At 71.5% G+C, this 55,353-nt stretch carries 51 protein-coding genes and 1 pseudogene (1 of these 52 only partly in view); 28 read left to right on the top strand and 24 right to left on the bottom strand.

Features of this window, described 5'->3' with window-relative positions; all coding sequences use genetic code 11:
- The 6 genes from ACWGJM_RS26395 to ACWGJM_RS26370 form a co-directional block, all read right to left on the bottom strand.
- On the bottom strand, window positions 1-876 hold the 5' portion of the coding sequence (locus ACWGJM_RS26395; protein ID WP_453414189.1) for an LLM class F420-dependent oxidoreductase. Its footprint begins 96 nt before the window's first position; 876 of the gene's 972 nt are visible here — the first part of the coding sequence; the start codon lies at window positions 874-876; its stop codon lies off the left edge, out of view.
- Window positions 877-945: 69 nt separating this feature from the next.
- Window positions 946-2,595, bottom strand: a complete 1,650-nt coding sequence (locus ACWGJM_RS26390) for a serine/threonine protein kinase (protein ID WP_453414188.1) — start codon at window positions 2,593-2,595, stop codon at window positions 946-948.
- Window positions 2,596-2,847: 252 nt separating this feature from the next.
- A complete protein-coding gene (locus ACWGJM_RS26385) occupies window positions 2,848-3,885 on the bottom strand; it encodes a polyprenyl synthetase family protein (RefSeq protein WP_453414187.1) in 1,038 nt (345 codons plus the stop codon).
- Window positions 3,882-4,922: a tetratricopeptide repeat protein gene (locus ACWGJM_RS26380; protein ID WP_453414186.1), complete on the bottom strand. Its 1,041-nt coding sequence runs from the start codon at window positions 4,920-4,922 to the stop codon at window positions 3,882-3,884. Before ACWGJM_RS26380 ends, ACWGJM_RS26385 begins: the two co-directional genes overlap by 4 nt.
- A 187-nt stretch (window positions 4,923-5,109) precedes the next feature.
- The gene (locus tag ACWGJM_RS26375; RefSeq protein ID WP_453414185.1) at window positions 5,110-5,787 is read right to left on the bottom strand and encodes an AIM24 family protein; all 678 of its coding nucleotides are present in this window, start codon (window positions 5,785-5,787) and stop codon (window positions 5,110-5,112) included.
- A gap of 56 nt (window positions 5,788-5,843) precedes the next feature.
- Window positions 5,844-7,055, bottom strand: coding sequence for a serine hydrolase domain-containing protein (locus ACWGJM_RS26370; RefSeq protein WP_453414184.1), 1,212 nt, complete (start codon window positions 7,053-7,055; stop codon window positions 5,844-5,846).
- Window positions 7,056-7,365: 310 nt separating this feature from the next.
- Here ACWGJM_RS26370 and ACWGJM_RS26365 point away from each other — a divergent pair, with 310 nt between their 5' ends.
- The 5 genes from ACWGJM_RS26365 (at window position 7,366) to ACWGJM_RS26345 (ending at window position 15,986) form a co-directional block, all read left to right on the top strand.
- Window positions 7,366-9,156: a M4 family metallopeptidase gene (locus ACWGJM_RS26365; protein ID WP_453414183.1), complete on the top strand. Its 1,791-nt coding sequence runs from the start codon at window positions 7,366-7,368 to the stop codon at window positions 9,154-9,156.
- Window positions 9,157-9,324: 168 nt separating this feature from the next.
- A complete protein-coding gene (locus tag ACWGJM_RS26360) occupies window positions 9,325-10,509 on the top strand; it encodes an ROK family transcriptional regulator (protein WP_453414182.1) in 1,185 nt (394 codons plus the stop codon).
- 26 nt (window positions 10,510-10,535) lie between these two features.
- Window positions 10,536-12,335, top strand: a complete 1,800-nt coding sequence (locus ACWGJM_RS26355; protein ID WP_453414181.1) for an alpha-galactosidase D — start codon at window positions 10,536-10,538, stop codon at window positions 12,333-12,335.
- Window positions 12,336-12,438: 103 nt separating this feature from the next.
- Complete coding sequence (locus tag ACWGJM_RS26350) at window positions 12,439-14,784, top strand: glycosyl hydrolase family 95 catalytic domain-containing protein (RefSeq protein WP_453414180.1); 2,346 nt, start codon at window positions 12,439-12,441, stop codon at window positions 14,782-14,784.
- Complete coding sequence (locus ACWGJM_RS26345) at window positions 14,781-15,986, top strand: SGNH/GDSL hydrolase family protein (RefSeq protein WP_453414179.1); 1,206 nt, start codon at window positions 14,781-14,783, stop codon at window positions 15,984-15,986. Before ACWGJM_RS26350 ends, ACWGJM_RS26345 begins: the two co-directional genes overlap by 4 nt.
- Before the next feature lie 119 nt (window positions 15,987-16,105).
- Here ACWGJM_RS26345 and ACWGJM_RS26340 read toward each other — a convergent pair whose 3' ends face one another.
- Complete coding sequence (locus tag ACWGJM_RS26340; RefSeq protein ID WP_453414178.1) at window positions 16,106-16,294, bottom strand: hypothetical protein; 189 nt, start codon at window positions 16,292-16,294, stop codon at window positions 16,106-16,108.
- 140 nt (window positions 16,295-16,434) lie between these two features.
- Here ACWGJM_RS26340 and ACWGJM_RS26335 point away from each other — a divergent pair, with 140 nt between their 5' ends.
- On the top strand, window positions 16,435-18,993 hold the full coding sequence (locus tag ACWGJM_RS26335) for a DUF6185 family protein (protein ID WP_453414177.1): 2,559 nt from the start codon (window positions 16,435-16,437) through the stop codon (window positions 18,991-18,993).
- A gap of 4 nt (window positions 18,994-18,997) precedes the next feature.
- Here ACWGJM_RS26335 and ACWGJM_RS26330 read toward each other — a convergent pair whose 3' ends face one another.
- The 4 genes and pseudogenes from ACWGJM_RS26330 to ACWGJM_RS26315 form a co-directional block, all read right to left on the bottom strand.
- On the bottom strand, window positions 18,998-19,348 hold the full coding sequence (locus ACWGJM_RS26330; RefSeq protein ID WP_453414176.1) for a UBP-type zinc finger domain-containing protein: 351 nt from the start codon (window positions 19,346-19,348) through the stop codon (window positions 18,998-19,000).
- Window positions 19,345-20,793 carry an ATP-binding protein gene (locus ACWGJM_RS26325; RefSeq protein ID WP_453414175.1) on the bottom strand — a complete coding sequence of 483 codons (1,449 nt, stop codon included), beginning with the start codon at window positions 20,791-20,793 and terminating at the stop codon, window positions 19,345-19,347. The genes ACWGJM_RS26330 and ACWGJM_RS26325 overlap by 4 nt, the downstream gene beginning before the upstream one ends.
- On the bottom strand, window positions 20,790-22,466 hold the full coding sequence (locus ACWGJM_RS26320) for an FAD-dependent oxidoreductase (RefSeq protein WP_453414174.1): 1,677 nt from the start codon (window positions 22,464-22,466) through the stop codon (window positions 20,790-20,792). The genes ACWGJM_RS26325 and ACWGJM_RS26320 overlap by 4 nt, the downstream gene beginning before the upstream one ends.
- 173 nt (window positions 22,467-22,639) lie before the next feature.
- Window positions 22,640-22,798: pseudogene (locus ACWGJM_RS26315) on the bottom strand (VOC family protein); the annotation flags it as partial.
- Window positions 22,799-22,857: 59 nt separating this feature from the next.
- Here ACWGJM_RS26315 and ACWGJM_RS26310 point away from each other — a divergent pair.
- Entirely contained in the window at window positions 22,858-23,721 is an 864-nt protein-coding gene (locus tag ACWGJM_RS26310; protein WP_453414173.1) for a universal stress protein, read from the top strand.
- A gap of 6 nt (window positions 23,722-23,727) precedes the next feature.
- On the opposite strand, the gene ACWGJM_RS26305 is transcribed toward ACWGJM_RS26310, so the two are convergent.
- From ACWGJM_RS26305 to ACWGJM_RS26295, 3 genes are read right to left on the bottom strand one after another with little or no spacing between them, the layout of a single operon-like run.
- Window positions 23,728-24,963 carry a DUF4032 domain-containing protein gene (locus ACWGJM_RS26305; RefSeq protein ID WP_453414172.1) on the bottom strand — a complete coding sequence of 412 codons (1,236 nt, stop codon included), beginning with the start codon at window positions 24,961-24,963 and terminating at the stop codon, window positions 23,728-23,730.
- Window positions 24,964-24,973: 10 nt separating this feature from the next.
- Window positions 24,974-25,726 (bottom strand): MBL fold metallo-hydrolase, encoded by a 753-nt coding sequence (locus ACWGJM_RS26300; RefSeq protein ID WP_453414171.1) that lies wholly within the window; start codon window positions 25,724-25,726, stop codon window positions 24,974-24,976.
- A gap of 49 nt (window positions 25,727-25,775) precedes the next feature.
- Window positions 25,776-26,951 carry an acyltransferase family protein gene (locus ACWGJM_RS26295; RefSeq protein WP_453414170.1) on the bottom strand — a complete coding sequence of 392 codons (1,176 nt, stop codon included), beginning with the start codon at window positions 26,949-26,951 and terminating at the stop codon, window positions 25,776-25,778.
- Window positions 26,952-27,488: 537 nt separating this feature from the next.
- Here ACWGJM_RS26295 and ACWGJM_RS26290 point away from each other — a divergent pair.
- From ACWGJM_RS26290 to ACWGJM_RS26275, 4 genes are all read left to right on the top strand, one after another.
- Entirely contained in the window at window positions 27,489-28,634 is a 1,146-nt protein-coding gene (locus ACWGJM_RS26290; RefSeq protein ID WP_453414169.1) for a molybdopterin-dependent oxidoreductase, read from the top strand.
- Window positions 28,635-28,645: 11 nt separating this feature from the next.
- Window positions 28,646-29,035, top strand: a complete 390-nt coding sequence (locus ACWGJM_RS26285) for a hypothetical protein (protein WP_453414168.1) — start codon at window positions 28,646-28,648, stop codon at window positions 29,033-29,035.
- Between the two features lie 97 nt (window positions 29,036-29,132).
- Window positions 29,133-29,756 carry a hypothetical protein gene (locus ACWGJM_RS26280; protein ID WP_453414167.1) on the top strand — a complete coding sequence of 208 codons (624 nt, stop codon included), beginning with the start codon at window positions 29,133-29,135 and terminating at the stop codon, window positions 29,754-29,756.
- A 53-nt stretch (window positions 29,757-29,809) separates the two neighbouring features.
- Window positions 29,810-30,862, top strand: a complete 1,053-nt coding sequence (locus ACWGJM_RS26275; protein WP_453414166.1) for an NAD-dependent epimerase/dehydratase family protein — start codon at window positions 29,810-29,812, stop codon at window positions 30,860-30,862.
- An 80-nt stretch (window positions 30,863-30,942) separates the two neighbouring features.
- On the opposite strand, the gene ACWGJM_RS26270 is transcribed toward ACWGJM_RS26275, so the two are convergent.
- Window positions 30,943-32,055 (bottom strand): sensor histidine kinase, encoded by a 1,113-nt coding sequence (locus tag ACWGJM_RS26270; protein WP_453414165.1) that lies wholly within the window; start codon window positions 32,053-32,055, stop codon window positions 30,943-30,945.
- Window positions 32,045-32,770, bottom strand: a complete 726-nt coding sequence (locus ACWGJM_RS26265) for a response regulator transcription factor (protein WP_453414164.1) — start codon at window positions 32,768-32,770, stop codon at window positions 32,045-32,047. Before ACWGJM_RS26265 ends, ACWGJM_RS26270 begins: the two co-directional genes overlap by 11 nt.
- Before the next feature lie 116 nt (window positions 32,771-32,886).
- Here ACWGJM_RS26265 and ACWGJM_RS26260 point away from each other — a divergent pair, with 116 nt between their 5' ends.
- Genes ACWGJM_RS26260 through ACWGJM_RS26245 form a run of 4 tightly spaced genes read left to right on the top strand, consistent with a single transcriptional unit; the run spans window position 32,887 to window position 36,600 of the window.
- Window positions 32,887-33,603, top strand: a complete 717-nt coding sequence (locus tag ACWGJM_RS26260) for a glycosyltransferase family 2 protein (RefSeq protein WP_453414271.1) — start codon at window positions 32,887-32,889, stop codon at window positions 33,601-33,603.
- On the top strand, window positions 33,600-34,256 hold the full coding sequence (locus ACWGJM_RS26255) for a TIGR04282 family arsenosugar biosynthesis glycosyltransferase (protein ID WP_453414163.1): 657 nt from the start codon (window positions 33,600-33,602) through the stop codon (window positions 34,254-34,256). Before ACWGJM_RS26260 ends, ACWGJM_RS26255 begins: the two co-directional genes overlap by 4 nt.
- A complete protein-coding gene (locus ACWGJM_RS26250) occupies window positions 34,253-35,116 on the top strand; it encodes a class I SAM-dependent methyltransferase (protein WP_453414162.1) in 864 nt (287 codons plus the stop codon). The genes ACWGJM_RS26255 and ACWGJM_RS26250 overlap by 4 nt, the downstream gene beginning before the upstream one ends.
- Window positions 35,113-36,600 carry a glycosyltransferase 87 family protein gene (locus ACWGJM_RS26245; RefSeq protein ID WP_453414161.1) on the top strand — a complete coding sequence of 496 codons (1,488 nt, stop codon included), beginning with the start codon at window positions 35,113-35,115 and terminating at the stop codon, window positions 36,598-36,600. Before ACWGJM_RS26250 ends, ACWGJM_RS26245 begins: the two co-directional genes overlap by 4 nt.
- Window positions 36,601-36,897: 297 nt before the next feature.
- Here the strand turns inward: ACWGJM_RS26245 and ACWGJM_RS26240 are convergent, their stop codons facing one another.
- Window positions 36,898-37,062 (bottom strand): hypothetical protein, encoded by a 165-nt coding sequence (locus tag ACWGJM_RS26240; RefSeq protein ID WP_453414160.1) that lies wholly within the window; start codon window positions 37,060-37,062, stop codon window positions 36,898-36,900.
- A gap of 55 nt (window positions 37,063-37,117) precedes the next feature.
- Window positions 37,118-37,750 (bottom strand): alpha-ketoglutarate-dependent dioxygenase AlkB, encoded by a 633-nt coding sequence (locus ACWGJM_RS26235; RefSeq protein ID WP_453414159.1) that lies wholly within the window; start codon window positions 37,748-37,750, stop codon window positions 37,118-37,120.
- A gap of 125 nt (window positions 37,751-37,875) precedes the next feature.
- On the opposite strand from ACWGJM_RS26235, the gene ACWGJM_RS26230 reads away from it, so the two are divergent.
- Window positions 37,876-38,511, top strand: a complete 636-nt coding sequence (locus ACWGJM_RS26230) for a TetR/AcrR family transcriptional regulator (protein WP_453414158.1) — start codon at window positions 37,876-37,878, stop codon at window positions 38,509-38,511.
- Between the two features lie 18 nt (window positions 38,512-38,529).
- Window positions 38,530-40,203 (top strand): FAD-binding dehydrogenase, encoded by a 1,674-nt coding sequence (locus ACWGJM_RS26225; RefSeq protein WP_453414157.1) that lies wholly within the window; start codon window positions 38,530-38,532, stop codon window positions 40,201-40,203.
- A gap of 34 nt (window positions 40,204-40,237) precedes the next feature.
- Here the strand turns inward: ACWGJM_RS26225 and ACWGJM_RS26220 are convergent, their stop codons facing one another.
- Window positions 40,238-40,588, bottom strand: coding sequence for a DUF488 domain-containing protein (locus ACWGJM_RS26220; protein WP_453414156.1), 351 nt, complete (start codon window positions 40,586-40,588; stop codon window positions 40,238-40,240).
- Window positions 40,589-40,711: 123 nt separating this feature from the next.
- Here ACWGJM_RS26220 and ACWGJM_RS26215 point away from each other — a divergent pair, with 123 nt between their 5' ends.
- From ACWGJM_RS26215 to ACWGJM_RS26195, 5 genes are all read left to right on the top strand, one after another.
- Window positions 40,712-42,181, top strand: coding sequence for a M1 family metallopeptidase (locus ACWGJM_RS26215; RefSeq protein WP_453414155.1), 1,470 nt, complete (start codon window positions 40,712-40,714; stop codon window positions 42,179-42,181).
- A gap of 42 nt (window positions 42,182-42,223) precedes the next feature.
- A complete protein-coding gene (locus ACWGJM_RS26210) occupies window positions 42,224-42,964 on the top strand; it encodes a L,D-transpeptidase family protein (RefSeq protein ID WP_453414154.1) in 741 nt (246 codons plus the stop codon).
- Window positions 42,965-42,983: 19 nt separating this feature from the next.
- Window positions 42,984-43,682 (top strand): response regulator transcription factor, encoded by a 699-nt coding sequence (locus ACWGJM_RS26205; protein WP_453414153.1) that lies wholly within the window; start codon window positions 42,984-42,986, stop codon window positions 43,680-43,682.
- Entirely contained in the window at window positions 43,679-45,529 is a 1,851-nt protein-coding gene (locus ACWGJM_RS26200; RefSeq protein ID WP_453414152.1) for a sensor histidine kinase, read from the top strand. Before ACWGJM_RS26205 ends, ACWGJM_RS26200 begins: the two co-directional genes overlap by 4 nt.
- 102 nt (window positions 45,530-45,631) lie before the next feature.
- Complete coding sequence (locus tag ACWGJM_RS26195; protein WP_453414151.1) at window positions 45,632-46,081, top strand: DUF6098 family protein; 450 nt, start codon at window positions 45,632-45,634, stop codon at window positions 46,079-46,081.
- Between the two features lie 142 nt (window positions 46,082-46,223).
- Here the strand turns inward: ACWGJM_RS26195 and ACWGJM_RS26190 are convergent, their stop codons facing one another.
- A complete protein-coding gene (locus ACWGJM_RS26190) occupies window positions 46,224-46,475 on the bottom strand; it encodes a WhiB family transcriptional regulator (protein WP_453414150.1) in 252 nt (83 codons plus the stop codon).
- A 266-nt stretch (window positions 46,476-46,741) separates the two neighbouring features.
- Between ACWGJM_RS26190 and ACWGJM_RS26185 the strand changes: the two genes are divergently transcribed.
- Complete coding sequence (locus ACWGJM_RS26185; protein ID WP_453414149.1) at window positions 46,742-47,704, top strand: alpha/beta hydrolase; 963 nt, start codon at window positions 46,742-46,744, stop codon at window positions 47,702-47,704.
- Window positions 47,705-47,742: 38 nt separating this feature from the next.
- Here the strand turns inward: ACWGJM_RS26185 and ACWGJM_RS26180 are convergent, their stop codons facing one another.
- On the bottom strand, window positions 47,743-48,648 hold the full coding sequence (locus ACWGJM_RS26180; protein ID WP_453414148.1) for a LysR family transcriptional regulator ArgP: 906 nt from the start codon (window positions 48,646-48,648) through the stop codon (window positions 47,743-47,745).
- A 90-nt stretch (window positions 48,649-48,738) separates the two neighbouring features.
- Between ACWGJM_RS26180 and ACWGJM_RS26175 the strand changes: the two genes are divergently transcribed.
- Together ACWGJM_RS26175 and ACWGJM_RS26170 are read left to right on the top strand one after the other, a co-directional pair.
- Window positions 48,739-49,353 (top strand): LysE/ArgO family amino acid transporter, encoded by a 615-nt coding sequence (locus ACWGJM_RS26175; RefSeq protein WP_453414147.1) that lies wholly within the window; start codon window positions 48,739-48,741, stop codon window positions 49,351-49,353.
- Window positions 49,354-49,469: 116 nt separating this feature from the next.
- Window positions 49,470-50,774, top strand: coding sequence for an MFS transporter (locus ACWGJM_RS26170; protein ID WP_453414146.1), 1,305 nt, complete (start codon window positions 49,470-49,472; stop codon window positions 50,772-50,774).
- Between the two features lie 13 nt (window positions 50,775-50,787).
- Here the strand turns inward: ACWGJM_RS26170 and ACWGJM_RS26165 are convergent, their stop codons facing one another.
- The 3 genes from ACWGJM_RS26165 to ACWGJM_RS26155 all read right to left on the bottom strand — a co-directional run bounded on the left by ACWGJM_RS26165 (window position 50,788) and on the right by ACWGJM_RS26155 (window position 53,265).
- The gene (locus ACWGJM_RS26165) at window positions 50,788-51,243 is read right to left on the bottom strand and encodes a cyclic nucleotide-binding domain-containing protein (RefSeq protein ID WP_453414145.1); all 456 of its coding nucleotides are present in this window, start codon (window positions 51,241-51,243) and stop codon (window positions 50,788-50,790) included.
- Window positions 51,244-51,516: 273 nt separating this feature from the next.
- On the bottom strand, window positions 51,517-52,986 hold the full coding sequence (locus tag ACWGJM_RS26160) for an aminotransferase class I/II-fold pyridoxal phosphate-dependent enzyme (RefSeq protein ID WP_453414144.1): 1,470 nt from the start codon (window positions 52,984-52,986) through the stop codon (window positions 51,517-51,519).
- 57 nt (window positions 52,987-53,043) lie between these two features.
- Entirely contained in the window at window positions 53,044-53,265 is a 222-nt protein-coding gene (locus ACWGJM_RS26155; protein ID WP_453414143.1) for a hypothetical protein, read from the bottom strand.
- 153 nt (window positions 53,266-53,418) lie between these two features.
- Here ACWGJM_RS26155 and ACWGJM_RS26150 point away from each other — a divergent pair, with 153 nt between their 5' ends.
- The 3 genes from ACWGJM_RS26150 to ACWGJM_RS26140 all read left to right on the top strand — a co-directional run bounded on the left by ACWGJM_RS26150 (window position 53,419) and on the right by ACWGJM_RS26140 (window position 55,308).
- The gene (locus tag ACWGJM_RS26150) at window positions 53,419-53,853 is read left to right on the top strand and encodes an ATP-binding protein (RefSeq protein ID WP_453414142.1); all 435 of its coding nucleotides are present in this window, start codon (window positions 53,419-53,421) and stop codon (window positions 53,851-53,853) included.
- Window positions 53,854-54,061: 208 nt separating this feature from the next.
- A complete protein-coding gene (locus tag ACWGJM_RS26145) occupies window positions 54,062-54,955 on the top strand; it encodes a SigB/SigF/SigG family RNA polymerase sigma factor (protein ID WP_453414141.1) in 894 nt (297 codons plus the stop codon).
- A gap of 47 nt (window positions 54,956-55,002) precedes the next feature.
- Window positions 55,003-55,308, top strand: coding sequence for a DUF5133 domain-containing protein (locus tag ACWGJM_RS26140; protein ID WP_453414140.1), 306 nt, complete (start codon window positions 55,003-55,005; stop codon window positions 55,306-55,308).
- Window positions 55,309-55,353: the final 45 nt, after the last annotated feature.

Raw genomic sequence — 55,353 nt, 5'->3', positions numbered from 1 at the left:
CTCGGTGAATCCGGCCTCGGCGTACGGCCGCACGGCCTCCACGAAGTCGTCCGGGTCGTCGCCGCACGGGATCGACGCGGCGACGTCGTCGGGCGTCACGAACTGGGTGGCCGCCTCGAAGGAGTCCGGGTGCGGCAGTTCGGCGTTGACCTTCCAGCCGCTGCCGAACCAGCGGAACTGGTCGTGGGCGCGCTTGACGGCGGCGTCCCGGTCGGGGTCGTAGCAGACCGGCAACTGGCCCACCCGCGGCTTGCCGGTCCCGCCGTGCCGGTCGAAGGCCTCGAGGAGGTTCGGCTTCGGCTCGGTGGCGATGACCAGGTCGGCGTGGTGGCCCGCGAGCTTGCAGGACTGCTCGCCGGAGACGGCGATGCCGATCTGCGGCGGCTCTGCCGGCAGGTCCCACAGCCGGGCCGACTCCACGTCGAAGTGCGTGCCGTGGTGGGTGACGTGACCGCCGCCGAAGAGCTCGCGGATGATCTCCACGGCCTCCTCGAGCTTCTCGTGCCGCACGTCCACCGGCGGCCAGCCACCGCCCACGACGTGCTCGTTGAGGTTCTCCCCGGCGCCGAGTCCGAGCCGGAAGCGGCCCTCGGACAGCAGCTGTATCGTCGCCGCCTTCTGCGCCACGATCGCCGGGTGGTAGCGGAAGGTCGGGCACGTCACGTAGGTCATCAGCGGGATGCGCGACGTGGCCTGGGCAGCGGCGCCGAGCACGCTCCACGCGTAGGAGGAGTGGCCCTGGGAGCGCAGCCACGGGAAGTAGTGGTCCGAGGTCACCGAGAAGTCGAAACCGGCCTCCTCGGCGCGGACCAGATGGTCGACGAGGTCACGCGGGCCGGCCTGCTCGGTCATCATCGTGTATCCGATTTGCACCATAAGCATCGGGTCCCCGGCTTGCCGGGCTGAAAACGGCCCGTCCGGCGACCGGGCATGTGGCACTGGGTGTCAGACCGCCGGCGGCCGGAAGGTCCGCAGGAAGGTGTTCTGCGCCTCCCGGTCGGCGGCGGTCTCCCAGTCGGCGGCCGGGGTGGTGAAGCGCAGGGAGAAGCCCTGCTGGTCGCCGACGAGGAAACCCCGGCCGAAGGTGTGCACGGCGTCGTCGCCGGTTCCGGAGACCCACTCCATGTCGGCCGCCTTGTGGCCCTGGTAGGTGGTCGCCCGGATCTCGCCGATCCGCCGGTAGCCCGCCAGCTTCTCCAGATCCGGCTCCACGTCGTCCCGCCAGATGGCGACCGGGTCCGGCCTCACGCGTTCGCCTTCACTGTAGGTGACCGCCAGGGTGGGGGAGCCTTCCCCCGTGCCGAAGGTGACGCGGTAGGCGTCGGACTGGCGTGCGGTGTCAAGCCGCTTCCAGCCGTCGGGCAGCGCGACGGAGAAGCCCTCCGGTGCGGTGTAGCGATGGTAGCCGTCGGGCAGGGCGTCGGTGGGGGTGGGCGAGGGCGAGGGGGCCGCCGAGGAACCCGAGGTCCGCGTGGCGGAGGGGGAAGGGGAGGGGGTCGACTTGTTGTCGGTGCGGTCGCTCCCGGAGGGGGAGGCGGAAGGGGCGGTGGCGGACGGCCGGCGCGAGCCGCCGGAGGCCGCGCTGTCCGTGTCCGTGTCCGTGCCGGTGCCGGGCAGCCAGTGCGTCGCGGCGAGCACGGCGACCGCGACCGTGACCACCGCCAGCGCGGTCCCGGCGACCATGGTCCGTCGGCTCCACGCCCCGCCGGGGCGCAGGGCCGCGGCGTAGGCGGCCCGCAACCGGGGCACGGGGGCGGCCTGCCGGTCCGCGTCGGGATCCTCGTTGAGCACCCGGGTGAGTGCCTCGCGGGCGACCGGCCGGGTCAGCCGCTCCCGTGAGTCCTTGCGCAGCAGGCCCTGCACGACCTGGGTCAGCGGACCGGCGCGCAGCGGGGTGCGCAGGGGCAGCCGGTCCACGCCCTTCAGGGTGGCCTCGAACCGGCCCCGGTCCCGGAACGGCGGCCGTCCCTCCACCATGGTGTAGAGGATCGCACCCAGCGCCCACAGATCGGCGGCCGGGCCGATGCGCTCGTCGCGGGCCTGCTCGGGGGAGGCGTACGCCGGTGCGGTCACCCGCGGGGCGAGGGTCGCGCCCGCCAGTCCGAAGCCCGTGACGACGACCGGGCCCCGGTCGCGCACGAACACCTGGCCGGGGCTGAGCTCGCCGTGGGTGAAGCCCTCGTCGTGCGCGGAGTCCAGCACGTCGAGCAGTTCCAGCCCGATCCGCGCCGCCCGCACATAGTTGAACGAGCCCTCCTGGGAAAGGACTTCACCCAGCGGCCGGCCACCGATCACGTCGCTGACCGTCCACAGCGTGCCGGACTCCTCGACCGCGTCGATCACCGTCGGCACCCGGCCCGGGCGGAGCACGCTCATGACCTCCGAGGTGCGCAGGATGCGCGCGCGGGTCCGGCGGGGCGCCTCCTCCGGAGAACCCGCCGGGAGCGCGATCTGCGTGACCAGCCGGGGCCGCTCCGCCTCCAGATCCTCGGCGTACCAGCAGATGCGGTTCGTCTCGCGGCCGACGACCTCGAGGAGCCGGTACCTTCCCGCGACCAGTTCTTGTGCGGAGACGTGCGCCTTGACCATGGTCATCCCTCGCTGAAACCCCTGCCTCGTCTTTCCCAGAGGTACGCGGGGCGCGACATGATGCGTTCAAAGAATCCGCAACTCCGAGGCGCTTCTTGCCTTTTATTCAAGCGGCGGGCAGCGCCCCGGGCTTGGGGAAACGGGGGATGTCCGGGCCTCGACCTGTGGGTAACCGACGGTAAAGGGACGGGTGCCGACGTCCGTCGCGGCCCGGCGGCTACGGTCGGGGCGGTCACCTTCCCGGCCGTCGACTCCGTTTCACAGGTCGCGGCGCACCAGGAAGTCCAGCAGGCGGCGCAGGTCCCCGGCGGCCCCGGTCGCCGACGGAACGCCGGCGAGTGCCGTCCGAGCCGTGGCGGTGTGCCGCCGGGCCTCGGCCAGTGCAGCGGCACGACCGCCGAGCTCCTCGATCAGCGCGGCCGCCGCGTCCGGATCCCCGCCGGAGTCGAGGAGCACGGCGAGGCGCCGGGCCGCGGGGCCGGGGCAGGAGAGCGCGGCCAGCACCGGGAACGTCTTCTTCCGCTCCCGCAGATCACCGTGCACCGGCTTGCCGGTCACCGCAGGGTCGCCCCAGATGCCCAGCACGTCGTCCACCAGCTGGAAGGCGACCCCCAGAGCCCGCCCGGCCTCGTCCAGCGCGGCGACCGTGGCCGCGGGCGCGCCGCCGAGCGTGGCACCCAGAGCCGCGGCGCAGCCCAGCAGCGCGCCCGTCTTGTGCTCGGCCATTGTCCGGTACTCCGCGGGCGAGACCCGCTCCGGCCCGGTCCACGGCCGGTCGGTGAAGAGCAGGTCGTCGGCCTGCCCGCGTACCAGGTCGGCGAGCGCGGCCGACAGCAGCCGCAGCGCCTCCGCGCCGCCCGGCTCGACGGCCAGGGTCTCGACGGCCAGCGCGAACAGCGCGTCGCCGGCCAGCACCGCGGGGCCGGTGCCGTACGCCTTCCAGACGGTGGGGCGACGCCGCCGGGTCGTATCGCCGTCCATGATGTCGTCGTGCAGCAGAGAGAAGGCGTGCACCAGTTCCACTGCGACGGCCCCGGCGATCCCGGCCCGCCCGGGCGCGCCGGCCGCCTCCGCCCCGAGCACGGCCAGCGCCTGCCGTACGCCCTTGCCGCCGGGTGCGACGGCAGGCGCGCCGCCGACCTCGCACCAGCCGAAGGTGTACGCCGCCATCTCGCCCACCCACGGATGCAGCCGCTCCACGGCCTCGGTCAGTGCGGGGCGCACCAACTCCCGGCAGCGGTCCAGGATTTCGGGCGCGGAGGGCGGTGCCTGCACCGGCGAGGGAAGCGCGCTCACCGTACGACCTCCGCCTCGGCGCCGAACTCCTCCTGCGCACGGGCCACCATCCGCTCCACGTGCCGCAGGCCGGCGCGCCGTGCCGTGCGGGCCAGGTCCGCCAGTTCGGCCGCGGTCTCGGCCCGGTCGCGGCCGAGCCCCGCGAGGGACTTGGCCAGGCCGAGACGGGCCAGCGCCTCGCCGCGCGGCTCACTCATCGCCCGGAACTCCCCGAGTGCCGTCTCGTACATCGCGCGTGCCTCGGCGTACCGGCCGGCGCGGTGGAGCACGTTGCCGCGCATCTTGTGGTTGTAGGCGAGCGCGCTGGAGAGGTTCATCGCGCGGCACGTGGTCTCCGCGTCCGAGAGCAGTGCGAGCGCCCGCTCGGTGTCGCCGTCGCGCACCGAGACGATGTCGGCGAGCCCGCGCAGCGCCCAGGCGTGTCCGCGCCGGTCGTTCGCCCGGTCGGCTATCTCCGCCGCCTCCTCGAACATGGCGTACGCCGTGTCGTAGGAGCCGGTGTTGCGGTGCATCTGCGCGATGCCCTCCAGCGCCCACACCGTGTGCCGGGCCTCACCGCGCTTGCGGGCCTCGGCGAGCAGCTGCTCGTGGAGCCGGCCGACGGCCTCGTAGTCGCCCTGGATGCGGCCCGTCTCCGCGAGCCCCGCAAGCGAGTAGCCGCGCACCACGATGTCACCGCCGAGCTCGCCGAGCTCGGCCGCGAGCCCCAGCAGCCGCCAGGCCAGCGGGAACGCGCCGCGCTGCCGGGCGAGCGTGCCGCCGCTCCACAGCGCCCAGGCCATCGCCGCCGTGTCACCGGCCTCCCGGGCCGCGCGGTAACTCGCCTTCCACGCCCGGTCGGCGTCCCGCACCTGGCCGAGCCGGCGGTGCGCCTCGGCGACCGCGAGCCCGCAGCGGGCGGCCTCGTCGCGCCGTCCGGCGCGCTCGGCGGCGCGCAGCCGCTCGGTGCCCTCGGCCAGCACGTCCACCAGCGAGGAGTTCACGGAGAGGGTGGTGAGGGAGCCCTGGTACTCAGGGGCGAATGCCTTGCCGTACATGACTGCCTTTCTATACACATTGTGTATACATATTGCGTATACGTACTGCGTATACCTGATGTGTATAGTGCTTCGGGATTTCGCCCTGGCCCCCAGGGGCCAGGGCTGTCTCGGTCTGTTGCCGATCAAGACGCCGGTACGACCGGCGGGGTTGCCTTACCGGAGCAGGTCATTCCCTCAGGCGTCGTCAGTGCTGCTCCGGCTTCTGTGGCGTCACCTCGCTCGGGCGCACCACGACGTGCCCCTCGCCCTGGAGCATCAGCTGCACGGCCTCGCCGGAACCGCCGCGCAGCATCGAGCCGATGGACTGCGAGCGGTGCAGCGAGGTCTGGAGATGGGCGGTCCAGCCCACCACCGCGTCCGTGTCGACGTACACCGGCTGCTGCGCGGAGACCGGTATGACCAGCGGGTTGCCCTCGCACATCAGGCCGAGCCGGCCCTGCCCGGTGAAGACGCTGTTGAACAGGCCGCCCCCGGCGATGCCCGAGCCCTTGACCGTCTTGATCTCGTACGCCAACGAGGCGTCGAAACACAGCACGTTGCGGCCGTTGACGGTGAACTGGTCGCCGGGCTCGACATCGACGATGAAACAGTTCTGCGCCTCGTGCGCGAACCACGCCTCACCCTGACCGCGCACCGCCATGAGGGGCAGGCCCTCACCGGTGAACGCGCGCTTGAGCATGCCGCCGACACCCTGCCCCTTGCGCTCGAACTGGAGGTTGCCGCGGTAGGCGACCATCGCGCCCTGGCGGGCGTGCATCTCGCCGTTCACGGTGTATCTGAGGCACTTGGCGTTCTCGACGGACATTCCCGGCTCGACAGCCGGCTGCACCATGTGCTGACTGGAAAAGAGATCACCCTTCATGCGCGCATGGTGTCCCGGACGAAGTCATTCCGCCAAGATCGCGGAGCGTGGGCGTATCACAACGACTCTTCCTTCCACTCGGCGTTCCACTCGACGGCCGTGGCATCCCGCCGGGCCTTCGCCTGCTTGCCGCAGAACGCCGACTCCAGGGCGCCCGCCATCGTGCCGAGCACATCCGCGTTGTTGGACGTGTTGGCGACCGCGGTGAGGCTGCGCCTGCCGTCCTTGGAGGCGAAGGCGTAGGTGTAGTAGCCCTGGACGGCGCCCGTGTGGCCGTAGACCGACACCCCGCAGGACAGGGTGCGGCGGCGGAGGCCGAGTCCGTACGCCGTGGTGCCGTCGATCGGGGTGAACCGCTCCATCTCCGCCAGCCGCGCGGCCGAGGTCAGTTTCCCGCCGAGCAGGGCGGAGTAGAAGGTGTTCAGATCGTGCGTGCTGGAGATGACGGCGCCCGCGCTCTGCGCCCAGGAGACCGTCTGCTGCGTGGCGTCGACCAGCGCGGCCCCGGCCGTGTCGGGCGTGAGGTAGCCCTTGGTGTAGCGGCCCGGGATCGTGGTGTCCGGGTGGACGTAGAAGGTGTCCTTCAGGTTCAGCGGCTTGAAGATCCGGTTCTCGTACTCGGTCCGCACGGGGTGTCCCGTCAGCTTCTCGATGAGCATCCCGGCGACGACGAAGTTGGTGTTGGAGTACGAGTAGGCGGCGCCGGGAGCGTTGGTGCGCGCCTTCTTCAGCGAGAGGTCCACCAGTTGGCGGTAGGTGAAGACCTTGTTGCGCACCGCCTCGAAGCCGGACACGCTCTTGGCGAACATGTCGTTGGCGTAGTCGTACAGGCCGCTGCGGTGACTGAGCACGTGCCGCACCGTGATCCGGTCGTCCGGCAGCAGGCCGGGCAGGTAGCGGTTGACCGGCGCGTCGAGGCTCAGCTTGTGCTCGTCGGCCAGTTGCAGCAGGACGACGGCCGAGAAGGACTTGGTGACGCTGCCGACGCGGAAGTGGTCCGCGGTGTCGATGGCCCGCAGGGTGCCGCGGTCGGCGACGCCCTGCACCTCCTTGTACACGGTGCCGTCGTCGTCGATCCGGGCCATGGCGCCGGGTGCGCCCTTGGTGACCGTCGAACGCAGCACCTCGCGCAGCCCGGCGGTGTCGGGCGTCGGCAGACCCGCCGTCCGTGACCGGGCCTGCTGGGGTGCGGCCTGCGCGGGGACCGCGAGGAGCGAGAGCGTGACCGCCCCGAGGACCAGACCTTTGCCAACCGTTGCGGTGACCATTCACTACCGTCCCCTCTGCACCTTTCGCGGTGCGAGATCTGTCACATTCAGGCGACGGAACCTACTCGCATCCCGTCAGATCTCCACAGGTGACACACAGTTGGTCATACACTGATCACTCTGCGGAGCGCATTCGTAAAGGATTGTCATAGAAGACTGCGAAAGCGATCATTCCGGCTTTACGCGGACATGACTCATCCGTAAGGGTTCCGTCGGGGGCCCGACCAGCCCTCGTGGCGCGGGCTCAACCCCGCCATTCCTCAAGGCGGTTGGCGACCCCGGCCGTCTTCGAACGAAGGAACCCCACATAGTGCGTAGACCGCACATACGCAGCGTGGCCGTCGCCATCGCGGTGGCGACCGCCGCTACGGGCTTGGCCGGGACGGCCTTCGCCGGCCCCGCCACGGGGGCGGCGCACGGCGTGTCGTCATCGGCGACGAAGACCGCCCCGGTCGTGGAGGCGGCACAGACCGCCGCGTTCGCCCATGCTTCCGCGACCGGCGTCTCGCAGGGCGACGAGCTTCACGCCCAGGACGTCATGGTCGACCCGGAGGGTGCCCGCCACGTCCGGTTCGTCCGTACTCACAATGGAATGCCGGTGCTCGGTGGTGACCTCGTCGTCCACCTGTCCCGGCAGCTCGCCTACACCGGTGTCACCCGGGCGGCCGACCAGGCGGTGAAGCCGGTTTCGCAGAAGGCCAAGCTGACGGCCCAGCAGGCCGAGCAGAAGGCCGCCGCGGCCGCCAAGGGCGACGCGGGCACCGCCGAACTCGTGGTGGACGCCCGCGACGGCGTCTCGGCCCTCGCCTACCAGGTGACGGTGACCGACAGCGGCACCTCGCGGACCGTCGTCGTCGACGCCGTCACCGGCAAGGTGCGCAGCAACACGCCCGACAGCGACGAGTTCCTGTCGCCGAAGCTGCTCGACACCCTGCGCGAGCGGGGCGAGACGATCGACCCGTCCACCGGTATCGGCTCCTCCGCCGACGCCGGCGCCGGCCTGCTCGGCTCGGGCGTCTCCGGCGCCACGCACTACCCGGCGACCGCGCACGGCACCGGCAAGACCCTCTTCGTGGGCAACGTCGGCCTGACCACCACGGCGACCTCGCGCGGCCACTACCAGCTCAAGGACCCGAGCCGGTACGGCACCGAGACCCGGGACGCCAAGGGCAAGTACACGGAGAGCTTCGGCGCGGGCACGAAGTTCACCAACACCACCAACGTGTGGGGCAACGGCAAGACCACCAGCCGTGCCAGCGCCGCCGCCGACGCCCAGTACGGCGTCACCAAGACCCTGGACTTCTACAAGAAGACCTTCAACCGCAAGGGCATCGCCAACAACAGCAAGGCCGCCCGCGCGATGGTCCACTGGGGCAGCAAGGTCGCCAACGCCTTCTGGGACCCGACCTGCAACTGCATGCTGTACGGCGACGGTGACGGCGACATGTTCAAGAAGCCGCTCGTCGTCCTCGACGTCACCGGTCACGAGCTGACCCACGGCGTGGTGGAGGCGACGGCGAAGCTCGAGCCGACCTACGTCGACGCGGACGGCAACCAGTACGGCGAGCCCGGCTCGCTGAACGAGTCGCTCGCGGACATCTTCGGCTCGAACGTGGAGTTCTACGCCAACAACGCGAAGGACACCCCGGACTACCTGGTCGGCGAGAAGCTGGGCCTCGCGCAGAAGTTCCTGCGCCGCCTGGACCACCCGTCGCTCGACAGGCTCGAGGGCACGATCGACTACTGGTCGCCGGACACGTACTACACCGAGGTGCACGCCGGTTCCGGTGTCTCCTCGCACGCCTACTACCTCCTCGCGGAGGGCAGCGGCAAGAAGAAGATCGGCAGCGTGAACTACGACTCGCCGACCTACAACGGGTCCACGGTCAAGGGCATCGGCCGTACCAAGGCCACCGCCATCTTCTACCGTGCGCTGACCCGCTACATGGTCTCCACCACCGACTTCCACGACGCGCGTGTCGCGACGCTGAAGGCGGCCAAGGACCTGTACGGCGCCAGCAGCACCGAGTACAAGACGGTGGACAAGGCGTGGGCCGCGGTCAACGTCACCGCCGCCAACACGCCGGCCGCCCGCCACTGAGGCGGACGGACCACGGTCGACACGAGTGCCCCGCGCCCCGGCGCGGGGCACTCGCGTGTCCGCCGCCGCTGTCCGCCGCCCCTTCTGCCGCTTTCTCCTCAACGGGCTTTCCACTGACTCCTGTTTCTTTTATTGACAGCGGAAAATAATGGCCCTAGGTTCCCGGCCATGCCCATGACCTCCCGCACCGAGACGTTCCCGGCGCACACGCCGGCCGTCTCGCAGGTCTTCACCACGTTGCTGTCCCACGGCCCCCTCACCCGGCTGGAGGCGGCCCGGCGGGCCGGGCTGTCGGCGGCGGCCGTCACCAAGGCCGTCCGGCCCCTGCTCGAGGCCGGATACCTGGTGGAGGACGCCTGCCAGGAGGCCCGCCCCGCCCTCGGGCGCCCCGCGAACCCGGTGCGCGTCGACGGGGAACGGGCGCTGTTCATCGGCGTCAAGGTGACCGGCGACGAGGCCATCGGCGTGCTGACGGATCTGTGCTGCCGGATCCGCCTCGCCCGGCGCGTCCCGCTGGCGGACCGGGAGACCGGGGCGGTGCTGTCCTCGGTGGCGGAGCTGACGCACGAACTGCGGGCGGGGGCCGACGACTTGGGACTGCCCGTCCTGGGTCTCGGTGTCGCAGTCTCGGGGGACGTCGACCGCGCCGAGGGCGTCGTGCGCTACTCGCCCTTCCTGGAGTGGCGGGACGTGCCGCTGGCCGAACTCGCCGCTGTCACCTGCGGGTTACCGGTCATCGTCGACAACGACGTCCGGGCCCTGACCGTCGCCGAGCAGTGGTTCGGGGCCGGCGTGGGGCTGTCGGACTTCGCGGTGGTGACCGTGGGCGCGGGCATCGGCTGCGGTCTCGTGGTGCACGGGCAGGTGGTCGCCGGTGCGCACGGCGTGGCCGGGGAGATCGGTCATGTGGCCATCGATCCGGCCGGACCGCCCTGCCACTGCGGCAGCCGCGGATGCGTGGAGGCGATCGCCTCGGAGGCGGCGATCGTGGCCCGCGTCCGGGAGGTGACGGGCCGCCCGGTCACCTGCGGCGCCGACGCGGTGGCCCTCGCCCACCAGGACGTCGCCGGTGTCCGCGCGGTGTACGCCACGGCGGGTGAGGCCATCGGCCGTGGCATCGCGACCGTGGCCAATCTGCTCGGCCCCGAACGAGTGATCATCTCCGGTGAGGGGCTGGCCGCCTACGACCTCTTCGCCGAGCACATCCGTGACGCGTTCACCGCGGCCGCCTTCGGCTCGGCCGCGCAGTGCGACGTACAGACCCGCCCGCTCCCCTTCGAGGAGTGGGCCCGCGGGGCCGCGGCCGCCGCGATCCAGTCGTTCATCGCCCCCGACCCACGACCGAGCCGCTGATCCGACATCCCCTGGAGGTACGACCCATGCGGTCATCCTCGTACTCCGTCATGCCCGCACGCGCCCTGAGAGCCACAGTGGTCCTGGCCCTCGCCGTCGGCGCCGTCACCGTCGCCCCCGCGGCGCACGCCGGGACCGCCGCGCCGGCCCCCGCCGTCAAGCCCTACATGGGCTGGTCGAGTTGGAGCATGCAGTCGTCCAAGTACCCCGGCCTCAACCCGGACGGCGACTACAGCTATCTGACCGAGGCCAACGTCACGAAGCAGACCGACGCCCTCGCCGCCAAGCTGAAGAAGTACGGCTACGAGTACGTCAACATCGACGCCGGCTGGTGGCGCGACAACAGCTGGAAACCCGAGTTCGACCAGTACGGCCGGCAGAAGGCCGACCCGAAGCGCTTCCCCAGCGGCATGAAAGCCGTCGCCGACCGCATCCACGCCAAGGGTCTCAAGGCCGGCATCTATCTGCCCGCCGGCCTGGAGAAGGAGGCGTACGGCGACGGAAAGACGCCGATCCGGAACGCCGACGGCTGCACCACCTCCGACATCGTCTACGGCGACCTGCGCACCACCAACGGCTGGGACAGCTCCTACAAGCTCGACTTCTCCCGCCCCTGCGCACAGAAATACATAGACTCCCAGGCCCAGTTGATCGCCGACTGGGGCTACGACTTCCTCAAGCTGGACGGCGTCGGGCCCGGCTCCGGCAAGAGCGGCGACCAGTACGACAACGTTGCCGACGTGGCCGCCTGGAACAAGGCCATCGCCGCCGCCGGCCGCCCCGTCCACCTCGAGCTGTCCTGGTCCCTGGACATCGGACACGCCGACGACTGGAAGAAGTACGCGAACGGCTGGCGCATCGACACCGACGTCGAGTGCTACTGCAACACCCTCGTCAGCTGGGAGAACTCCGTCGACGACCGCTGGGACGACGCCCCCGGCTGGACGAAGCACGCCGGTCCCGGCGGCTGGAACGACCTCGACTCCCTGGACGTCGGCAACGGCGCCATGGACGGCCTGACCAAGGCTGAGCGGCAGAGCTACGCCACCCTGTGGGCCATCGCCAAGTCCCCCCTCTACACCGGCGACGACCTCACCCGCCTGGACGACTACGGCCTGAAGCTCCTGACCAACCGCGAGGTCATCGCCGTCGACCAGGCCGACGCACCGCCGGCCCGGCCGGTCACCCCCTCCGACGCCCAGCAGGTGTGGGCCGCGAAGAACCCCGACGGCACCTACACGGTCGCCCTGTTCAACCTGGCGGATTCGCCCGCGGCGGTGACGGCCGACTGGACGGCGCTGGGCTTCACCGGGAAGGCCTCGGTTCGTGACCTCTGGAACCACGAGGACCTCGGCAGCTTCCAGAACAAGATCACCGAGGCGCTGCCCGCGCACGGCTCGCGTCTGTTCACCGTGACCCCGAAGGGGAGTGCGCTGACCTCGACCGGCTATGAGGCCGAGGCGAGCACCAACACCCTGAGCGGCAACGCCACCGTCGCCGGCTGCGACGCCTGTTCCGGTCGGAAGAAGGTCGGGAACCTCTACCTCGGCGGCAAGCTGACCTTCAACGACGTCGTCGTCGACAAGGCGGGCACGTACCTGGTCAAGGTCGCCTACCTCAGCGGTGACGCGCGGTCGGCCACGGTGTCCGCGGGCTCCGGGGGCGGTACGAGCCACAAGTTCCCGTCGACCGGTGACTGGGGGACGGTTTCGACGGTGAGTGTGCCGGTGACTCTGAAGGCCGGTGCGAACAGGATCACCTTCGACAGCGGCTCCTGGTACGCGCCGGACGTCGATCGCATCGACGTTCCCAAGTCTCCTCGCTGAACACTCCGTTGGGCTAGGCCGTAGGGGAACTACGGGCCCGCTGTGGCTGGTCGCGCAGTTCCCCGCGCCCCTGACGGGGCGCGTTTCACCGAAGGATCACGCTATGGACAACCACCACAGCAGACGAGGCTTTCTCGCTCTCGCCGCCGCCACCGGAGCCCTCGCCGGGCTTCCCTCCTTCACCGCGAGTGCCGCCCCGCTGCGGTCCTCCGAGCCGCTCACCGCCTCTCGTCACCAGCTCTGGTGGCAGGCGCCCGCCGACGACGGCTCGATGATCGAGCAGGGCCTGCCCGTCGGCAACGGCCGACTGGGCGCCCTCGCGAGCAACGACTCCGGTCGTGAACTTCTCCTGGTCACCGACGCCACCCTGTGGACCGGCGGGCTCAACGACACCCTCGACTCCGACGGCCAGTTCCCCTACGGCCGCGCCGACTTCGGCTCCCTCACCCTGCTCGCCCGGCTCACCGTCGAGATCCCCGACCACGACCTGGGCGCCGTCTCCGGCTACCGCCGTGCCCTCGACCTCGACAACGGCGTGGTGACGACGTCGTACGTCCGCTCCGGGGTGACCTACCGGCGGCAGGTGTTCGCCAGCCGTCCCGACGACGTGATCGTCCTGCACTTCGGCCAGGACGGCGGCGGGCGCTACACCGGGACCATCACCCTCGAAGGCACGCACGGGGAGACCGGCGGCAAGGCCGACTCGTTCGCCGGGTCCTTCGCCAACGGGCTGAAGTACGGGGCCGCCATCCGCGCCTACGGCAGCGGCGGCAGCGTGCGCGTGAGCGGCTCGCACATCACCTTCACCGACTGCCGGGAACTGACCGTAGTCCTGAGCGGCGGCACCAACTACGCGCCCGACGCCGCCGCCCACTACCGCGACCCGTCGCTCGATCCGCTGGCGCTGGCCCGCACCAAGGCCAAGGCGGCCGCCCGGCATTCGGCGGACTCGCTGCTGCGCACCCACGCGGCCGACCACCGGGCGCTGTTCGGGCGGTTCGACCTGTCACTCGGCACCTCGACGGCACAGCAGCGCGAGCTGGACACCTGGGAGCGGATCCAGGCCCGCTTCGACACCGGAAATCCCGACCCCGAACTCGAGGCCGCCTACGCGCAGTTCGGCCGGTATCTGATGATCGCCGGGTCGCGTGACAGTCTGCCGATGGGCCTCCAAGGGGTCTGGCTGGACGGCAACGACCCGGACTGGATGGGCGACTACCACACCGACATCAACATCCAGATGAACTACTGGATGGCAGACCGGCTGGGCCTGTCCCAGTGCTTCGACGCCTTCACCGACTACTGCGTCGACCAGCTCCCGTCCTGGACCGACCTCACCCACCGGCTGTTCCAGGACCCCCGCAACCGATACCGCAACTCCACCGGGAAGGTCGCCGGCTGGACCGTCGCGTTCTCCACGAACCCCTATGGCGGACTCGGCTGGTGGTGGCACCCCACCGGCAATGCCTGGCTGTGCAACAGCCTCTGGGATCACTACGAGTTCACGCACTCCCGCACGCACCTGGAGAAGATCTACCCCCTCCTCAAGGGCGCCTGCCAGTTCTGGGAGGCGCGGCTGCTCACGACCACCCTGGACAACGGGAAGGAGGTGCTGATCGCGGACCATGACTGGTCGCCGGAGCACGGACCGCAGGACGCCAAGGGCAACACCTATGCCCAGGAACAGGTGTGGACCCTGTTCGGGAACTTCCGGACCGCGGCCGCCGAGCTGAACAGGGACGCCGGATACGCGGGCACCATCGGCGGGCTCCGCGAGCGCCTCTACCTTCCGGTGGTGAGCCCCAAGACCGGCTGGCTGGAGGAATGGATGTCCCCGGACAACCTCGGCGAGACCACCCACCGCCATCTCTCGCCGCTGATCAACCTCTTCCCCGGCGACCGTATCCGCCCCGACGGCTCCACCCCCGCCGACATCGTCAAGGGCGCCACCGCCCTGCTCACCGCCCGCGGGATGAACAGCTTCGGCTGGGCCAACGCCTGGCGCGCCCTGTGCTGGGCCCGGCTGAAGGAGGCCGACAAGGCCTACCAACTGGTCGTCACCAACCTGCGCCCCTCCACCGACGGCGGCAACGGCACGGCACCGAACCTCTTCGACATCTACGAGGTCGAGCGGGGCCGTGGCATCTTCCAGATCGACGCGAATATGGGTACTCCGACAGCGATGACCGAAATGCTGCTGTACTCCCGCCCCGGCCGGCTGGAGCTGCTGCCGGCCCTTCCGGACGCCTGGGCCGCGTCCGGGGCGCTCACCGGGGCGGGGGCGCGGGGCGGCTTCGTGGTCGACCTGCGCTGGAAGGACGGCAAGCCGACCGAGGCCCGGATCCGGAGCGTCGGAGGCCGGAAGACCGAGGTGGCGTACGGCAGCACATCCCGGACGGTCACCCTGCGCCCCGGCGAGTCCGTCACGCTGAAGGACTTCGCCCGATGACCCGCCGCGGCACGCGGATCTGCCGCCTCGCGGCGGTCCTGCTGACCGTCCTCGCCTGCCAGACGGTGCCCGCCCGGGCGGCGTCGGGCATCCCGCGCGGCGTCGTCACCTGGGCGGCGAGCGGCGACCGGCTGGGTGACGGCGTCGCCGACCGCTCCTACCGGCTGGTCGTGCACACCAGCGCCGCCGGGAGCGGTCTGCGGGTCCGTCTCTCCAACGCCTTCGGTGACCGGCCGCTGACCCTCGACAGCGTCTACGCGGGAATCCAGGACCAGGGCGCCGCGCTGCGGCGGGGCAGCAACCGGCGGCTCACCTTCGACGGTGCCCGCACGGTCACCGTGCCGGCGGGGGCCACCGTCTGGAGCGATCCGCTGTCCGGCGGCCTGCCCGCCGCGACCGACCTGGTGGTGAGCCTGCACAGCGCGGACGCGGCGGGCCCCGCCACCGGTCACGGCATGGCCATGCAGACGTCGTACATCACCCAGGGCGACCACACCGGCGAGGAGAGCGCCGCCCACTGGAGCGCCGCGACCGGCTCCTGGTTCTACCTCGACGCCGTCTCCGTACGGCCGCCGGACGCGGCTACCGGCGCCGTTGTCGCCCTCGGTGACTCCATCACCGACGGCTGGCAGTCCACCACCGACCTCGACCGCCGCTGGCCCGACTACCTCGCCCGGCGCCTCCGCACGGCCGGCAGCCCGCTCCAGGGGGTGGCCAACGAGGGGATCTCCGGCAACATGGTCCTGGCCGACGGCGCCGGACAGAGTGCCCGGCACCGGCTGGACCGGGACGTCCTGTCCCAGCCCGGGGCGCGCACCGTCTTCCTCTTCGAGGGCGTCAACGACATCAAGGCCCACACGGGCGTCACCGCCCAGGACCTGGTCGCCGGGTACCGCGAGATCGCCGACCGGGCGCACGCGGCCGGAAAGTGCGTGGTCGGGGCGACCGTCGGCCCGTTCAAGGGCTGGTCGGAATGGGACCCGGCGGCGGAGGCCGTACGGCAGGAAGTGAACGAATTCGTCCGCACCAGCGGGGAGTTCGACGCGGTCACCGACTTCGACCATGTCCTGCGCAGCCCCTACGACCCCGAGCGCATGCTGCCGTTCCTCGACGGCGGCGACCACCTGCACCCCAACGACAAGGGCATGCAGGCGATGGCCGACGCCGTCGATCTGGAGACCCTCGACTGCGCACCCAGCTAGATCCTGCCCCTTGTTGCGACCCGCCACTGGGAAACTTAGTGTGATCGTGAAGATGCTGTGAGTAACTACGGAGGTGGATCATGACTATCCCGGGTGTGAACTCGAGGTCCGGTCTCCCGTCATTCGAGGAGGCCGAACCCCTCGGGCCGCAGGACGCGGCATTCGTTCGCGATCTGGTCGCCGTCCTGGAAAAGCACGGCAACATTGAGCGTTTCGGCCTGTGTCTGCTGCATGACCACTTCCCTCTGGCTGCGGACGAGGTCCTGGTCGAAACAACCGATCCGGAGGCTCGCACTCTTCGTGTTCACGTGGAGAGTGCGAGCCGAACAGGACACAGGAAGCCCTCCCAGTGGCGCTTCCTCCCCAGTGTCCGTCGTTCCCGTCGCGTAGGGCTCACCAATGATCCCTGTCCTTACGAGGTCGTACAACAGTGCGATCCCTCCAGTGGATGCCCGCCTCGCAAATGAGTTCCCTGGCATGGCGATGGCTCGCACTCGTCATCGCGACGCTCGGGTGCTGTGCGGCTCAGCCAGCGCAGGCGCACGCCGCCGATGGGGTTCATTGCCCGGGTCAGAACCCCAAGATGGCTCATATCACCTCGCGTCTCACCTTCAGGGACATAGGGCATTACCATGCTGTCGAGGTGCAACAGGCGACGACCATCGAGATGCCGGAACATCAGTGGCGACTCGAAAACGCCCTGACGCTCGGTGTGAACACCCCTGAATACAGGAATGCCGTGTACTGCCTGCTGCATAGGGGCGGTGAATCTTGGAAGAGTTTCAGCGAGTGGTATCCGGACTGGCCATCCAAAACTTCTCGGGTGACCAAGTATAAAAAGGGCCGGGATGTTCTGGTCAAGGTGGAATACGATTCATGGAATTTGATCCATGGTTCGGGCGAATTCGAAGTCGGTCCATGGACCGTCAGCGCCGTGCCAAAAAAGGACTGGACAGTCACACTGCACCGGCCGAGCGCCCTGAGTAAAGAATTTTGGCGCGAAGCCACGGTCGTTCCGGGTGGTCTGAAAATCAGCTACGCCCCCGAGGAGGCGATCGCGAAGGAAGACGACAGCAGGGCATGGAGCGGACGGGGCCCGGACAATGAAGTCAGACTGGTTCCGCCAGCTGATGTTTCCCCGGCGCCGAGTCGAAGCGTCATCTTCGGATCTCTCGGCATCGTCTCCTGGTGGGTCTGCGCATCGGTTGTGATCGCGCTGTCAGCATGGCCATTCATCAAAAGCCCCGACCCGCAGATGGCGACTGCCAGGGCTGTTGCCTTCGCTGTTGTGCAGTGGGCCGTGGTGAGTGCAGCTCTCGGCGTGACGTTGCTGGTGCCGTCCTCCCCTCTCTCCTCCACCCTGAATCAATGGCGCGCCCTCGTCGCATCGAGCCTGGCCCTCATCGTCCTCGCGCAACTGGAGAGGCCCGGCAGGATGAAGAGGCGAGATGTGGCCGTCGTCTGCGTCGCGACCGCTGTGACCGGCTTGGCGCTGGTCATGGCGCCGCGTCTCTTCTCGGTCACGCAGAATCCCACACGGAACTCATCGCCTCCGCTCTACCGAATTGCCGAGATGGCCTTCATCGATGTTTCGATGCTCTGGTTGTGGCTGGCCGCGATGTTCGCATGGTCCTGGCGTTTTGCGAGGGAAGGTAGATCGGGCGTGTTTTCGACGTCGGGCGATTCTGGACTACCCGGATCGCCGATCGGGAAAAAAGGAGAGCGCCCCGCCCGCCGCTTCCTCGCGATCGCAGTCCTGCTCGTCGGGGTCGCAGTCGCGGTGGTGGCCTGCCGTGTGCTGTCTTTTGAACGCAGGTGGAGACGTGCAGAGAATTCAGGCGTGCTTTTCGGTGCGGCCCATAGAAGTGCCCTGTATCAGCAATTCATAGAATTCGTGTCCAGTGGCCCCAAGTGGGCGTACGCCTACTCGTGGGTGCTGACGGGAATCGCGCTCGTAGCGCTTCTCCGCAGCAGCTCTCGAGCCAAAGCGGAACCCTCCCTCGGACCGGAGAGGCGGAATCTGCTCCTCGTGACCTCCGTCTTCGCTATCGTCGTGGCGTTGCGGGGTGTAATGTTGGCCGGAAATGCTGCGAATTTCTACGGCCTTTGGCTTCCTCTGAACATGGTCTCCGTATACGCCCTGGTGAAGGTAGGGGGGCGATGGTCGGTGCTGGGTCGTGTAGAGCGGAATGCGAAGAATGCAAATTGCGTAGCAGCGGAGTTGAGTACCCCGACCGGGCACCAGCGGCTGATGGAGGACGCCCGCCGCTGCCGCGACCTGCTCCACCGCCTGCAACTCGTGGATCAGGGGCATGCTGAGGGCGCCACGAGAAGAATCCTGGAGAACAAGCTTCACGCACTGCACCACTGGCGGCCCAGAGGGTGTCGCTACGACTGCCTACCGGACCCCGTATCCGTGGTGGACGTCGCTCTCAGCTGGGGCCCATGCCAGCACTGGTGGGACAACGCCCTCAAAGCCGCGCGCTGGGCCTCCCTCTTCGGAATTCTCCCAAGTATGGTCACCGCCTGGTACGAGAACGCTTACGGCAAAAAGCATTGGGTGTTCACGTTGGACCGGCCGACGGGTATTCCCGACACGGTGGGGAAGTTCCTGACACAGGAAATCTCCTTCGCCGGCGCGGGACTGGTCCTCGGCGCGCTGTGGCGGGTGCTGCCCGGAGAGCACGGCCCGGTGCGCGCTCTCACCCTGTTCTTCGCCTGGCTGGCCCCCGTCGGACTGCTTGCCTTGTATCAGGTGGGCAAGCACACCACGGAACTGGGCCTGACTCTCTTGAATATCGTCCTGATGCTCATGGTGCTGACACTGACAAGCATGTGGATCGACACCGATACGTTCAGTCATGAACGGCACTACTGGACAAGACGCCTCAAACTGCTGGCATCGATCTACCAGGTGCACGGCCTCTCCGGCCAGATGGCCTACCTGCTCGCCCAGGCGGCTGCCGCGGTGGGCATCTGGCAAGCGGTCATCCACGCATCGAAGTGATCACTCAGCGCAGCGTCTCCGCCCAGTCGGCCGGGACCCGCCCCGCGGGCCCCGGCGCGGGCTGGTCCGCCGGGTGGCTGGCCGGCGGGGCCAGTTCGGGGCCGGAGTCGTACACCTCGTTGGTGTCGTAGTTCCAGAACCAGGCCTCGCCCGGCTCGAAGCTGCGGATCACCGGGTGGCCGGTGGCCCGGTAGTGGGCGGTGGCGTGCTTGGCGGGGGAGTCGTCGCAGCAGCCGATGTGCCCGCACGTCGCGCAGCGCCGCAGATGGAACCACCAGCCGCCCGCCTCGTCGCACTCCACACAGCCGGTGCCGCTCGGCGGCACACTCGGGTCGATCGCGGACTCGCCGCTCATGCTGCCTCCTCGGGCGTCTCGGCGGTCAGGGGGAGCAGGACCTGGAAGCGGGTGTCGCCGGGCACCGACTCCACCTGGAGGGTGCCGTGGTGCTTGTTGACGACGATCCGCCAGGAGATGTCCAGACCCAGCCCGGTGCCCTGGCCCACCGGCTTGGTGGTGAAGAAGGGATCGAAGATGCGGCCGCGGATCTCCGGCGGGACCCCGGGACCGGTGTCCTGGAACTCCACCAGGACCCGCTCGTGGACCAGCGCGGTCCGCACGGTCAGGGTGCCGTCCCCGCCCGCGCTGTTGATGGCCGAGACCGCGTTGTCGATGAGGTTGGTCCACACCTGGTTGAGCTCCGCCGGGTAGGCGGGGATCTCCGGGACCGTGCGGTCGTACTCCTTGACGACCCCGATGCGCGGGCCGATCTTGCCCGACAGCATCAGCAGGGTGCTGTCGAGGAGTTCGTGGACGTCCACGACCCGGTAGGGCGCGCGGTCCAGCTGCGAGTACTGCTTGGCGGCGTCGACGAGGTGCGAGATGCGGTTGGTGGAGTCGTCGATCTCGTTCATCAACAGCTCGGTCTCGATGGTGTAGTTGAGCCAGCCGACGGCCCCGGGCAGGATCTCCTCGCCCACGGCCGCCGCGACCTGCTCCAGCCAGTCGATGTCGAGCCCGGCCTGCACGAAGGTCGGCGCGAGCTGCCAGCCGTGGTCGATGCCGTGGTCCTCCAGCCAGTCGGCGAGGGCGTCCTCCCGGTCCGAGGTCTCCAGCGGGCTGAGCACCGGGGCCTTGGCGACCCGCTCGGCCGTGCGCTCCTGGATCTCGATCAGCTCCGCCAACGCCTCGCGGGAGAAGGGCCCCTCGGCGATCACGGCGAGCTTGTGCCGCATCTTGGCCACCCGCTCCCGCAGTGTCGCCGTGGCGCGGACGGCCGCCGCCGCCGGGTTGTTGAGCTCGTGCGTGAGACCGGCCGACAACGAGCCGAGCGCCAGCAGGCGTTCGCGCTGCCCGATCGCGGCCTGCGTGCTCTTCGCACCGAAGAACAGCCCCTCCAGCAGGTGGACGGCCATCGGGAACCACTCGCTCATGATCTCGGCGAAGGTGTCGGCGGGCAGCACGAAGAACCGCGTCGGCTCCGTCACCCGCATCGAGTTGTTGTACACCTGCCGGACCCGGTCCCCGATGTAGGCCTGCATGGCGCCCGAGTACACCCCGCGCTGCGAGGTCCGCACGACCTCCACGTCGTCGCCGCCGACGCGGCGGGAGAGCACCACCGTGCCCTCGATCATCACGTAGAAGCAGGTAGCCGGATCACCCTCGGTGTACACCGGCCCGGGTTGGTACAGCTCGACCCGGCCCGCGGCGCACAGCCGTCCGAGCTGCTCGGGAGCGAGCTTCTCGAACAGGAAGAGCGAGGCGACCTCCTGCGGGCTGCACGGCATCAGCTGCCCGCTCACGACTGCTCCAGGTACCGGTGGACGAGCATCACGGCCATGGCTCCCTCTCCGACGGCGGACGCGACCCGCTTGGCGGACTCGGCGCGGGCGTCGCCCGCCACGAACACGCCGGGCACGCTGGTCTCCAGGTGGTACGGCGGCCGGTCCAGCTCCCAGCTCGCCGGCGGCCGTCCGTCGACGCCCAGGTCGGGTCCGGCCAGGATGAAGCCCCGCTCGTCGCGCAGCACCGTCTCGCCCAGCCAGTCGGTGAGCGGAGCGGCCCCGATGAACACGAACATCCACTGGGCGTCGACCTGTTCGCGGTCCCCGGTCGCCACATGACGCAGCGTCAGCCGCTCCAGGCGGTCGGAGCCGTGCGCGGCGTCGACCACCGTGTGACTGCGCACCGAGATGTTCGGGGCCTCGTTGATCTGCTGGATCAGGTAGTACGACATCGAAGCCGCCAGGTCGGGGCCGCGCACCAGGAGCGTCACCGACTTGGCGAACCTGGACAGGTACATCGCCGCCTGACCCGCCGAGTTGGCGCCGCCGACGATGTACACGTCGTGCCCCTGGCAGGCGGCCGCCTCGGTCAGCGCGGAGCCGTAGAACACCCCGCACCCGGTCAGGTCGGTGCAGCCGGCGGCCTCCAGCTGCCGGTACTGCACGCCCGTCGCCAGGATGACGCTGTGCGCCGCGATCGCCGAGCCGTCCGCGAACCGCACGACCCGGGCCGCCCCGCTGATCTCGAGTCGCGTCACCTCGCGCGCGCTGAGGATCTCGGCGCCGAACTTGGCCGCCTGCCGCCGTGCCCGGTCGGTGAGCTGGGCACCGGAGACGCCGTCCGGGAAGCCGAGGTAGTTCTCGATCCGCGAGCTCTGCCCGGCCTGCCCGCCGGTCGCCGACCGCTCCACGAGCACGGTCCGCAGGCCCTCGGAGGCCCCGTACACGGCCGCGCCCAGCCCGGCCGGACCACCGCCGATGACCACCAGGTCGTAGAAGTCGGCCGTCGGGGTCGTCGCCAGCCCCACCCGCGCGGCCAGCTCGGGTGCCTCCGGCTCGACCAGGGCCGTACCGTCCGGGGTGATCACCAGCGGCAGCCGCTGCCCGTCCTGCCCGGCCACGGCCAGCAGCCGCTGTCCCTCCGGCTCGTCGACCGAGTACCAGCGGTACGGCACCTGGTTGCGGGCCAGGAACTCGCGCACGTCCGAGGACCTCGCCGACCACCGGTGACCGACGACCTTGGTGCTGGCCACCGCCCGGTAGTCGCTGTGCCGCCATGCCTCCAGCAGATCGTCCAGCACCGGATAGAGCTTCTCCTCCGGCGGGTCCCACGGCTTGAGCAGGTAGTGGTCGAGGTCCACGACGTTGATCGCGTCGATCGCCGCGTTGGTGTCCGCGTACGCCGTCAGCAGCACGCGGCGGGCGCCCGGATACACGTCCAGGGCCCGTTCCAGGAACTCGATGCCGTTCATCTGCGGCATGCGGTAGTCGGCCAGGATCACCGCGACCAGGTCGCCGCGCAGCTTCAGCTCGCGCAGCGCGTCCAGCGCGGACTCCCCGGACTCCGCGCGCACGATCCGGTACGACTCTCCGTAGCGCCGCCTGAGGTCACGGGCGACGGCGCGGGAGACCCCCGGGTCGTCGTCCACGGTCAGGATGACGGTCCGCGCTGCCTCGGCGGCCTGTGTCATACGTCTCCCACCCCGTTGTCACGGCACCGGTTCCCGGCCATCGTATGTTCGATCCCCGCGCCGCGCTCAGGGACGGCGCGGACAGTGCGCTCCGAGCACAGGGCACGACGCCCAGGGGGCCCTCCCGACGGCTCATCGAACCCGCCGGGAGGCGAGCACGCAGGGACGTGGGGCAGGGCGAGCAGCCGTGGGTGGTGCTGGAGGATCCGGAGGGCAACCCGGTCGTCGGGCCGGAAGTCGAGGTGCGGCCGGTCCTTGAGGGTCTTCCTCTCGGGTACCGGTACGAGCAGCAGCCCGGGCAGGCGGTCGGGGGCGGGCCGGATCTCAAGGTCATGACGGCAGGGTAGTGAAGACTGACCCGCACAAGGCGCGATGACGAGGAGGCCCGGACATGACACGCCCGATCACGGCAGGGTTCGACGGCACGGAGGAGGGCCTCGCCGCAGTGGCCTGGGCCGGTCGGGAGGCCGTACGCCGGGGGCTGCCGCTGCGGGTGGTGCATGCCTGGCGGCACGAGGCCGTGGACGGCGCCGACCGGGACACCCAGGCCGGATGGGTGACCGCGGCGCTGGCGGAGGCCGCGCGGACCGTCGCCGAGCGGCATCCGGAGCTGACCATGACGGCCGACGCCGTCGAGGGCGGCACGGTGGAGTCGCTGGTCGCCGCCGCGGCCGAGGCGGAGCTGCTGGTGCTGGGCTCGCGCGGGCACGGCGCCGTCGTCGGGTTTCTGCTGGGTTCCGTCGGGCAGCAGGTGATCGCGGAGACCACGCGGCCCGTGGTGCTGGTGCGCGCCGGGGACCGGCCGTCGGGTGAGGCGGCCGGACGGGATGTCGTCGTGGGGCAGCAGGGCGGCCCCGAGGACAGCGCAGCCGCCCTGCGGTTCGCCTTCGAGGCGGCGGCGGCCCGCGGTGCCGCCCTGCGGGCCGTACGCGCCTGGACCCTGCCGCCCGTGTTCGCCTACAGCCCTGGCTCACTCAAGCTGCTGGACGACGCCGGGGGCCTGGAGCCGTACGAGCGGAAGGCGCTGGCCGAGGCGCTGAAGCCGTGGCGGGAACGGTTCCCCGGGGTGCCGGTGGCCGAGCAGGTGGAGATGGGCAGCGCGGGGCAGGTGCTGCTGTCGGTGGCAGGCCGGGCCCAGCTGATGGTCGTGGGGCGCCGCGCGCACCTCACGGCGGTCGGTGCCCGGATCGGCTCGGTGGCGCACGGAGTGCTCCACCACGCGGAGTGCCCGGTGGCCGTCGTCCCGCACGACTGACAGGCCCTACTCCGGGACGGTCGGTTCCAGCGTCGTGCGGGCCTTCGGCAGGACGTTCTCGATGTAGTCCTCGACGGCCGTGTCCAGGCCGATGTCGTGCTGGGCCCGCTCGGACATGTACCAGCGGTGTTCCAGCAGCTCGTGGTAGATCTCCGCCGGGTCCATGGAGTCGCGCAGGTCGCGGGGCACGGCGCGCACGGTGGGCCGGAACACGTCCCGCACCCAGCGGTGGGCCAGCACCTCGGGGCGGGCGGCGAGGGGGTCGCCCGGGGCGTAGTCGTCCTGGGTGGCCATCCAGCTCTCCAGGTCGTTCAGCAGCCGCCGTGCCTGGTTCTCCTCGGTGTCCAGGCCGGTCAGGCGCAGCAGCTGGCGCTGGTGGTGACCGGCGTCGACGACCTTCGGCACGAAGGTGACCGTGTCACCGGTGGAGGAGTGCTCGATCTGCATCTCGGCCACGTCGAAACCGAGGTCGTTGAGCCGGCGTATTCGCCGCTCTATGTAGTGGTACTTGCCCGCCGGATACACGGAGGTACGGGTCAGCTCCTCCCACAGACTCTGGTAGCGGGTGCAGATCTCGTGCCCGAACTCGACGGGGTCCACGGACGGGTGCAGCGCGCCCGACGCCTCCAGGTCCAGCAGCTCGCCGCTGATGTTCACGCGGGCGAGATCCAGGTCGTACTCCCGCTGGCCGAGGCTGAGCCGCGGGTGCAGATCGCCGGTCTCGGCGTCCACCAGATAGGCGGCGTAGGCTCCCGCGTCCCGCCGGAACAGCGTGTTGGACAGCGAGCAGTCGCCCCAGGCGAACCCGGCCAGGTGCAGCCGCACCAGCAGCACCGCCAAGGCGTCCATCAGGCGGTGCATGGTCGCCGGGCGCATGGTCGTCTCGAACATCGAGCGGTACGGCATCGAGCCGCCCAGGTGCCGGGTCACCAGCACCGGCTCCAGCGGGTCGCCCGCCCGGGTGGTGCGCCCGGTGATCACCGCGAGGGGGTCCACGGCGGGGATGCCCAGCCGGTCCAGGTCGCGCAGCAGCTCGTACTCGCGCAGCGCGGGCCGCTCCGCGAGCTCCTTGACGGCGATCACCTCGTCGCCGGCCCGCGCGTACCGCACGACGTGCCGTGAGATGCCCCTGGGCAGCGGTACGAGGTACTTCTCGGGCCACTCCTCCAGGGGCGTGCCCCAGGGGAGTTCGAGCAGGAGCGCGGGGTGCTCCGGGTTGGTGGCGCTGATCTGCAAGGCCATGGCAGGAACCCTAAGAGGCTTGGGCGCGTTCCCGCGCCAGTCGGGCGGCTTCCCGTACCGGACCGCGGTGGACCGGTCCGTGCCCCGGCAGCAGGATGTCACCGTCGAGGCGTTCGATGATCTCCAGCGAGGAGACCGCGCGGGTCCGCTCGTGGTGGAACATGTCGGGCAGCAGTTGCGGTCCCCGGACACGGGAGGTGGTGTGCCCGCTCGCCAGGGCGTCGCCGGAGACGAGGACGCCCGTCCCGGGCAGGTGGTAGACGCAGTGCCCGTCGGTGTGGCCGGGGGTGTGCACGGGGACGGGCCGGCCCGGAAGGTCGAGGGGGCCGTCGGCCGGGAACGCCTGCGGAGCGGTCACGGGATGCCGCTCGGTGCCGCCGGCGCGCAGCACCCGCACCGTCCACGGCAGCACGCCCGGCCGCCAGGCGTTGCGCAGCACCTCGCCCCCGGACACCTGCTGGAGGAAGTCCCGGCGGGCGTGCGGTACTTCGGCCGGGTGCAGGAGGACGGGCGTGCCGTGGGCGGTGCGCAGGTACTCGGCCGAGCCGATGTGGTCGTTGTGGGCGTGGGTGATCAGCACGGCCACGACGGCCCCGGGCCCGCCGCCCACGGCCTCGAGGGAGGCGAGCAACCGCTGCCGGTCGCCGGGGTAACCGGTGTCCACCAGCGTGAGCGCGTCGCCGTCCTGGAGGATCACCCAGTTGGTGTCGCTGCCGTGCACCAGGTAGGTGCCGTCGGCGACCTGGCGTACGTCTGCCCGCATGAGCGTCCCCGGTGGTGAGGTGCCTGACCGTCGGGGACAGCAAAGCAGATCACGTGGGCGCGGTGGCCCGCGGGGCGGCCCGCATGCCGAAAAGGAACCTGGTCGGGCGCGTGCGGCGCACCCCGTACTCGTACAGCACGAGGACCACCGCCAGTGAACAGGCCACGATCAGGAGGTACTTGACCGCGATCGGCGCCCGCCATCCCACGACGCCGTACGCGAACGCGACGACGACCGGCTGGTGCAGCACGTACAGCGGCAGGGCGGCGACGGCCAGGTACGCCTTGGCCCGGCCGCCGCGGGCGGGACCCTCCTCCTGCCGGGCGCGCGGCCGGTCCAGCCACCCGAGGATCGCCAGCACCCAGCACCAGCCGGCCGCGCCGAACAGCGCGCGGGTGACCAGGGTGAACGGGGTCCACGCCGTGAACGGGTCGTCCTGGGTGACGAAGCCGGGCGCGGTCGCCGCGAACAGGACCAGGCCCAGCACCCCGGCCGGCAGTGCGAGGCGGCGGCTGGTGGCGCGGATCCGCTCGTCGTCGGCGAGGGCGTACCCGTACAGGAAGAACAGCAGATACGCCCAGCGGTTCCAGCCCGCGAAGTTCTCCTCCATGCCGAGCAGCGCGTTGATCGCGGCCAGCGGCAGGGCGGGCAGGAGGAGCAGACACGGGTGGCGGGCGAGGACGGGGGCCGCGCGCCCGGCCCCGGCCGCCAGCGGAGCGGCGACCGGGGCGAGCAGCAGGCAGAAGGCGAGGAGCAGCACGACGAACCACAGATGGCCCGTCTCGAAGTACCGGCCCTCGAGGACGAAGGGGAAGTCCGCCGGGTCGGGGTGCACGGTCAGGAAGCGGGGCCAGAAGTGCCAGTACGACTCGTGGTACGCCGGATCGGCCGCGCGCAGCCGCAGCCACTGGGGGAGAGGGTTCAGCGCGAGCGTGGCGACGACCAGCGGCACCCCGAGGCGCAGCAGACGCTCGCGGGCGAAGCCCCCGCCACCCCGGCGGCGCAGGGAGTGACGGGCGCCGAGGCCGGCGACCAGGAACAGCATGGGCATCGCCCAGACGACGCCGAAGCCGGCGAGGACGGTGACGGCGCCGGTCGTGTCGCGGTTCTTGACGTAGAAGTCGTCGTCGGGGGAGAAGACCAGGGCGGCGTGGAAGAAGACCAGGCCGAGCACGACGAGCGCGCGGAGGGTGTCGAGTTCGCCGCGCCGCTCGCGTTCCCGCATTCCCCGGCCTCCCGCCCCCAGGCCCCTGCCCCTGCCCCCAGGCCCCTGCCCCTCGGGCTCAGTGTGGGGGGAGCGGGCCGGGGGACGACAGCGTTCCGTCCGGCTCAGGGGACGCCGTGCGGGCGGATCCGGACGCTGATGCGTCGGCCCGTGGTCGCTGTGGTCCCCGTGGTCGCTGTGGTCCAGCGGTCGCCGGACGCTCGCGTCGCCCCCCTGTGCCGGGCGCAGCAGCAGGTCCCGGGGTGCGCCCACGGAAGGCGCGTCGCGGGCCTCGGCGAGCACGGGGTGCGGCAGCGGGTTCTGGCGGTGGTGATGCTGATCCCATTCTGGCTTGCCCGCCTGCACCCGGGCAGCAACAACTTGCCTCCGGGACAGATGAGGCGACAGAGGTTTCGACCCTGCGTCAGGGTCTCGTAAGGAGCCACTCCGCATCCGGCTGCCCGCAGCAACCGAGGAGCAGCAGCGAGCTCCGTGCCGATGGAACGTCCCTGTTCCGTAAGAGTTCAAATGTTCCGATGCGGCCAGGCGACGAGTGGGATGGAGGGCATGAAACTGAGTGTCTTTCCGCCGGTGTTCAAGGGCGGACTGCATGATGCCCGTACGGCGACCTCGATCGGCCGCTGGTTGGGTCCGGCGTTCGCCGTGTGCTTCGTCACCGGACTGGTCAGCCACTTCATGCAACATCCGCCGGGCTGGCTGGCCGACGACATCCCGAGTCGCCCGGCATGGGGATACCGGCTCACCCAGGGCCTGCACGTCGCTTCGGGCATCGCGGCGGTCCCGTTGCTGCTGGTGAAGCTGTGGACGGTGTATCCGCGGTTGTTCGAGTGGCCGCCGTTGAGGTCGGTCAAGCATGCTCTGGAGCGGCTTTCTGTCGCGGTGTTGGTGGCCGGCGCCGTCTTCGAGCTGGCGACCGGGCTGCTGAACACGGCCCAGTGGTACCCGTGGCCGTTCTCCTTCGTGCCCGTGCACTACGCCGTGGCGTGGCTGGTCGTCGGGGCGCTCGTGCTGCACATCGCGGTCAAGGCGCCGGAGATCAAGGCGCATTGGACTCGTCGGTCGCCCGGAACGCTCGCCCTGCCCGCGCAGGACGGCACCGACCGGCGCTCGCTGCTGGCCGCGGTGAGCGTGGCCGTCGGGGCCGTCACGCTCACCACGGTGGGCCAGTCGTTCACCCCGCTGAAGGACTTCCTCCTGTTCGCTCCCCGTGACCCGGACAAGGGCCCGCAGGCGCTGCCGGTCAACCGGACCGCCGCCGCGGCCGGGGTCGGCCGGATCGCCGCCGAGGAGTACCGCCTGATGGTGGCCGGCCCGCGGCCGTACACCCTGACCCTGGAGGATCTGCGTGCTCTGCCACAGCATGAGGTCGAGCTGCCGATCGCGTGCGTGGAGGGCTGGAGCAAGTCGGCCCGTTGGACCGGCGTACGGGTCGTGGATCTGCTCGAGCGGGCGGGGGCGCCGGCGCATGCGCGGGTACGGGTGGTGTCGTTGCAGTTGAGGGGCGGCTACCGGGTGTCCGAGATGGGGCACGAGCACGCCCGTGACCCGCTGACGCTGCTCGCCCTGCGCCTGAACGGTGAGGAACTCGACCCCGACCACGGTTACCCGGCGCGGCTCATCGCCCCGAACCGGCCGGGCGTGCTCCAGACCAAGTGGGTCGGCCGACTGGAGGTGCTGGCGTGAAGGTGGTGCGTATGACGGCGGGGGCCGCCGGTGTGGCGCTGATGGGCGTCGGAGTGTCCCTGCTGATGGACGTCCGCGACCTGACGGATGTGCTGGTCTGGCTGGGCGGGGCGGTTGTCCTGCACGACGTGGTGATCGCCCCCGTGGTGCTGCTGGTCGGGCTGCTGCTGGTGCGCGGCGGTGTGCGCGGGCCGGTCCGCGGGGCACTGCTGGTCGCGGGCGCGTTGACGGCGGTGGCGCTGCCTGTGCTGCTCCGGCCGGGGCGGACTGCCAACTCGTCGGTGCTGCCGCTGGACTATCCGCGCAACTGGCTGATCGCACTGGTGGCCGTGGCCACGGCGACCGCGCTCCGGCTGGCCGTGCGGAGATTCGGGCACCGTCGTCGGCCGTCTGACGAGTGACGCGCCTCGTCCGGCCGAATGACGAGCCGTCTTACGGGTGTCTTACGCGTCGCGCGCGGGTGCCGCGGAGCACCGGGGTGCCGCCTAGCGTGACCGGATGCGATCCCTCCATACTCTTCGGGTGACGGCCCTGGTGACCGCCGCTCCGCTGCTGTTGGCCGCCGCCGGCCTGATGCATCCCCGGCATCTGACGGCGGCGACGGCGGGACACTGGGCCGGGCTGCACATCGTCCTGCTTCCTGTCTTTCCCCTCCTTGTCCTCGGGCTGGTGGTCCCCGTCCGGGGCAGGCCGCGCCGCGATGCGGAGGGGGCCTTGACGGTGCTCTCCTGGGCCGGATGCCTCTGCTTCGCCGCCTACTACTCCGGTCTCGACGCGGTGGCCGGCATATCCGCCGGCACCGTCGTGGACCACGGCGTCCACGGGGCTGCCGGACGGCTGTTCACCACCGGCGACGCGTTGGGCCGGACCGGGGTGTACGGGCTGGGCGTGGCCTCGCTGGCCACCTGCGCGGTGCTCTGGCTGCGGCACGGCGTGCGGGTACTGCCGGGTGCCGCCGTCCTGTTCGCCGCCTGCTGGTCGTTCGTCGACAGTCACATCTTCTGGCCCAAGGGCGTGTTCACCATGCTCGGCTTCGCTGTGGCCTTCGCCCTGCTGACGGTGGCGGCGTCCCGGCCCGCCGAGTACACGCGGGGGGAGACGGGAAGGGTTACGAACCCCTGACGTCCTCGCGCCGAGCGGCCCGCCACCGGATGCCCTGCCCTACGGTCGGTTGCATGTTGATCCTGGTCACTGGAGGTGCGGGCTTCATCGGCTCGCACATCGTCACCGCCCTCGTCGGCGCCGGGCATGAAGTGCGAGTCCTCGACGCCCTGCTGCCCGCCGCACACCGTTCGGCCCCGCCGATCCCCTGCGGGGTGGACTGGCGGCACGCCGACGTCCGCGACGCGGAGGCGGTGGCCGACGCCCTGCGGGGCGTGGACGCCGTCTGCCACCAGGCCGCGATGGTGGGTCTCGGCAAGGACTTCGCCGACGCCCCGGACTACGTGGGGTGCAACGACCTGGGCACCGCCGTGCTCCTCGCCGGTATGGCCGAAGCGGGCGTGCGTCGCCTGGTGTTGGCGAGTTCGATGGTGGTCTACGGAGAGGGGCGGTACGAGTGCTCGCGGCACGGCGCAGTACGGCCCGGACCGCGCCGGGTGGCGGACCTGGAGGCGGGAGGCTTCGAACCTCCGTGCCCGTCCTGCGGTGAGCCGCTGACCGCCGGCCTGGTGGGGGAGGACGCCCCGGCCGATCCACGCAACGTGTACGCGGCCACCAAACTGGCCCAGGAACACCTGGCCGCCGCGTGGGCACGGGCGACAGGCGGGCGGGTCGCCGCCCTTCGCTACCACAACGTGTACGGCCCGCGAATGCCCCGGGACACGCCCTACGCGGGCGTCGCATCCCTGTTCCGGTCCGCGCTCTCGCGCGGCGAGGCCCCGCGCGTCTTCGAAGACGGCGGGCAGCGGCGGGACTTCGTCCATGTCCGGGACGTCGCCCGCGCCAACCTTGCCGCGCTGGACGGCGTGGACAGCCTTGCGGAGGGCGGCGCGCGGGCGTACAACGTCGGCAGCGGAGACCCGCACACGGTGGGCGAGATGGCCGCAGTGCTGGCCCGGGCGTACGGCGGTCCGAAGCCCGTCGTCACAGGGGAGTACCGGCTCGGCGATGTCCGCCACATCACCGCCTCCTCGCGACGGCTGCGTGACGAGCTCGGCTGGAAGCCGGAGGTCAGCTTCGCGGAGGGAATGGCGGAGTTCGCAGCGGCGCCCCTGCGGGCGGGGTGAGTCGTCCCGTTCTCGTGTGACATACGGCAGGACCGGCCCGGCCTTCCCGCGCCGGGGCCGGTCCTGCTTCCTCGTCGCCCTCAGACCGCTGCCGGCAGGTGCACCTCGAACCGGCAGCCTCCCGGCACGTTGCGCACCGCCGCGCGTCCCTGGTGGGCCTCCACGATGCCGCGCACGATGGCCAGACCGAGCCCGGCGCCGGCCGGCGGAGTGCGGGCGTCGGTGCCCCGCCAGCCGGTGTCGAAGACGCGGGGCAGGTCCTCCGGGGCGATCCCGCCGCACCCGTCGGTCACCGACAGCACGACCCGGTCGGCCTCACGGCGGGCCGCGACGGCGACCGTGCCGTCGGCGGGCGTCCGGCGGATCGCGTTGACCAGCAGATTGGCGAGGACACGGGACATCTCGCGGCCGTCGACCTGCACCGGCACGGGCTCGACCCCGTCGCCCACGAGCCGTACGCCGTGCTCCCTGGCCAGTGCGTCGACGCCGGCGATGGCATCGCCCACGAGGTCGTAGACCGACATCCTGGCAGGGGACAGCGCGAGCACGCCGGCCTGGATGCGGGACAGTTCGAACAGGTCGCTGACCATAGCGCTCATGCGCCCGACCTCCGAGCGGATGCGGGTGAGGTATACGCGCGGATTGTCGACCATGCCGTCCTCGAGGGCCTCCGTCATCGCCTGCAGGCCGGCCAGCGGCGTGCGCAGGTCGTGGGAGATCCAGGCGACCAGCTCCCGTCGAGAGGCTTCCAGGGTCCGCTCCCGCTCCCGGGAATCGGCGAGCTTGGCACTGGTGGCAGTCAACTGGCGGGTCAGCTGGGCGAGTTCAGCGATAGGTGCGGTGGCGGGCGGGGTGAAGCTGCCATCGTCCCCGAGGGCGCGGGTGGCCTCGGCCAGCTCCCGGCTGCCCTTCACGACGCTGCGGCCCAGGAGGAGTGCCACGACGAGCGAGACGATCGCGGCCATGGCGCACACCATCGTCACCACCCAAAGGTCGTGGTCGGAAAGGAACATCGCTCGGGCCACCAGCATGGTTCCGGCGAGCATCGCCGCCACGGTGACGGCGGCGACCACGGCCAGGGACGCGGCGACGGAGCGTTTCCGCAGCGCCCGGAGGACCGCGACTCCCACCAGTCCGGCACCCGCGGCGCCGATCGCCGCGTAGAGGGCGATAAGGAGCGTGTCACCGAGCATGGCCGGTCTCCGTATCTTGCGCTCGGGGAGGGTCGAAGCGGTAGCCGACGCCCCACACGGTGCTGATCAGGCGGGGTCGGGCCGGGTCTTCCTCGACCTTTTCGCGTAGTCGCCGCACATGCACGGTGACGGTCGACAGGTCGCCGAACTCCCAGCCCCAGACCTGTTGCATCAACTGATCCCGGCTCGTGGCCTGTCCGGGGTGGCGGATGAAGAACGCCAGCAGATCGAACTCCCGCATGGTTAGCGCGAGTTCGCTGCCATTGCGGGTGGCGCGCCGGGCGGTGGGGTCCAGGGCGAGCGGGCCGGACCGCAGCCACGGCTCCGCCGCCTCGGCCCGGGCCGGTGCCGCCGCTCCGGCACGACGGAGCACGGACTCCACCCGCAGCACCAGTTCACGGGGACTGAACGGCTTGGTGACGTAGTCGTCCGCGCCGACCTCCAGGCCGAGGATGCGGTCCTCCTCGTCGCCGCGCGCGGTCAGCATGATCACCGGAAGCGGTCCGGTCGCACGGATACGGCGGCAGACCTCCAACCCGTCCATGCCGGGCAGCATCAGGTCCAGCACGACCAGGTCGGGTGGTCGGACGGAGGCCCGGGCCACGGCGGTTGGGCCGTCGGCGGCCACATCGACGGCGAAGCCGGCCCGGTCCAGATATCCGGCGACGACCTCCGAGACGGTCGGGTCGTCGTCCACGACAAGTACGCGTTTCACACCGCCGAGTCTCACACCATGATCCCGCCACGGACGGGCGCGGTGAGCGACGTCAGCGATCCGTAAGGAGACGACGTCCCTTATGTCGCTTTTGCGTCCGTAGGGTGAGTGAGGTGATCGAGACATCCCCCTCTTCCGTGGACGTCGTGCTGCCCTGCCTCGACGAAGCCCAGGCACTGCCGTGGGTGCTGGAACGGATCCCGTCCGGCTGGCGCGCGATCGTCGTCGACAACGGCTCCACAGACGGCTCCCCGGACATCGCCCGCAACCTGGGTGCGTACGTCGTCCACGAACCGAAGCGCGGCTTCGGCGCCGCCTGCCATGCGGGCCTCACCGCCGCCACCGCCGACGTCGTCTGCTTCTGCGACTGCGACGCCTCCCTCGACCCCGGACTGCTCCCCGCAGTCGCCGATCCGGTCCTCGACGGCACCGCGGATCTGGTCCTGGGCCGTCGCCGGCCCACCGCCCGCGGTGCCTGGCCCATACACGCACGGCTGGCCAACACGGAGCTGGCCCGTCTCGTCCGCCGCCGTACCGGCGTGCGCCTGCACGACCTGGGCCCGATGCGGGCCGCCCGCCGGGAGGCGCTGCTCGCCCTGGGCCTGACCGACCGTCGCTCCGGCTATCCGCTCCAGATGGTGGTCCGCGCAGCCGACGCCGGCTGGCGGGTGACGGAGACCGACGTGCCCTACCGACCTCGTACCGGCCGCTCGAAGGTCACCGGCACCTGGCGCGGCACCTGGCAGGCCGTACACGACATGCGGGCAGTCCTCGCCGAGCGGCCGGCCGTCGCTCCGGCCGTCGGCGCCGGCATCGCGGGAGGCGCCCGATGAACGCTCGCGTCGCGGCCGCGGGATCGGCCACCCTGCTGGTCATCGCGAAGGAACCGGTGCCCGGCCGGGTCAAGACCCGTCTCACCCCGCCCTACACACCGCGGGAAGCGGCGGCCCTGGCCGAGGCCGCGCTGGCCGACACACTCCACACGATGCTCCAAGTGCCCGCGCGGCGCCGGATCCTCGTCCTCCACGGGACTCCTGGTCCCTGGCTGCCGCCCGGCTTCGAGGTCGCGCCCCAGGCGTCCGGCGGACTCGACGAACGGATCGCCGCCGCCTTCGCCCTCTGCGACGACAGTCCCTCGCTGCTGGTCGGCATGGACACTCCGCAGCTCACCCCCGACCTGCTCGCCCCTGTCGGCCGCGACGGGCACGACGCCTGGTTCGGCCCCGCCACCGACGGCGGATTCTGGGCGCTGGGCTTCGCCGATCCCACCCGCGCCGGGGCCCTGGTACGGGGCGTCCCGATGTCCACCGACCGCACCGGGGCCATCCAGCGGCGCAGGCTCGCCGAGGCGGGACTCACGGTCGGTGACCTGTCGCCCCTGCGCGACGTGGACACCGCGGCCGACGCCGCCTCGGTGGCCGCCTGCTGCACGCCCGGATCCCGCTTCGCCGCCACCCTGGCCTCGCTCGCGGAGACCGTCCGATGAGGCGCACTGCGCACGGGGCGCCCGCTGCCGTCGCCGGACGGACCGAACTGATGGAGCGAAGCACGTCAGAGGAGAGCCTCCTGCACGTCACGCTGCCTTCCCAACTCCCGTCGCCCCCGCATCAACCTGATCGGCCGACGTCGGTCGAGCCGGGGGAGCCCTGGACGGACGACCCCTACAGCCGTGCCCTGCGCGTCGGCCACGGCCCGCTGTACCTGCGCCGCATGGCACCGCACACCGAGGGGGCGGCCGAACTGCTGCCCCTGGACGTCGAGCGCTTCTGCGCGGCGCCCGACACCTCCGACACAGGCGTACTGCACCGCTGCACCGGACCGGTCCTGGACGTCGGCTGCGGACCGGGGCGCCTGGTGGCCGCCCTGGCCGCCCGAGGCGTACCGGCGCTCGGAGTGGACGTCAGCCCAGCCGCCGTCGCCCGAACCCGCCGCCAAGGCGGAACCGCCCTGCGGCGCTCCGTCTTCGACCGGCTGCCCAGAGAGGGCCGCTGGGGCACGGCCTTGTTGATGGACGGCAACGTCGGCATCGGCGGCGACCCTGAGGCTCTGCTCGCCCGCCTGCGTGAGCTGCTCCGCCCCGGCGGGCGCCTGCTGGCGGAAGCCGCCCCGCAGGACGTGGACGAACGCCTCACCGTCCGCGTCGAGGACGCCCACGGCCGCCATGGACGCTCCTTCCCCTGGGCCCGCGTCGGCGCCACCGCCCTGCTGCACGCCGCCGACGCCACCGGGTGGATCCTGACCGGCCGGTGGACGACCGACGGCCGCTCCTTCCTGGAGCTCCATCGTCCGAACGCGGACCGTGTCGCCGCACACCCCGTGCCCCACGGAGGGCCGGACCGCCCATGACCGACACCGCCGCCCAGAACCGGCAGGCCCTCGGGCGCTCCGCCACGTCCCCGTTCCCGCGTCCTACCGCAGGGGCGACCCCACGCGGAACCCGGATCCGGATCGCCGTGACCGCGGTCCTGCTCGTCGCCCTCACCGCCGCCGTCGTCAACTCCCTCCACGCAGGCGACAACCACAGCGCCCCCGGCCGCCTGCTGACCGGATACGCCGTCGCCTGGACCCTGTTCGCCGCCGCCGTGTGGAGCGTGCGCAAGATCCCGGCCCGCCCCGCGGCCGTCCTCGTCCTCATCGGTTCGGCCGCGGTCGCCCTGGCCGGGATCACCGCTCAGCCGCGCACCAGCGACGACATGTACCGCTACGCCTGGGACGGCCGCGTCCAGGCCGCTGGAATCTCCCCCTACGCCTATCCGCCCGCCGCACCCCAACTGACAAAGCTGCGCGACCACTGGCTGTTCCCCACACAAGAAGCCTGCAAGGGGTGGGGGCTGACCCACACCGCCAGTGGCCTCTGCGTCCGCATGAACCGGCCTACCGTCCCCACCATCTACCCGCCTGTCGCCGAGGGCTGGTTCCTCGCCGTTCACACGCTGTCCCCTCCGAACAGCCGCCACAAGCCGCTCCAGGTCGGCGGCGCCGTCCTGGCCCTCGGCACGACCTTTGCCCTGCTCCGAGTCCTGCGCCGCCGCGGTGACCCGCAACGGGCCCCGGCCCGAGCCGCTCTGTGGGGTTGGTGCCCGGCCGTGGCCCTGGAAGCGGTCGACAACGCCCACATCGACACCCTCGGTGTTCTCCTCGTCGTTCTCGCGCTCGGCACGGCCACCGCGGGGACCCGCCGCGGCGCGCTGCTCGGCGCCGCGATCGCAGTCAAACTCATACCCGTGCTCGCTCTGCCCGGCGCCCTGTCGGGGCGCCGCAGCCCGGCCGGCGTCCTGCGCGTCGTCGCGGCCGCCGTCGCCGCCGTCGCCCTCACCTACCTGCCTTATGTCGTCGCCTCCGGCGCGGGCGTCCTGGGCTACCTGCCCGGCTATCTCCACGAGGAGGGCTACGAACCCGGCCACGTACGCCGCTTCGCCCTCCTGCGGCTCTTGCTGCCGGACGCCGCCGCAGGAGTGACCGCGGGCGTGCTGCTCGCGCTGATCGGGCTGTACGTGTGGTGGCGCGGGGACCCGGCCCGCCCCTGGCGCGGAGCCCTGCTGCTCACCGGCACCGCTCTGCTCCTGTTCTCCCCGAGCTATCCCTGGTATTCCCTGCTCGTGATCGCTCTTGTGGCCATGGACGGCCGCTGGGAGTGGCTGACCGTCACCCTCGCCGGCACCGCTCTCTACCTCGCCGGCCGCCTCCTGCCCGGATTTCCCCTCCAGGCGTGGGCCTATGGCACCGCAGCCATCGTGATCACCACCGGTGCGTGCCTGCGCTCCAGCCGCGCACGCCGATTCTTCCAGCGCCACGGCGGCAATCGATCGTCCGGCGACGATCGGATCTGACGGTGCGACGACGCGGTACGGTCGGCAGACGCCGACCCGAGGCAACCGAAGGAGCACATCTTCACCGCTACCGTCGGGCGCGGCGCGGCGCGTCCGGCCGCCGCCGGCGCGGTCGGCGGCCGGCTGGTGATGAGGTCGCCTGCGACTGCGGACGTGTGCCGCTGACGGCCCTGGCGACTGACCCCACGGCCCAGGCGGTGCCCTCACGGTGGGGGCTGATGTGGTGACGACGGTCCGTACGACCGGCGGGATCCGCGGGTGCGGCTCGGCCGATCGGCCTACGGAGTCGAAGCGGAATCACCGCTCGCCGGCGGATTCGCCACAGGTGGCCCACTTCGGGTGGCGGGCCCACTGCTGCGGCCGGTAGCCGGCGTGCTCCTTGTCGATGGGCGGTTTTGTTTCGTACATGCGGACCGCGACCAGTGGGCCGGAGGCGGTGGTGGCGGTGCTGTCCCACTTCACGAGCGGGCGCTGGACCGGCCCTTCCCGCGGCGCCGCTCGCGGCGTTCCGTCCGGCTCACTGGACGCCGTGCGGGCGGAACTGGACGCTGATGCGTGGTCCCGTGGCCCGGGTGGTCTTGGGGATGCAGTGCTCCCAGGTCCGCTGGCAGGAACCGCCCATGACGATCAGGTCGCCGTGGCCCAGCGGTCGCCGCACGCTCGCGCCGCCCCCGTGTGCCGGGCGCAGCAGCAGGTCCCGGGGCGCGCCCACGGACAGGATGGCGACCATGGTGTCCTCACGGGCGCCCCGCCCGATCCGGTCGCCGTGCCAGGCCACGCTGTCCCGGCCGTCGCGGTAGAAGCACAGTCCGGCGGTGGTGAAGGGTTCGCCCAGCTCGTCGGCGTAGTGCCGGGAGAGCGTCTCGCGGGCCTCCGCGAGCACGGGGTGCGGCAGCGGGTCGTCGGCGCCGTAGAAGGCGAGCAGGCGGGGTACGGCCACCACGTTGTCGTACATCTTGCGGCGCTCGGCGCGCCACGGCACCTCGGCCGCCAGTTGTTCGAACAGCGCGTCGGCGCCGCTCAGCCAGCCGGGCAGCACGTCGATCCAGGCGCCGGAGCCCAGCTCGGTGCGGCGCAGGCCGCCCAGGGGGCCGAGCCCCAGCTCGTCGGTCTGGTCGAAGAGGGAGCCCTGGAGGTGGTGCGTGGCCATGGGCCAAGCGTACTCCTGAATCGAAAATACGTTCCCATGATCTGAGCGGGTCCGGCCGAAGGGTCCCGCGGGCCTTTCGATACACAGATGTATCGGATACATTCGCGTATCGAACGGAGGTCGGCATGGCAGTGGAGGAGACGGCGGCCAAGCGCGTCACCAGGCGCCGGGTGCACACCCGGGCCAGGTTGCTCGACGCCGCGTTCAGCGTCTTCGCGGCCAAGGGCTTCGGCCGGGTCTCCATCGAGGAGGTCTGCGAGGCGGCCGGTTTCAGCCGGGGAGCCTTCTACTCGAACTTCGCCACCCTCGAAGAGCTGTTCTTCGCCCTGTACCGGGAGCGGGCCGACCTCATCGCGGAGCAGGTGGCCGACGCGCTCGCCGGCGACGGCCCCGACCTCGATGTGCCCGCTTCCGCGGACCGGGTCACCGAAGTGCTGCTGCTGGACGTGGACTGGCTGCTCGTGAAGACCGACTTCCTGGTGCACGCCGCCCGTGACCCGGAGGTCGCCCGAGTGCTCCTCGATCACCGGGCCCGCCTCAGACGTGCCATAGCCGACCGGCTCTCGCGGGCGAAGGGCCACACCGAACTGCCCGCCGTACTCGGCGACGTCGACGGAGCGGCCCACGCCGTGGTCGCCGCGTACGACGGGGTCACCACGCAACTGCTGCTGGACCGGGACGTGGAGTCCGCCCGAGCCTGGCTCAAGCAACTGCTGACCGCGCTGCTGACCGATGGCAGCGCCCCCGAACGAGTCGTATAGGGAAGGAAAACGGTCGTCATGGACGCGGACGTCATCGTCGTCGGAGCGGGCCTCGCGGGTCTGGTCGCGGCGCACGAACTCACCAGCCGGGGCCGGCGGGTCGCCCTGCTCGACCAGGAGAACGCCGCCAACCTCGGCGGCCAGGCGTTCTGGTCCTTCGGCGGGCTCTTCCTCGTCGACTCCCCGGAGCAGCGCCGCCTCGGCATCAAGGACTCCTTCGACCTCGCCTGGAACGACTGGCAGGGCAGCGCGCGGTTCGACCGGCACGACGACGAGGACTCCTGGGCGGTGCGCTGGGCCCGCGCCTACGTCGAGTGGGCGGCGGGGGAGAAGCGGACCTGGCTCGAGGGGCACGGCATCACCCTGCTGCCCACGGTCGGCTGGGCGGAGCGCGGCGACCTGCGCGCCGACGGGCACGGCAACTCCGTACCCCGCTTCCACATCGCCTGGGGCACCGGCACCGGCGTCGTCGAGCCGTTCGCGCGGTACGCCGAGCAGGCCGCCCGCGACGGGCTGCTGACCTTCCACCACCGGCACCGGGTGGACGAGCTGGTCATCGAGGACGGCACGGCACGCGGGGTGCGCGGCACGGTCCTGGCCGACGACGGCTCGCCGCGCGGAGTGGCCTCCAACCGCGACCGGGTCGGCGACTTCGAGCTGACCGCCCAGGCCGTGATCGTCACCAGCGGCGGCATCGGCGGCAACCACGACATCGTCCGCCGCTACTGGCCCGAACGCCTCGGCACACCCCCCGCCGAGATGGTCACCGGCGTCCCCGCGTACGTCGACGGGCGCATGCTCGACATCAGCGCCGAGGCCGGCGTACGACTGGTCAACCGGGACCGCATGTGGCACTACACCGAGGGCGTGCAGAACTGGAACCCGATCTGGCCCGGCCACGGCATCCGGATCCTGCCCGGCCCGTCCTCCATGTGGCTGGACGCCCTCGGCCGCCGCCTGCCGGACCCCTGCCTGCCCGGTTACGACACGCTCAGCACGCTCGAACACCTGCGCACCACCGAGGACATCGCGGGCCACGACCACTCCTGGTTCATCCTCACCCGCAAGATCATCGAGAAGGAGTTCGCGCTGTCGGGCTCCGAGCAGAACCCCGACATCACCGCCAAGGACCGTAAGGCCGTCCTGCGCGACCGCCTCCTCGGCAAGGGCGCCCCCCGCCCGGTACAGGACTTCGTGCGCCACGGCGCCGACTTCGTGACCGCCGACACCCTCGAGAAGCTCGTGGAGAAGATGAACGGGCTGACGGACAAGCCGCTGCTGGACGCGGCCGAGGTACGGCGTCAGATCGAGGCCCGCGACCTCCAGATCGCCAACCCCTACAGCAAGGACTCCCAGGTCCAGGGCATCCGCAACGCCCGCCGCTACATCGGTGACCGCCTCGGCCGGGTCGCTGCCCCGCACCGCATCCTCGACCCGGCGGCCGGACCGCTGATCGGCGTCAAGCTGCACGTCCTGACCCGCAAGACCCTCGGCGGCATCCAGACCGACCTGGACTCCCGCGCCCTGGGTGCCGACGGGCAGCCGATCGGCGGGCTGTACGCGGCGGGCGAGGTGGCCGGCTTCGGCGGCGGCGGCGTCCACGGCTACAACGCGCTGGAAGGCACCTTCCTCGGCGGCTGCCTGTTCTCGGGCCGGGCCGCGGGGCAGGCGGCGGCACGGCAGACGGGCTGAGACACCGTCGGCCAAGAGGACGGCACGGGGCGCCTCAGTCACCCAGCAGGCGTGCCAGCACCGCGACGTGACCCTGCTCCAGGTTCTTGGAGGCGGTGACGAGGGTGACCGGACCCTTACGTGTCGACTCCCTCAGACCGTCGAGGAGTTCGGCGGCCTCAGGGGCGCCGAGCTCCGCCTCGTACCGCCTCCGGAACTCCTCGTAGGAGCCCTCGCCGCCGTGGTACCAGCGGCGCAGCTCGTCCGACGGTGTGAGGCCCTTGGGCCACTCGTCCACCTGCGCCGCGTCCTTGGACACGCCGCGCGGCCACAGCCGGTCGACCAGGACGCGCAGGCCGTCGTCGGGCTCGGGCGTTTCGTAGATCCGGCGCACGCGCACGCTCACGGTGGGGCCCCTCTCCGGTCGCGGTCGGTGCCGCGAGCGTACTGCGGCGACAACCACCGCCCCGGCGGCGACGCGACGTGACTTGACCTGAAGGAGGGTGAAACAGGACCGGGGACGCGCCTAATGTGTCATCAATTGATCACAGCCACCCCACAAGGAGCGCATGTGACGTCACCCCGACAGCAGACCGCCGCAAGACGCAGGGCTGTCCTGAGCCGCCGGGCGGTGCTCACCACCGTACCCGTCGCCCTCGCGGCGCTGGTCGCGGCAGCCGGGCCCGCCGCGGCCGGGACCAACGGTTCGTCCGGCGTGGGCGACCCGTACTTCCCGCTCGCGGGCAACGGCGGTTACCACGTCCGGCACTACGGCCTGACGCTCCATTACGAGACCGGCACCCGAAAGCTGCGGGGCAAGGCGGTCCTCACCGCCCGTGCCACCCAGCGGCTGGCCCGCTTCGACCTCGACTTCAAGGGCCTGGACGTCACCGGCCTCACGGTCGACGGCAGCACCGCCGGGTTCAGCAGGAACGGCCAGGAACTCGTCGTCACCCCGCGCCACGCCCTGCGCGACGGCCAGGACTTCAAGGTCACCGTCACCTACCAGGGCACCCCCAAGTCGGTCACCGACCCGGACGGCTCCGCGGACGGCTGGATCCGCACCGACGACGGCGCGTTCGTCGCGGGCGAGCCACAGGGCGCGATGACCTGGTTCCCGGCGAACAACCACCCGCAGGACAAGTCCTCCTACGACATCACCATCACCGTTCCCAAGGGCCGCACCGCCGTCTCCAACGGCGTCCTCCTCGGGCAGTCCACCGCCCACGGCGAGACCACCTTCCGCTGGCGCCAGGCCGAGCCGATGGCCGCCTATCTGGCCACCGCCACCGTCGGCAAGTTCAAGGTCGAGCGGTACACCACCCGGGACGGCATCCAGGTGTACAACGCCGTCGACTCGCGCGAGGCGAGCGCCGCGGCGCCCGTCCTGAAGAAGCTGCCGTCCGTCCTGGAGTGGGAGAGCAAGGTCTTCGGGCCCTACCCCTTCCGCGCCGCCGGCTCGATCGTCGACCACGCGCACAGCGTCGGCTACGCCCTGGAGACCCAGTCCCGGCCCGTCTACGACCGGGCACCCTCCTTGAGCACCCTCGTCCACGAGAACGCCCACCAGTGGTTCGGCGACTCCGTCTCGCTCACCAGCTGGAAGGACATCTGGCTCAACGAGGGCTTCGCCACCTACACCGAGTGGCTCTACAGCGAGCAACACGGCGGCGACAGCGCACAGAAGACCTTCGACGCGCTGTACGCCCGCCCGGCGAGCAACAGCCTGTGGGCGTTCCCGCCCGGCAACCCCGGCAGCGGCGTCCACATCTTCGACACCCCCGTCTACGACCGCGGTGCCATGACCCTGCACGAACTGCGGCGGGCCGTGGGCGACTCCACGTTCTTCCGCGTCCTGCGCGCCTGGACGGCGGAGAACCGCGACGGGCACGGCACCACCGGCCGGTTCGTCAAGCTGGCCGAGCGGGAGTCCGGCAAGGACCTCCACACGTTGTTCAACACCTGGCTCTACCAACCCGGTAAGCCCGGACGATCCTAGAAGCTGACCAGTTCCTCACAACTGTCGGCCAAGGTTCGACTCATGATCAATCGCAGGACCGCCGTCGCGCTGCTCGCGACCCCCTTCGTACTCAGCGGCTGCGGCGGCGGTGCCGCGGCGAATCCCCGCCGGACGACCGCCGGCTCGCCGCCGCGGACGGCCACGCCCACCCCGGAGGTCACCGCGCAGGCCGCCCCGCAGCGCATACCCGGCCTCGGGCCGAAACTGACGGCGGCGATACCCGGCCGGTCACGGCAGGCGATCGTCGTGACCGGGCGCGGCAAGAACTCACCGCAATCCACAGTGGTGCTGTACGAACGCACCGACCTCGGCTGGGAGGCCGGCCCCAGCTGGCCCGCGCACAACGCCCTGCGGGGCTGGAGCGACCACCACATGGCCGGAGATCTGCGCTCGCCCCTCGGCGTCTACACCCTCACCGACGCCGGCGGCCTGCTCCCCGACCCCGGCAGCCGGCTGCCGTACACCCGCTCCGGCGGGTTCAGTTCACCCGGCACCGGCTTCGAGGGCGAGCCGCTCCAGGGCTCCTTCGACTACGTCATCGCCATCAACTACAACCGCGAGCCCGGCACCTCGCCCCTCGACTGGACCCGCCCCCTCGGCGCGGGCCGCGGCGGCGGCATCTGGATCCATGTCGACCACGGCGGCCCCACGCACGGCTGCGTCAGCGTCGCCAAGGCCCATATGAAGGACCTGCTGCACACCCTGGACCCGGACCGGCATCCCGTCGTCGCCATGGGGTACGCCGACTGGCTCGCCCGCTGAGCGGCTTAGGATCCGCCGCATGTGCGCACATGTGCTGGTCGCCGAGGACGACGAGATGCAGGCCGAACTCATACGCCGCTCCCTGCTCGCGGAGGGCCACACCGCGACCGTGGTCCACGACGGGGCCGCCGCGCTGGACGCCGCCCGCAGACTGAGACCCGACCTGGTGGTCCTGGACCTGATGCTGCCGGTGGTCGACGGCTTCGGGGTGTGCCGGGTGCTGCGCTCGGGTGACCAGGACACCCCCGTGCTGATGCTGACGGCCCGCTCCGAGGAGGACGACCTCCTGCTCGGCCTGGAGCTGGGCGCCGACGACTACATGACCAAGCCGTACAGCCCGCGCGAGCTGATGGCCCGTATCCGTACGGTCCTGCGGCGCAGCGGGCGCGCCGTCGACGCACCGGAGGACCCCGTCGTACGCGCCGGAGGGATCACCGTCGACCCGAGGCGGCACGAGGTGCGCTGCGACGGGCTGCCGGTGGACTGCACCCCGGCCGAGTTCCAGATCCTGCTGGCCATGGCCGGTGAGCCGGAACGGGTCTTCACAAGGCGGCAGTTGCTGCAATTCACCCGCGGCCTGGACCGGGCCTCCACCGAGCGGGCCGTCGACGTCCACATCATGAACCTGCGCAAGAAGATCGAGCCCGACCCGCGCCACCCGGTACGGCTGCTGACCGTTTTCGGCGTCGGCTACAAACTCAGCGGCGGCCGCCCGTGAGGCGACGGCCGCCCCGGAAGCGGCGCATCCCCCTGCGCAAACGGCTGCTGGTCCGGCTGCTGTCCGTCTCCGCCCTGATCGCCGTGTGCTCCGTGGCGGCCACGGCCTGGCTCGCGGTGACCACCACCACCAGCGCCCTGCGCGAGGAGCAGGGGCAGGACCTCGCCGCCGACATGAAGATCCTGGCCCGGCTCAGCGGATACGCCGCCACGCACCCGAGCTGGCAGGGGGTCCAGGGCACCGTCCGCGCCCTGGCCACGAAGACGGGCCGGCGCATCGCCCTGACCACCGCCGACCGCGTTCCGATCGCCGACTCCGCGCCGCACGGCACCGCCCTGCCCCTCGGCGCCGCCGCCACGGTCGACCCCCTGCACACCGACACCTACACCGAGCCCGGCGCGCAGCTCAGCGGCGTCGACCCGCGTGCCGTCGGCCCGTACCGGCTCACGGCGAACGAACGCGCGCGGCTGGACGCCATCGCGGAGAAGGTACGGCAGTGCTACACCCGGCAGGGCGTCGAGGCGACGGTCCGGCGGGCGCCCAGCGGCCGCCCGGTCCTCAGTGACTCGGACGGGGCCCCGCGCTCCGAGTACCTGTCGGAGGATTGCGGCTACTACGAGCTCAACAGCGCCACTCCCACCGAGAAGAAGGCCATCACCGCACTGAGCGTCGGTACCGACGCCTGTCTGAAGCGGCACGGCCTGGAGTTCGGCACACCGTCGTTCCTCGTGGCCGACCCCACCAAGCCGAACCGGTACGTCCTGGCGGGGCTCGCCAAGCTGGGCTCCTCCAAGGCCGTACGCGAGGCGCAGCCCTGCGCCGACAGCGCGTTCCGCGCGCAACTCGACCCCTACGTGGCTCCCGTCGCCGAACTGTTCCTCGGCATCGGCGACCGGCCGGCCCCCCGATTCGACATGTCGCCGGCCAACAAGGCCAAGATCGTCGGCGCGGCCGGGCTGGTCCTCGCCGTCACCGTCGCCGTGACCGCCGTGGTCGCCGTCCGGCTGGTGCGGCCCCTGCGCGCGCTGACCGCGGCCGCCCAGCAGCCGCCCGAACTGCATGTGCGGGTCCCGGTGACCACCCGGGACGAGACCGGCATCCTCGCGGAGGCCTTCAACGACCTGACCGAGCGCCGTGAGCGCCTGGAGGCCCAGCGCAAGGCCATGGTCAGCGACATCGCGCACGAACTGCGCAGCCCGCTGACGAACATCCGCGGCTGGCTGGAGGTCACCCGGGACGGCGTCGTCGCCCCCGATCCGGCACTGCTCTCCTCGCTGCACGAGGAGGCCGTGGTGCTCCAGCGGATCATCGACGACCTCCAGGACCTGGCCGCCGCCGACGCCGGCACCCTGCGCCTGCACCGCGAGCCGGTCCGTGCCGACGACCTGCTCGACCAGGTCGCCGCCGCCCACCGGGTCGCCGCCGACGCCGCCGGGGTCACCCTGCGCACCGAGCCCTGGGCCGAGGCCGACGGAAAGCCGTGGCTGGACGCCGACCCGGTGCGGATGCGGCAGGCGCTCGGCAACCTCGTCTCCAACGCCCTGCGGCACACGCCCACCGACGGCACCGTCACCCTGGCCGCCCGGCGCGCCGGTGACCGGGTCGTCTTCACCGTGACCGACACCGGCACCGGCATCGCGCCGGACGACCTGCCGCACGTCTTCGACCGGTTCTGGCGGGCGGAGAAGTCCCGCAGCCGGCGCACCGGCGGCAGCGGGCTGGGCCTGGCCATCGTCCGCCACCTGGTCGACGCGCACGGCGGTACCGCGGAGGCGGCGAGCGAGCCCGGGGCGGGCGCCGTCTTCACGCTGCGGCTGCCCGGCGCATCGCCGCCGGACGATCAGTGAGGCGGGGCAGCGCGGCGGACCCGCCACCTCCGCTTTCATCCGCGCAGCGCGGGTACCCCGGAGCCTGACGGGACCGACGCAGCCGATGAGGGAGGCCACGCCATGAGTACAGGGGACGACCTGCCGGTCGTGCACCGGATCACCGAGCTGACCGGCCTGGTCGAGCGGCACCGGGCGCTCTACGTGCGCTGGTCCCGCGGCCCCGAGGTCGACCTCGCCGCCACCACCAGCATCGACGAGCTCACCGGGGTGGAGATGCCGGGGCTGTCCGCCAACCCGCTCGACATCGAGGACTGGTGGGAGAACCGCTCCGTGGAGCTGTGGGTGGCGCGCCGTCTGTACGACTACGCGCACCTGCCACGGGAGAAGGGACCCGGCGTCCGGCCCTGGGTCCTCACGGGCCGGGAGACCGGTCGCGGACCCGACAACGAGCCACTCGTGACCCACGTCGAGCCCCTGTGCTGGATCTCCCCCGAAGTGATCGAGCAGGCCGAGACCCTGGTGGCCCGCCAGGAGAGGGAGTGGGGCCCGCTGCGCCGCACCGGCGGCTGACGAGCCCGTAAGGTCCGACCCGGGCCACCCCCGGCCGGCCATCGGCTCGCACCGGACCCCGGCCGGAGGCCGGCTTTCGCAGGCCTCCGGCCGGGGCCGGACCTGGATTTCCGCCGCACACCCCCGGAGGGGGCGGCTCAGGTCACCCCGAGCGTCGGCGGGAGCTCGCGCGCCGCTTGAGTGCACGGCGTTCGCCTTCCGTCGTACCGCCCCAGACCCCGAGGGTCTGCCCCGTGTCCATCGCCCAGTCCAGGCACTGGTCCCGGACGGGGCAGCGTCCGCAGACCGCCTTGGCCTGCCGCTCCTGGAGCAGGGCCGGTCCGGTGGTGCCGACCGGGAAGAAGAGGTCGGGGTCCTCATGACGGCACGCGGCGTGGTCGCGCCAGTTGTCCATCGAAGTTCACCTGCGATCGAAGTCGTCCGTGTCGTCCGTACCTTGCCGAAAATCTCGCTCTCTTCGGGTGACCGGTGGATGCCGGGTGAAACAACAGAGCCACATGGTTCCGGACGCCGTCGCCCGCACGGGTCCACGTCTGCGGCCGCTCTTGCTACCCTCGACCCTCCTCAGGTCGCACGGTTGCGCCAACTCCTTTTCCAAGCCGACCAGTTGAGCCTGAGCGAGTAGGGCGGGGCGGAGGTCCGAGGGGGAGGGACACGGGCGTGAGACCGGCCTTGGTGTTCGTGCACGGGAGCGGCGGCGCACGCGATCCCCAGGCGGAGTGCGCGGCATGGCTCGCGGCACTGGCGGTGGGCGCCCGGAAGGCGGGCCACCGCGGGGAGGCTTCGCCACCGCCCCTGAACGGCCGCGCCGAACCGGCCTTCGCCTACTACGGCGATCTCTTCGCCGCCCGCCAACCCCAGGGTGTCGCGGGCGTCGACCCGTCCGGCGCGGAGGAACTGCGCAACCTGCTCGACGAGTTGATCGAGGTACGGCTCGAACTCGGGCCGGATCCGCGCGAGCGCCGCATCCTTGAACACGCGCGCGCCGAACTGCGCCCGCCGGGCCGGACCCGGAGCGCGGGCGAACTGCTCCGCCGGATCGTGAACGTCTGTACGACGCTGCTGGCCCTGCCCGGGCTGCGCCGGGCGGGACAGTGGGCCGGCGGCCGGCTCATGGCGGGCCACCTCGCCCAGGTCATCCGCTACCTCGCCAGGGCCGAGCACGACGCCTCCGGGCTCCCCCTGGACCGGCGAATCCGCGGGCGCGTCCTGGACCGGCTGGACGCGGCCCGTCCCGCCGTCGTCGTGGCCCACTCCCTGGGCAGCGTCGTCGCCATGGAGGCCCTGCACCACCACCGGGGACCGGTGCCGCTGTTCGTCACCCTGGGCTCACCGATCGGGATGCGTGCCGCCGTGCGCCCCCGACTGCTGCCCCAGCCCCCGGCCGTGCCCGGCTGCGTGGAACGCTGGCTGAACTTCTGGGACCGCGACGACATCGTCGTCCCACGCCCCCGTCTCGAGGACGACGTGCTCCCGAACGCCCACGGCTGTCTCCCGGTGACCGACCGGATCGATTCCGACGGCCTGTGGACGCACACCGCGACCAAGTACCTGGCCCAGGCGAGCGTCGCGGGACCCGTCATGGAGGCCGTCCGCAGGGCGGGGGAGACCGAAAGCGCTTGAAAGCACCGCGGTCGCTGCTCCCGGCGGCACCCGGAACGTCACCGCGAGGCCTCCAGAGCCCCCTCCGCGACCTGCCCCACCGCCCGCGCCACCGCCGCCAGCGCGGGCGAGTCCAGTTTCCACTGCTGCCAGTACAGCGGCACGTCCACCGGCCGCCCCGGCGCCAGCTCCACGAGCCGCCCGGCCCGCAGCAGCGGATCCGCCTGCGGCTGGGGCACCATCCCCCAGCCGAGCCCCGCGGCGACGGCCTCGGCGAAACCCTCCGAGGTCGGCACGTAGTGCCGCAGCGCGCTCGCGGCATCGCGCCCGCCGTGCAGGCTCCGCACGAAGCCGTCCTGGAAGTCGTCGCGCCGGTCGAAGACCACCACCGGCGCCTCGGCGAGCACCTCCGGCAGCGGCCCGCGCAGATACCGCTCGGCGAACTCCGGCTCGGCCACCGCCAGATAGCGCATGCGCCCGAGCGCGCGCACCGAACAGCCCGGTACCGGGTCGGGCGAGGAGGTGACCGCGGCCATCACCAGGCCCTCGCGCAGCAGCGCCGCCGTGTGGTCCTCGTCCTCGCGGCGCAGCTCCAGACAGATCCGCGGCTCCCGCGGCAGGCGGGTGAGGGCCCCGAGGAACCAGGTGGCCAGCGAATCCGCGTTGACCGCCACCGAGACCCGTGTCGGCTCCCCGGCGCCGCTCAGCCCCAGCTCACCGCGAGCGTCCCGCTCCAGCCGGGCCAGTTGCCGGGCGAACCGCACGAGCACCGCGCCGGACTCGGTGGGCCGCACCGGCTTGGTGCGCAGCAGCAGGACCCGGCCCGTGCGCTGCTCCAGCGCCTTGACCCGCTGGCTGACCGCCGACGGCGTCACGTGCAGGGCGGCGGCCGCCGCGTCGAACGTGCCCTCGTCCAGCACGGCGAGCAGGGTGCGTACCTGGTCGAGGGGGAGTTCGGAGATCACCGGTTGCGGCCTCGCTTTCATTAGCTGTGCTAATGCTACGTAAAAATCTTTAGCTGTACGTCCACTGATCGCCCGCCTAGCGTCGAGCCCATGTCCAACGCCCTGACCGCCGCGGCAGCCGGATTCGGCACCGGCCTCTCGCTCATCGTCGCCATCGGCGCCCAGAACGCCTTCGTCCTGCGCCAGGGAATCCGCCGGGACGCGGTCCTCGCGGTCGTCGGGATCTGCGCCCTGTCCGACGCGGTGCTCATCGCGTTCGGCGTCGGCGGGGTCGGCGCGGCCGTGGTGGCATGGCCGGGGGCGCTGAAGGCGGTGGGGGTGATCGGAGGGGCCTTCCTGCTCTGTTACGGCGCCCTCGCCGCCCGCCGGGTCTTCCGGCCGGGCGCCGGTCTGCGGACGGAGGGCGAGGCGGTGGGCTCCCGCAGGCGAGCGGTGCTCACCTGTCTGGCGATGACCTGGCTCAACCCGCACGTCTACCTCGACACCGTCTTCCTGCTCGGATCCCTCGCCGCCGACCGGGGCCCGCTGCGCTGGACGTTCGGGCTGGGTGCGGCCTGCGCCAGCCTGTGCTGGTTCGCCGCACTGGGCTTCGGGGCCCGGCTGCTCGGCCGGTTCCTCGCCAGGCCCGCCGCCTGGCGGGTGCTGGACGGCCTGGTCGCCGCGACCATGATCGCGCTCGGCGCCCTGCTCGTCGCCGGAGCCTGAGACACCGGAGCCCGGAACAAACCGTTCGGCGTCCGCAGCCAGTCCTGGGATAGTGAAGCCGCATCGAAAGGTGTAACAAGCAAAGATCTGAAATCTGACGAGCGACCAGGAAACCCGTGGACACGAGCGAGAGCAGCAGCACCGAGCCCCGGACCGACACCACCGCCGCCGCGCCGCCCCCGCTCCGGCGCGGCTGGCGCCGCTGGGCGATGGACACCCGTCCGCTGCGGATCCCGGCCTACCGCCGTCTGTGGTCGTCGACCATCGTCACGGCCGTCGGCAGCCAGCTCACCGCCGTCGCCGTGCCCAAGCAGATCTACGACATCACCCGGTCCTCGGCCTGGGTCGGCGCCGCGAGCCTCGCCGGTCTGCTGCCCCTGATCGTGTTCGCGCTGTGGGGCGGCGCGGTCGCCGACACCGTGGACCGCCGCAAGCTGCTCCTGGTCACCAACAGTGGCATAGCCGTCACCTCGCTGCTGTTCTGGGTCCAGGCCGTCACCAAACTGGAGTCGGTGGCGGTGCTGGTGGTCCTGCTCGCCCTGCAACAGGCGTTCTGGGGCCTGAACGCACCGGCCCGCAGCGCCTCCGTCGCACGGCTGGTCCCCGCCGGGGAACTGCCCGCCGCGAACGCCCTCGGCTCGACCGTCATGCAGACCGGCCAGGTGGTGGGGCCGCTGCTCGCGGGTGTCCTCATTCCCGTCATCGGGCTGCCCGAGCTGTACCTCATCGACGCGCTGGCGCTGTGCGTCACCGTGTGGGCGGTCTACCGGCTGCCCTCCCTGCCGCCGCTGTCCGGCTCGGCCGCGCGCCGTGCCGGCTGGCGGGAGATCGCGGCCGGATTCCGTTACATCGCCGGGCACAAGGTGCTGCTGCTGTCCTTCCTCGCCGACATCGTCGCGATGGTCCTCGGCATGCCACGCGCCCTGTTCCCGCAACTCGCCGCGCAGACGTACGCCTCCTACGGTGAGGGGCTCGCGCTGGGTCTGCTGTTCGCGGCGATCCCCATCGGCGCGGTGGCCGGCGGCCTGTTCTCCGGCACGTTCTCCCGGGCGCGCCGGCACGGCTGGATGGTCATCGGCGCGGTCGTCGGCTGGGGCGTGGCCGTCGCCGGGTTCGGGCTGAGCCGCAATCTGTGGGTGGCCGCGGCGTTCCTGGCGGCGGCCGGGGTCGCCGACATGGTCTCCATGGTCTTCCGCGGGGCGATCCTGCTGTCCGCGGCGACGGACGAGATGCGCGGCCGCATGCAGGGAGTGTTCACGGTGGTCGTCGCGGGCGGCCCGCGTCTGGCCGACGTCCTGCACGGCACGATGGGCTCCGTCTTCGGCCCCCGCGCGGCTGTGGCGGGCGGCGGCCTGCTGGTGGTCGCCGTGATGCTCATCCTGGCCGCGGCGGTACCGGCACTGCGCCGCTACCGAGTCTGAGAGCGGGGCAGGGCTACAGCCCGCCGCGCCGGCGGGTCGAGTACTGCTCCATGAGCTTGCCGCGGGTCGTCTCCAGCCGGTGGGCGAGGATCTCGGCGACGGTGCGCACCAGGGAGAGCCCGAGCAGCGGGTCCTCCACGCACAGCCCCAGCACCGCCGCTCCGTCGAACTCGTAGGCGCGTACCTGGCTGAAGGCCACCGCGCCGAAGTCCCACTGGTACGGCGGGAACAGCCATGACCAGCCGAGCATGTCGCCCGCGCCGAGGGTGGCGACGGTGACCCGCTGGGTGGACGTCACCTGCTGGTCGAGGTTGACGGCGCCCGAGCGGATCACCCAGAAGCGGTCGGCGGTGCCGCCGGCCTCGAAGATGTGGGTGTCCTCGGGGAAGGAGACCTCCTTCGCCAGCTCCATCAGACGCTCGCGCTGCTTCTGGGGGAGGGCGGTCAGCAGTTTGATCGCTTTGGTCATGGCGGGGGCTCCTCGCCGGCGACGGAATGCGGTGTGGTTCCCTACGCCCATTTCAGCCGCTGCGGCCGCCCAGAGCACCTCGGGGGAGGGAAGATCCCGTGAACAAAGGTGCGCCGGGCAGAAAGAAGCCCTGGCTGGACGGGGGAAGCCAGCCAGGGCCGTATGCGGTGGTTCGGAGAGGACGGTCACGGTCGACTCCCCGTCCACGTATGGATGAACGATAAACTGCCTGGGGTGCTTTCGCGTAACCGAAAGCGGGACACGTGACCTGTTTCACTCCGCGGTCACCCGGACGGTGCCGAGTGCGGGGTCGGTGGGATCGGGCAGATTCATGCCCGCCGCCCGGCCCGTGCGCAGATACCGCAGCACCGGCTCCGTCAGGCGCTCGCCCGGCAGGACGGCCGGGATCCCCGGGGGATACGGGGTGATCATCTCGGCGGCGACCCTCCCGGCCGCCTCCGTCACCGGCACGTCCTCGGTGGGCCCGAAGAACGCGTCCCGCGGCAGCGCGGCCTGTTCCAGGCGGAGTTCGGACGGCGGCGGCACCTCCACCGCGGGAGCCGGACGCAACTCCGGCGCGGCACGCACCAGGTCCTTCAGCGCGGCCAGCAGCTCATCGGCCGTGGCGGCGTCGTCGGCATGCGTGAGCTGGGCGCCGATGCGCCGGTGGTCGGTCAGGTGCGCGTCCACGGCCCGGTGCTCGCGCAGCCAGTCCGCCGCGTGGTAGCCCGTGATCCCGAGACCGGTCACGTCGATGACGCACGGCAGCGGGTCGAAGTCGTCGGCCAGGCCCGGCCCGCAGTAGTCGTCGCGGCCGTCGACGTGCAGCCCGTCGAGCTCCTCGACGGCGGCCCTGACCCGCTCCGCCAGGGCCAGCGCGCCGTCCATCAGTTCCCGCCCGCGCAGGGCCATCTGCCGCCGCCAGCCGTCCAGGCCCGCGAAGATCAGCACCGAGGGACTCGTGGTGCCCAGCAGATCCGCGCGCGTCTTCAGCAGTTCCGGCGGGACCAGGTCGCCGCGCAGATGGAACACCGAACCCTGCTCCAGGCCGCTGCCCATCTTGTGGATGCTGGTCACGCAGACGTCGGCGCCCGCGTCCATCGCCCAGGACGGCAGATCCGGGTGGAAGGGCAGGTGCGCGCCCCACGCCTCGTCCACGATCAACGGGCGTGAACGCCGGTGACAGACCTCCGCCACCGCCCGCAGGTCGGCGCAGGCCCCGTACGGGGTCGGACTGGTGATCAGGGCGCCCTTGGCGTCCGGGTGCGCGGCGAACGCCTCCTCGAACTCCGCGGCCGACGGCGGATGCGCGATGTGCCGCTCGCGATCCCACCGCGGTTCCACCCAGACCGGCTCGATACCGGCCAGGACCAGGCCCGACACCACGGACTTGTGTGCGTCACGCCCGATCAGCAGCCGCTCGTGCGGCCCCGCCACCGCGAGCATCGCCGCCTTGACCGACAGCGAACTCCCGCACGTGGTGAAGAACGTGTGCTCCGCGTGCACCGCGTCCGCCATCAACTTCTCGGCCCGCTCCAGCACCCGCCCCCGCTGCAACCGGTCGTCCAGCCCGCCGGAGGCCAGTACGTCCCCCAGGAAAACGGCGTCCCCCAGTACTTCCCGCACCGCGGGATCGGCCCCGCGGGCCTGCTTGTGCCCCGGCGGGGTGAACGACAGCCTCCCCTCGCGGTGGTAGCCGGCGAGAGCTTCCAGAACAGGTGCTTCGGTGTGGTCGACGGACATGCGTCCCGTCTGCCCGGGCCGGTGACCGTCAATCAGCCACGGGGGAGAACCGGATGCTCAGCCCCCGGTCCGGCGTGCGCCCGGGGTGAGGATCTCGTCCAGCACCCGCAGCACCACCTCGTACGCCGTCGCCCGTACGGCGGCGTCCCGTGCGGCCGCCGGATCGTCCTCCCGAAGGGCGTCACCGCGCTGCCGCCACGTCCGCTCCTCCTCCCGCGCGCAGGCCTTGGCGCGCTGCATCCGCCGCATCAGTTCGTCCGAGTCCACGACATCCGTCATGGCATCCGCGTACCCCCGAAACCCGGCCATGATGAGGCCCGGACGTGTTTGGCCGCGCCCTGACAGGTGAGCCGAAAAGGGAGAGACCCGGGCAATCCCCTCGGGTCAGCGCAGGCACCGGATTTCTGTCCTCACCAGTCAGGGAGCGAAAGGATGCACGAGACGCACAGGGCCGAATCCGCCGTCGGACCGTCGGACGTGCGCCGCACCGTGCCGGGCCGGCCGGCGGACGCCCGCAGCAGGGTGCGGTGTGCGGTGGCCGAGCGATGCGAGGCCCAGCACCTCCACTGCGATACCGACGCCCTCGACGACGCCCTGCTCGTCGTCTCGGAACTGACCACCAACGCGATGCTGCACGGCGGCGGGATCACCGACTTCTCCGTCGATGTCGTCGGAGGCGAGGTGCGCGTCTCGGTGAGCGACCGCAGCGACGACCTCCCCATCGTCCTGGCGCCCGTCGACGCCCAGGGCCGTTCCCGGGTCGGCGGGCGCGGCTGGCCGATCGTGTGCCGACTGGCGCACGACGTCCATGTCGCCTGTCTGCCCTGCGGCGGCAAACGGATCACCGCCCTTGTTCCGCTGACCTGAATTCAGTCCGCATCCGGATCCGGAAATTATTACCCGGCCGGACCGAAAGCGGAGTTTGGTCCACCGGGGTGAGGGCAGACGGAGTTTCGTGCTTCGGACCGGAGGCGCGCCCAGCGGGAGTGTTGTCCCTGCTCAGGGCCCTGTGCAACGGTCCGGGCGACTCTCCTGCGGCCATTCCCTGAAATCACCTGTTCAGGAGCGATTGCGCATGCTCACCGATTTTTCGACCAGCCGTCCCGGCACGCCCGTGCGTTCCTCTGCCGCCCCTTCCTCCGCCGCCGACCCGGCCCCCACGGCCTCACCCAAGCGGTCCCACGACGACGCCCCCGACACCGCGGCCCTGTTCGCCCGGCTCGCGGAGCTCGACGAGGGCCCGGAGCGCGACGCGCTGCGCGACGAGCTGGTGACCGCGTGGCTGCCCATGGCCCACCGGATCGCCGGCCGCTTCCGCGACCGAGGGGAGTCCGTCGAGGACCTGCGCCAGGTGGCCGCCCTCGGACTGGTCAAGGCGATCGACCGGTTCGACCCCGAGCGCGGTGCCTTCGAGAGTTATGCGGTGCCGACCATCACCGGAGAGGTCAAGCGGCACTTCCGGGACCGGATGTGGGCGCTGCGGGTGCCCCGCCGGGTCCAGGAACTGCGCAACAGGGTGCGCGTGGCCCGCCGCGAACTCACCCAGAACCCGGGCAGCCCCGAGCCCTCGGTCGCCGACATCGCCGCGCACACCGGGCTGACGGAGGACGAGGTCACCGCGGGTCTGGAGGCGCTGGAAAGCTTCAGCACCCTCTCCCTGGACGCCGAACTGTCGGCCGGCGACGACGGGTACAGCCTCGCGGACACCCTCGGGGCGGCCGACGCCTCGTTCGACGTCGTCGTGGACCGCGAGTCCGCCAAGGAAGGGCTGCGCCGCCTGCCCGAACGGGAGCGCGCCATCCTCTACATGCGTTTCTTCGAGGACATGACCCAGAGCCGGATCGCCGACAAGCTGGGCATCTCCCAGATGCACGTCTCCAGGCTCATCAGCCGCAGCTGCGCACGCGTGCGCGACGAGGCGCTCGGCCGGCGGCACGGCGGCCGGGGCTCCGGCACGCCCACCGCGTGAGCCCGTCCATCTCCGAGCGACGCCCGCCACGAAGGAGTGAGAGACCGATGCTGATTCCGCTCAGGCCGCATCCCGCGACCCTGCGCAAGCTCGTCGAGGAGTACGAGGGACTCCTCGCCGCCGACGAAGGCCGGGAGGTGTCCGGCGGCGGGCCCCGGGCCCGGGACCTGGCGTACACGCTGTGCGTCCTGACCGGTACCCGGGATGTGGGAGTCGCCCTCCAGGCGGCCCACCGCCACCTGGCCGCAGCCGGGCTCCAGCGGGAACCAGTGACGGTGACCGCCGCGGCCGAGGCGCTGCGCGTGGCCACCGCACCCGAGCCGGTGACGGTGGCGCGGGCCGGGGGGCACTGAGCCCGCCCACCGTAGAGGAGCCGTCGGGGCGACCGCGGGCACGCG

The sequence above is a fragment of the Streptomyces sp. NPDC054834 genome, from assembly GCF_053611185.1.
Note: the sequence above shows the minus strand (reverse complement) of the source record. Positions and strands in the feature narration are given on the sequence as shown.

What these genes read in the sequence shown, in the direction of transcription:
- ACWGJM_RS26250 (WP_453414162.1), top strand. Translation starts at nt 34,253, where the DNA reads ATGAGGCGCACTGCGCACGGGGCGCCCGCTGCCGTCGCCGGACGGACC.
- ACWGJM_RS26165 (WP_453414145.1), bottom strand. Translation starts at nt 51,243, where the DNA reads ATGACCAAAGCGATCAAACTGCTGACCGCCCTCCCCCAGAAGCAGCGC.
- ACWGJM_RS26290 (WP_453414169.1), top strand. Translation starts at nt 27,489, where the DNA reads ATGGAGGGCATGAAACTGAGTGTCTTTCCGCCGGTGTTCAAGGGCGGA.
- ACWGJM_RS26300 (WP_453414171.1), bottom strand. Translation starts at nt 25,726, where the DNA reads ATGCGGGCAGACGTACGCCAGGTCGCCGACGGCACCTACCTGGTGCAC.
- ACWGJM_RS26330 (WP_453414176.1), bottom strand. Translation starts at nt 19,348, where the DNA reads ATGAGCGGCGAGTCCGCGATCGACCCGAGTGTGCCGCCGAGCGGCACC.
- ACWGJM_RS26190 (WP_453414150.1), bottom strand. Translation starts at nt 46,475, where the DNA reads ATGGACAACTGGCGCGACCACGCCGCGTGCCGTCATGAGGACCCCGAC.
- ACWGJM_RS26160 (WP_453414144.1), bottom strand. Translation starts at nt 52,986, where the DNA reads ATGTCCGTCGACCACACCGAAGCACCTGTTCTGGAAGCTCTCGCCGGC.
- ACWGJM_RS26195 (WP_453414151.1), top strand. Translation starts at nt 45,632, where the DNA reads ATGAGTACAGGGGACGACCTGCCGGTCGTGCACCGGATCACCGAGCTG.
- ACWGJM_RS26175 (WP_453414147.1), top strand. Translation starts at nt 48,739, where the DNA reads ATGTCCAACGCCCTGACCGCCGCGGCAGCCGGATTCGGCACCGGCCTC.
- ACWGJM_RS26280 (WP_453414167.1), top strand. Translation starts at nt 29,133, where the DNA reads ATGCGATCCCTCCATACTCTTCGGGTGACGGCCCTGGTGACCGCCGCT.
- ACWGJM_RS26305 (WP_453414172.1), bottom strand. Translation starts at nt 24,963, where the DNA reads ATGGCCTTGCAGATCAGCGCCACCAACCCGGAGCACCCCGCGCTCCTG.
- ACWGJM_RS26210 (WP_453414154.1), top strand. Translation starts at nt 42,224, where the DNA reads ATGATCAATCGCAGGACCGCCGTCGCGCTGCTCGCGACCCCCTTCGTA.
- ACWGJM_RS26350 (WP_453414180.1), top strand. Translation starts at nt 12,439, where the DNA reads ATGGACAACCACCACAGCAGACGAGGCTTTCTCGCTCTCGCCGCCGCC.
- ACWGJM_RS26355 (WP_453414181.1), top strand. Translation starts at nt 10,536, where the DNA reads ATGCGGTCATCCTCGTACTCCGTCATGCCCGCACGCGCCCTGAGAGCC.
- ACWGJM_RS26245 (WP_453414161.1), top strand. Translation starts at nt 35,113, where the DNA reads ATGACCGACACCGCCGCCCAGAACCGGCAGGCCCTCGGGCGCTCCGCC.
- ACWGJM_RS26255 (WP_453414163.1), top strand. Translation starts at nt 33,600, where the DNA reads ATGAACGCTCGCGTCGCGGCCGCGGGATCGGCCACCCTGCTGGTCATC.
- ACWGJM_RS26370 (WP_453414184.1), bottom strand. Translation starts at nt 7,055, where the DNA reads ATGGTCACCGCAACGGTTGGCAAAGGTCTGGTCCTCGGGGCGGTCACG.
- ACWGJM_RS26345 (WP_453414179.1), top strand. Translation starts at nt 14,781, where the DNA reads ATGACCCGCCGCGGCACGCGGATCTGCCGCCTCGCGGCGGTCCTGCTG.
- ACWGJM_RS26145 (WP_453414141.1), top strand. Translation starts at nt 54,062, where the DNA reads ATGCTCACCGATTTTTCGACCAGCCGTCCCGGCACGCCCGTGCGTTCC.
- ACWGJM_RS26235 (WP_453414159.1), bottom strand. Translation starts at nt 37,750, where the DNA reads ATGGCCACGCACCACCTCCAGGGCTCCCTCTTCGACCAGACCGACGAG.
- ACWGJM_RS26380 (WP_453414186.1), bottom strand. Translation starts at nt 4,922, where the DNA reads ATGTACGGCAAGGCATTCGCCCCTGAGTACCAGGGCTCCCTCACCACC.
- ACWGJM_RS26230 (WP_453414158.1), top strand. Translation starts at nt 37,876, where the DNA reads ATGGCAGTGGAGGAGACGGCGGCCAAGCGCGTCACCAGGCGCCGGGTG.
- ACWGJM_RS26205 (WP_453414153.1), top strand. Translation starts at nt 42,984, where the DNA reads ATGTGCGCACATGTGCTGGTCGCCGAGGACGACGAGATGCAGGCCGAA.
- ACWGJM_RS26310 (WP_453414173.1), top strand. Translation starts at nt 22,858, where the DNA reads ATGACACGCCCGATCACGGCAGGGTTCGACGGCACGGAGGAGGGCCTC.
- ACWGJM_RS26360 (WP_453414182.1), top strand. Translation starts at nt 9,325, where the DNA reads ATGCCCATGACCTCCCGCACCGAGACGTTCCCGGCGCACACGCCGGCC.
- ACWGJM_RS26150 (WP_453414142.1), top strand. Translation starts at nt 53,419, where the DNA reads ATGCACGAGACGCACAGGGCCGAATCCGCCGTCGGACCGTCGGACGTG.
- ACWGJM_RS26155 (WP_453414143.1), bottom strand. Translation starts at nt 53,265, where the DNA reads ATGACGGATGTCGTGGACTCGGACGAACTGATGCGGCGGATGCAGCGC.
- ACWGJM_RS26285 (WP_453414168.1), top strand. Translation starts at nt 28,646, where the DNA reads ATGACGGCGGGGGCCGCCGGTGTGGCGCTGATGGGCGTCGGAGTGTCC.
- ACWGJM_RS26375 (WP_453414185.1), bottom strand. Translation starts at nt 5,787, where the DNA reads ATGAAGGGTGATCTCTTTTCCAGTCAGCACATGGTGCAGCCGGCTGTC.
- ACWGJM_RS26275 (WP_453414166.1), top strand. Translation starts at nt 29,810, where the DNA reads ATGTTGATCCTGGTCACTGGAGGTGCGGGCTTCATCGGCTCGCACATC.
- ACWGJM_RS26295 (WP_453414170.1), bottom strand. Translation starts at nt 26,951, where the DNA reads ATGCGGGAACGCGAGCGGCGCGGCGAACTCGACACCCTCCGCGCGCTC.
- ACWGJM_RS26225 (WP_453414157.1), top strand. Translation starts at nt 38,530, where the DNA reads ATGGACGCGGACGTCATCGTCGTCGGAGCGGGCCTCGCGGGTCTGGTC.
- ACWGJM_RS26390 (WP_453414188.1), bottom strand. Translation starts at nt 2,595, where the DNA reads ATGACCATGGTCAAGGCGCACGTCTCCGCACAAGAACTGGTCGCGGGA.
- ACWGJM_RS26320 (WP_453414174.1), bottom strand. Translation starts at nt 22,466, where the DNA reads ATGACACAGGCCGCCGAGGCAGCGCGGACCGTCATCCTGACCGTGGAC.
- ACWGJM_RS26270 (WP_453414165.1), bottom strand. Translation starts at nt 32,055, where the DNA reads ATGCTCGGTGACACGCTCCTTATCGCCCTCTACGCGGCGATCGGCGCC.
- ACWGJM_RS26335 (WP_453414177.1), top strand. Translation starts at nt 16,435, where the DNA reads ATGCCCGCCTCGCAAATGAGTTCCCTGGCATGGCGATGGCTCGCACTC.
- ACWGJM_RS26215 (WP_453414155.1), top strand. Translation starts at nt 40,712, where the DNA reads ATGTGTCATCAATTGATCACAGCCACCCCACAAGGAGCGCATGTGACG.
- ACWGJM_RS26140 (WP_453414140.1), top strand. Translation starts at nt 55,003, where the DNA reads ATGCTGATTCCGCTCAGGCCGCATCCCGCGACCCTGCGCAAGCTCGTC.